Source organism: Rhodococcus sp. 14-2470-1a (assembly GCF_002259425.1).
Classification (GTDB): Bacteria; Actinomycetota; Actinomycetes; order Mycobacteriales; family Mycobacteriaceae; genus Rhodococcoides; species Rhodococcoides fascians_E.
Map to the genome: position 1 here is coordinate 1 of NZ_NPFZ01000021.1, position 50,477 is coordinate 50,477.

Sequence of the window (50,477 nt, forward strand, 5' to 3'; positions counted from 1 at the left end):
ATATACTTCGCTTGCCTTCACCGAAGCGTTGATCGAATCGGGGCTGGCCGGATCGATCGGAAGCGTCGGCGATGCGCTCGATAATGCGTTGATGGAATCCACGATCGGCCTGTACAAAACCGAGCTGATCGACCGCCAGAAATCGTGGACCGGTCGGGCCGAGATCGAACGGGAAACCGCGTCCTGGGTGCATCGGTTCAACACCAGTCGCTTGCACTCCTCAATCGGCTACGTTTCGCCCGTCGACTATGAAAACGAGTACCGTCAGCAATGCTCGATCGCCACCTCCGACCGCGAAGTGGCTTGAACCAGGTCTCCATCAGATCCAGGACAGTTCATTGCGGAGGATCATGCGGATCGACTAGTCGCTGACACCGTAGCGCTCGGCAAGTTGAGCAAAGCTCGTACTTCCGGCGACGTACACAGCGACGATGGCCTTCCGGTCTGTGTCATCAATTCTGCCAACGAGTCGGCGTTCCGTGGGCCGGGCCGGAAACGCGACCGGTTCACGGTCTCGTAAGGCAAGGAATCTCTTGAGGTGTCGACGGTCTCGTAATTCCCCAGGGGTAGTTGTCATGTAATTCCCCAGGTCCTGACGGCGCTCAGTGAAAGTGCCCATGACGTGTATGGGTTCGGGACATGCTTGACAGATCGGCTTCGGGACATCCTTTACGTGGCACGGGGTCGGTGGGCATTGAAGTTGCGGATAGGCTTTGTCGATGTCCGCGCACGGAGTGCGAGTTCGGTAGTTCCATCGAGTACGCGAAAGTAATGGTCCTCGACCAGGACTGTGACGATGATGCCAGTGTGGACGCGGCCGACGTTGATGCGTTGGCCGGCGACCATGAGTTTGCCGTCTTTCGGCACGCGGCGTTGCACGCTCTGGGCGCCGGCGGGTGGTGGTGCTGGGACAGTTCCGGTTGCCGCACGAACATTGGTCAGCGACGCTATCTCATTCTGGGACAATGGGTTCGGAAGTGTGGCGAGAAGGATACTGCTGGCGGTTGCATGTATGAGTCCGCCGTCGATTCGCAGGGTGACGCGGGTTCCGGCGGTCGCCACTCCTAGACGAAGCTGGTGGTGGGCGATCACGACGATGCCGTCGCGGCTTGCAGTACGGTCGATCTCGATCGGCATGGGTCGCGAGACCGCCTTGCTGGGGTCGACAGCATCACTGGAGGGTGCTGGGCGACCCGGACGAGCGCCGCGCATGGCGAGTCGTTCCAAGTCGGTGGTGGTGAGCCTGGACGGTATCGTCTTGATGACTACGTCGTCTGCGATGACGTGAATGCTGGTCAGATCCAGCCACAGGGTCACCGCGCGTCCTGCGTGATTCTTTCCGATCCACATCTGTTGCATTCCGGCGATTCCTATGACTCCACTTGGAGGAACTCGGACGTCGAGTTCTATTGCCTGCGAGCTTCGTTGGCGTGTCGGTGCAGGTGGATGAGGTACCTGGAAAGGGTGTTGGGTCGAAGGTTGTGGTGCGGCCGCCGAATCGGGCGGTGCGGGGTGGTCACGGGCTCGAAACAGACTTGCAGGTGTAGCCATGTCGAGGCTTTGATGCGGACGGACGGTGTTGTAGGCGTGCACCCATTCGTCGAGCGCTGCCTGGGCGGATTCGATGTCGGTGAAGGCGCCTGCCTCGTCGAGGAGTTCCCGTCGAAGGGTGCGGTGGAACCGCTCGATCTTGCCGGTGGTGGTGGGTGAGTGTCGTTTGGTCAACTTGGCGGTGATTCCGAACTCTCGGCAGGTCCGTTCGAACAGAACCTCTACCGGCAGTGGGCGTGTGTGCTTGCCGGTGAACTGCTTGCCGTTGTCGGTGAGGACTTCGAATGGAACACCCCACCGGGCGACTGCGGCGAGGAATGCCTCGACCACGGCGTTGCCAGAGGGGCGCTGCAAGATCGTGGCGGTGACGACGAACCGGGAGTGGTCATCGATGCCGGTGAGAATCTTGCATTCGCGTCCATCGGCAAGGAACAATCCGCCGACGAGATCCAGCTGCCACAGATGCATCGGGGCTTCTCGTTGCCACCGTTTGTAGATTCTTTTGTGTTGTTGCTCTTGCTGATTGATCAAACCGTTGCGTACGAGTGCTCGGTAGACCGTTGATCGGGACGGCGCTCTGTCGCCGATTTCGAGAGTGAGTTGGTAGGCGATACGGCGTGCACCCCACCGACGATGATGGCGACGCATCTCGCAGATGAGTGCTTCGACGTTCGGATCGATTCGCGCTGGACTCGAGTGTGGTCGCCTCGATGCGTCGACAAGACCTTCGAGTCCCTCGGCCTCGTACCGCTTGCGCCACGCCGTGACAGTTTGACGACTGACACCGAATCGTTCCGCGACGTCTACGACGGGCGATCCGTTGATCACCTCGGTCACCGCACTCAGGCGCACCTCCACCGTGACTCTGGTGGTCCTGTCTGTTTCCGACTCGCGAGGCTCTGAATTCTGCATGAGCGGACGTTGGCAATCGGTTGTGAAGCGTCAAGGATGTCCCGATGACGATCCGTCAAAGATGTGTTGAACCCTTACATGAAAGTGCCCATGACGGCGCTCGCTGAAATTCCCTAGTTTCGCTCATCGAAATTCCCTACCCCTCCACAACCGCCGCGGTAGTCCGGCCGCACTGTTGCCCGAGCATTCCCTGAGAGCCGCCGATATCGACGAATCCGGTATCCCACGGATCTTGGCGCACCCGCTTGCCGGTCGACTCGCACAACACCCACCGGGGCTTGCCACGTCGGGTCTCGTCGATTCCGAGTACCCGCACCGTGTCAATGGCCAAGATGAAGTCCCCGCTGGTGGCCAAGTAAAAGTCCCCACCCCGTGTTGATGTTTCCGGTTGGTCAGGGGCGGTCCTTTCGGTGTTGTGCGTCTTTCATGCGGTAGGACTCGCCGTCGGTGACGACGATGGTTGCGTGGTGGAGCAGTCGGTCGAGAATCGACGCTGCGGTGGTGTGCTCGGGCAGGAACCGACCCCACTGCTCGAACGGCCAGTGCGAGGCGATCGCCAACGACCGTCGTTCGTAAGCGCCGGCGACGAGCCGGAATAGCAGTTGCGTTCCGGTGTCGTCGAGCGGGGCGAATCCCATTTCGTCGACGATGATCAGATCGACCCGTAGCAGCGATTCGATGATCTTGCCGACGGTGTTGTCGGCCAGACCGCGATACAACGTTTCGACCAGATCCGCGGCGGTGAAGTAACGGACCTTGTGCCCGGCGTGGACTGCGGCGACTCCGAGCCCGATCAGGGTGTGCGACTTCCCGGTCCCCGCGGGCCCGATGAGCGCTAGATTCGATTGCGTCCGAACCCATTCCAAGCTGGAGAGATAGTCGAAGACTTTCGGCTGGATCGACGACGCAGCGACGTCGAACGACTCCAATGTCTTCGTCACCGGAAACGCCGCTACCTTGAGTCGGTTGACGATGTTCGAGGCATCGCGTGCGGCGAGCTCGGACTCGACCAGCGTCCGCAGCACTTCCTCCGGTGTCCAGCGCTCGGTTTTGGCGGTCAACAGCACTTCGGGTGCGGTCCTGCGGATCGCAGCGAGTTTGAGCCGCCGCAACCCTGCATCGAGATCGGCTGCCAGTTCGGGAACCTGTTGCGGTGCCGCGGTGGTCGGCTTACCTGCTGTGGCGTTAGCGACGGTGGTGTCGGTCATGACGGCACCTGCTGCCCGCTGGACGGCGGCCTAACCGCGTAGGCATCCAAGGAACGGGTCGGAGCGGTCGGCAGATCCAGGATCAGCGCATCACCGGCAGGGCGGGGTTGCGGTGTCCCGGCTCCTGCGGCGAGGATCGAGCGGACATCGGCAGCTCTGAACCGCCGGAACGCCACTGCACGTGTCAACGCCCCGAGCAACGCCTCATGGCCGTGCGCGGCGCCGAGCGCAAGAAGGACCTCGAGCTCGGAGGACAACCGGGTGTTACCGATTGCCGCGGCACCGACCAGGAACCGCTCGGCGCTCTCTCCGAGTGCACAGAACCGTTGCTCGACAGTCGTTCTCGGACGCGGACCCCTGTTCGGTGCAGGCCGGGCGCCGTCATAGTGAACGTCGAGCACCGACGCTGTTCCCGGCTGCGCGAGATCATGTTCGGCCAAGACCTCGCCGGAGGACGAATCGATGAACATTAGCCGTCCGTCGACCTGCCTGAGCATGACCGTGGCCCCGATGAACTTCACCGGCACCGAGTACCGGGCCGAGGCGAACCGCACGCACGAGAGGCGGTCGACTTTCCGAGTGACCGGCGGTGGCCCGATCTCTAAACGCAAAGATGGCAACGCGGACAGCAACTCTCGCTCCAAATCGAGTTGTTCGTCTGGGACGGCACAGGTTTCCGAGTGCACCCGTACGTTGACTTCTGCGCACCAGATCTTCGCGGCCGCGTTCGCGGCGTGGACATCGACGGTGGTGCCGGCAACGGCCGCTTCGGTGAACAACGGCACGGCGAGATCTCGTTGGGCGTAACCGACGAGGTTCTCCACCACACCTTTCGATTGTGGATCGTTGGCGTGGCAGAAGTCCGGCGCGAACCCATAATGGGTGGCGAACCGGACATAGTCCTGGGTCGGAATGACGACGTTCGCGACGACACCGCCCTTGAGGCATGCCATTCGGTCGGCGAGTACTTTCGCCGGGACACCGCCGACCGCGGCGAACGCTTCGGCGATCAATGCCATTGTCGTGGTCGCTCTCTCGTCGGTCGCGAACGCTACGAATCGCCATCTCTCGAGTAAGCCATAACAGCGCAGAACAGATGCAGACCGCCGATGGTGGCCCAGTCGATGACCAAGTAATCGCCCGGCGCCCACACCGCGGGGCGGCGGCCGCGGTGATGCGCGGCCTTCCATTTCGCTTTCTCCTCGGCGACCAGGCGGCGGAAGTTGCGGTCCGAGCCGTCGTAGCCGGCCGTGCGGCCGATCGGCAGAATCCGTTTCGCGGAGATCCTGCCTTGGGATTTTCGACGCGTTCGGTGACCAACTCGGTCACGGCGTCGTAGTTGTGTTCACGTTCGGCACGAGCAGCAGTGCTGTGGCCTGCTTGTTCGGCTTCGAATCGTTCGACGATGCGTCTGACGGTCTTGTGGGTAGTGCCGCACAGCTCGGCGGCGGCTCGGTACGACCCGACTTGGTTGTAGGTGGAAATGATGTCCATACGGTCCCTCGCAGACTTCAATGGAACTCCCCGGGTGGTGCGGTGTGTGGTTGGCACCTTCACCGTCACCGCTCGGGCCAAAAGTTCCTGATCGACACGACGAACACGGGGTGGGGACTTTTATCTGGCCACCAGTGGGGACCTCAACCTGGCCACCAGTGGGTACTTTTTCATGGCCACGGACACACCGGTGCAGGCTCGGTCAGCACCTGCTCGGCCAGTGCGACGAACCGGCGATGCGCGGTCGGCCACGACACACCATGAGCGGCGGCGACCTCGGCAACCGATCGGGCGGCATCACCGATCGCATATCCCATCGCACGCCCGAGCCGGCCGGTCAGCCTCGCCCGCGGCGGGAGCTCGTCGATGCTCTCGGTGAACGACCCACGTTGGCAATAGTCTTCTCTGCAACGCCATCGGGTCTTGTTCCACTGCAATTGAATTGACTCCTCGCCGTGCGGGACGTCCTTCGGTCTGGTCACAGCGTGGCCCTTGACAGATGTCGAGACCACCCCACACGACGGGCATGCAGCGGCCTGCTCATCGTCGGTGGTGAACTCCACCAACCTTGCCCCGGTGGCATTGCTCGTCACGCGGTCAACGCGTACTCCGGGCAGCCCGAACAGCACTGTCGTACTCTGATCCATACCCTTGGTTCCCTCGATAGTCCGATTGCTTCGCAACATTCAGACTTCAGGGGCCAAGGGCCTTCAGCTGGTAGACGCGCCGAACGAGCTCAGGGCCAGGGTTGCCCGGTCAAGATCGAAGAGCCGGTATGTCACCGGATGAAACTATCGTGGTCGAGGGGATCGCGGACCTGGTGTACCGCGAGGACGACGGAGACTTGGTGATCGTCGATTACAAAACCGATGTCGGGGTGACCGGAGAGACCTTGGAGGCCTACTGGACCCAGCTGTCGGTGTATGCCGACCTGCTCGCCCGGGCGACGGGGGAACAAGTCAGCGTAGTCAATCTGGTCTTCGCCCGGCCCTGGGCTGCGCACATCATGCGACGCAGAAATACTCCATGATGCACTGTTGACTAACTAATCGGTGTCGGCCGAGGCAGAGCATGACTCGGAGCACGCTGGCTCGAGGTTTCAGCGGTAGGTTTCAGGAATACGCGGCAGCCGCACCACGCCATAGTGATGAGTAGTCAACAGGTGAACGCCAAAATTTCGATTCCGTGGCTGAACCCCTTCGTTTCACTACCGCGACGTCTCGTATCTCTGGGATGTTGTATCCCTCGGTGCTGCCTACTGCAACGAGATGACGGTCGTGCAGTGTCGAAGACTCGCGCCACGGAACAATCCGCGCCTCCACGTTTGGTATGGAGCCGAAGCATTTCAAGGTTTCTGCGGTGACCTCGGTCGACCAATCCCGGAGATTTGCACCCATGATTCTTAAATCTACATCGGTCCACTTTCTTAGCTCGCGAAGAAATTCGACTACCCGATCGCGAATATCAGGGCTGTAGATGTATGTGTCGTACCAATAGGACGGCCCCTGGCTGTCCAGCATTCTCCCAAATCGAGACGCCGACTGGTCCATTGCGGTTGGCCATGCGCCTAGCGCTCCAAGAAGATGGACTCTTAGTCGGTCGAGTAACAGCTGGTTAGGGTGTTCGCTTCCCAGTGCAGTGAACTGGTTGAGTATGGGCGTTCTCTCTAGGTTTTCGGATTCTGGATTCAGAATGAATTTGATCGCATCCTCAGGCAGGTCACGAGCGATCTCACGGGAGGCATCCTGCCAAAAGTAATCCCACGCTTGAGCGTCAAAAGTGCCGTCAGGTGAACTCGCGCGAACAAACAGCGGCACTCTTCCGACACGCTCTGAAGCAAGCTGGACTTGACCGCGATGACCGTTATCAAATGAGTCGAGTTCATTGACCAAAGGTGCTGGTTGATAACGGAATCGACTTAGAAATGAACTCGCTTGTAAATTCAGGTTTGAAAGCTGAGTGGTTCGGTGTGATATAAGGCAGCCAACCTTCGCGGACGTGTGAGAGTTGATTAATAAGTTAAAAAGTTGAGTCTGCATCCTCGGTGCACGCGAGCGCTTCATCGCATGGGAATAGTGGTCGAGCAACATAATGCAAGAACCCTGGGTGTCCACCAGCGTCTCGGCCCGAGTGACTGCGTCTTGCACGTATTCAGTTTGATTTTTTTCTGTAATCATCCGCCCGTCGAACTGCACTATTTCGAATTCTTCGCCAAGGTCAGTTCTTATGGCCTCAGTCAATTTCGATAGCAGTGTTGACGTTCCAGTGAGCGGCAAGCTCGGCATTCTCAGCTTAGCGTTCGCAAAATAGAGGATGTCGAAAACGCGGTCGACCCAATGCGACTCTGATTCAAACATGATTACGACTTGCTGAATACGTTGGTTATCATACCAATTCTTGATCTGGGTGGAGAATCCGGATCGATCAATCCGTAAGCACGCGCGTGTAGCAGCGCCTCGTTGTCCTCGTTTACGATTTCGTTTGCGAACTTTTGCATCTCGGGGTCGGAGTGCCACAGGGTTCTCAGCAATTCGGCCTCTTGCGGGAACCACTGCGTAAATTGGGTTGCGATCTCTTTGGCTTGTTGATAGACCGATCCAATGTCCCTGCTGGAAACGACTCTGAAAATTTCGGACTGTGAAACGGTCCACGGAAATGATCCATCGGGTCGGAGCTTGCAAATCTCCGAACAAGCTTGGCGTGTAAGCATCGGGTGGCCGCCGAAATATGCATAGAGACTTTCAGTTGTTTCCTGCCCGCCGTACTTGACACCCATTTTGGATCCCAGACTTCTGACCATCCTCGAAGAATCGTCAAAAGTCAATGGCTTTAGAAATGTCAATCGTACGAGCTTGTACAGCTGATTGTTTCGCCCGTCAGGGGTAGTTGAACTCTCGAATATAGCTGGGTTGACTCCTGCGCACAGCAAGACCGCCTGCGGCTGTTGCCTATCGTCAGCTTGAAGCAGGCCTCGAAGCTGACGCATAACGACGGAGAAATCTTGTAACTCGTGATCTAGAAACTGCGTGCTCTGGCCTGGAAAAATGGTGTCGATCTCGTCGATAATTAACTCAAGCGGAAGTTTCACGGTTTCGGTGACTGCTGTAACGTCATCTAGCCAACCCATTACTAACGTGTCGACATCTGACGTTGCCTGGCCTTTAGTGTCCAGGGTTCCTAAAAATCCTTCTCGATGTAAAGCACGAGTGCTCTTGTTCGCCTTATTCAAAACTGATGTTGCTGATTTCCAACATTCCTCGACAATAGTCTTGCGGAAGTGGGCTGCGTTTACAAATTTACTCATATCCAGTTGAACGACAAACGAGCCACTTTTAGAACGTGTGGTCTGAATCGCGTTCAATATGGATGTTTTACCGGCTTTTCGAAGTCCGAATAACCCCACTGATTGCCCGTGGCGCAGTGAAAATACGATTTCGGATAGCTCATCTTTTCTGCCAAAAAGATCGTCGGTTCTTCGCAGTGGTCGAGTCACGTTGTACCTATCGAAGACTGGAAGCCATCGCTCCAGTGTCTTCTTAATTGGCTTGCCTCCATCGCGCTCTATTTCTCTCAAATTTAAGGGAATTATCGAGATGGAGGTCCCTTCTCTTTGCTCTGCCAGTCGCTCGGCATCCACTGAGTTAGACGCTATAAACACAATGTCTGAATCAAGGCTCTGATGTCCTCCGAAGCGCTCGATTATCTGATTTAGTAGTCTTGGTTGAATTCGATTTAGATCCGCGTACACGAAAAGTGCTTCACGCGCGATATCGAAAATTTCAAGCGATGACTTTGGTAGTGTGGCATGTATCCACCAAATAGAACTGATGTACATGTCGCTTTCGAATCGCACCGCCGTAATTCCTTGGGCTTCGAAGAAACGTGTTAGCGTGTTCCCGAATTGTGTCGATTCTTCGAATCTATTACGATGCTGGGCGAGCACGATCTGATTGGTCGTCCTGGGTTGATCGGGCACTGTGCTCCTCCTTCATTACCTGGCAACGACTCTACGCTAGAGGAATCGCCCGCGTGCTATGAATTGAACTGCCAACTAAACTTTCACGCATTCATGCGGTCGATACTGGCAGTGGTTGCGTTGCCGAACAGTCGTTGCGCGAGTACGGCTTTAGGCTTGGACTTCGTTGCCCTATAACACCTGCTGCACAGCTCGATTCTCCTGTCGGAGGGCTTTCGGCACCTGGCGCATACGTATCGATCGGAATCAGGCATCATGAACCTACCCGATAGATTTCATTCACCTTGATGAGCCGCCCGCGGCCGACGCCCAGGTCGATCACAGCGTCCAACCGGTCTCGCGTCGGTCCGGTCAGTCGCTTCTGGTTGAACGTCTGCAAGGTCTGACGCAGCAAGGCGTCGTAGTCGGGCTGGCCGGTGCGTGCGCAGACCGACATCATGGCGTTGATGATCTCCTCCGGCGCTACATCCGACGGCGGACGCGTCAGGTCGTTCGGAGTCTTCCTGAACCCGCGCCACGTCGCGCGATCGAGTTCCTTCGGCCACACGAAGCTACCCAGCTCCTCCGACCGCTCGATCAGTTCCTCTGGTACGGACTGCAGAACGAAGTCACGTCGGGCTGCCGCGACACGGTCGAAGCCGAAACGACGAGCGACATTGCGAGCCAGGCGGTCAAGCGAAATTGGACCCTCGGTCGTCACCGTTTCCTGAACGGCCCGCATGATCGTGTTTTTCACCGCAGGCGAGTGGACTCGGTCGAGGTCGTCGCGCACACCCAGCGTCGAACTCGGTGCTTCGACGTAGGCGATCCCGCGCCCATGCCAGTCGCGCGGTTCCTCGAACGACAGCGAGGGTTCCTCGACTGTTGCCCGAGCCACCGGTGCAGGCTCGTCGGGCTCTGCAATGCTGGCGGCCGCGGAGTCTGGCTTGAGCCACCGGTCGGCGTCGGGTGCGGACTCGTCAGGCAAGTCCAACGGCTCGTCGACGGTCACTGCAGCCGCGGCAATCGCCGCGGCTTGTGCTTCGGCCGCGGCGTCGATCTCAGCTTTCCGCGCTGCCATCCGCTCCTTCGAGGCCGCGACCGCCTCGCCGATCTGGGCGATCACAGCGTCCGGGTTGTCGATCCAATCGGGCAGCCACACCCGCACCGAGGAACCCCAGTGCATCATCGATTCCAACAGCTGGGGCGTCAGGTCACGGTCGGCCACCGTCGGACGCTGCGCCCACAGCGGACCGTCCAGCAAGATCGCTACTTGCCACTGCCCCGAACCCGGCTCACGCACAACCACATCCAGCACGAAGTCGGAGAGCCCGTAGTTCGCCTCGACTTCGTACCCGTGGTCGCGGAGCGACTGGACCATTCCCGCTTGTATCTCGTCCGACGCGGCCCGTGCGTGGGTCGGGCGGGCGTCGTCCGTGCGAGACGCCTGAGCTGCCTGTTCCAGGTATCCCCGCCAATGGGCGATTCCGACCGATCGCGTGCGGGAGAGGTCGATGTCCGTAGGGTCAAACGAGGTATAGACGATCACCTTGCGTCGCGCACGGGTGATCGCGACGTTCAGCCGCTTCTCGCCACCGGTGCGTGTCAGTGGTCCGAAGTTCAGTGGCAGCTTAGGATCATCCGGCTTCGTCGAGAACGCCGCACTGAACAGAATGACGTCACGCTCGTCCCCCTGCACGTTCTCAAGGTTCTTGACGAAGATGCCGTCGTCGCGATCCTCACGCAGCTGGTCGAGGATCAGCGGATCACCCGACGCTTCGAGCAGATCGCGGACCAGTGTCTGCTGTTGTGCGTTGAACGTGACGACGCCGATGCTCTGCGACGCGAGATAGGCATTGGACAGGCGACTACGAATCTCGGCGACGATCGCCTCGGCCTCGACGACATTGGTGCGGACGCGGTCCTTGGTCTCCCGGTTAAAGTGCCCGTCGACCCGTCGCCACTCGACACCCGCGGAGTCGTCGCCACCGGGCGACGGGAGGCTCGCGAGCCGTCCCTCGTAGTACTTCTCGTTCGAGAACGCGATGAGCGATTCGTCCTGGCTCCGGTAGTGCCACGACAACCACAGCCGTGGGACGCCGGATTCCACGGCCTCGGTGAGGATGCTGTCGAGATCTTCCGGAATGACCTCGTCGTCCTCGGTGTAGTCGTCCCCGTCGTTGGTGCTCACCACACCGATGGCGGTCGGCGGCATCTGCTGGGAATCACCGACAATTACAGCCGACTTACCACGTCCTAACGCACCGATAGCCTGCGGGACGGTTACCTGCGACGCCTCGTCGAACACGACGAGATCGAACGTCACCGAGCCGGGTGGCACGAACTGCGCAAGGGAGGTCGGACTGACGAAGAAGCACGGCGTCGCTTCGAGGATGTAGTTCGAGTACCGGTTCATCAACTGCCGGAACGTGGTTCCACCGCGCTTGGCATCGAGAGCGCGCCGCAGCTGGCCGACGTCACCCGTCAACGAACCCGCTTGGAACGATCGTCTGCCCAGTAGCGCAGCAGGGAGTGCGATGACCTGTTCCGAGCGACTCACCGCCGATGCGTTCGCGAAGTCGTCGATCTGCCCGTCCTTGATAGCCCGATCGAACCGCGTCAGACCATGTTTGCGTCGCCGCTCGCTCAGCGATGTTTGAGCTACACCTCGCATGAACGAGATCTCGGCTTGATTGGCCGGGATGGCACCGGTCAGTAGTTCGTGGACCAGATCGTCCAACCCGACCGCCCGGAGCGGATTGAGAAATGCCGTCATCGTCGACCATTGGCGGATCGGCGCACTGCCATCGGTGTGGACGGCGTCGAGCCACAGCGGTGAATCGCGCTGCCACGCGGTGAGCCAGTGCGTGTTGTTGCGCCAGCGGTCGATGTCGGCGTCGGTCGAACCGAGGATCTGACGCCAGGTGCGCCACGAGTGCGCGACTTCCTCCAGAATGTCCGTGTCCTGAGGTGTCAGTGGCCCGGTGGCGGTGAGGAGTTGCCACAGCTGGGGTTGAGCCCGCGTGAAGGCCATGGTCTGTTCGATGTAGTCGAACGCCGGGTGAAGGTGCTCCGCGGCATCGGTTCCGGCCGGATTCCACGTCGGTGGTGCGAATTGCGTCAGCAGCTGCTGCATGTGCCGGACAGTCTGCGAGATGAGCCCTCGTGCGCCGGGAATGGATCTGAGGAGGGGCAAGGCAGATTCCGGATCGAGCTGCGCGCCGGGGAGCAGGGCAGGAGCGAGGTCGCGCGTGAACTGCTCGGTGCGCTTCTTCTTGCCGAACAGACCTTTACCGGCTTCCTCGGCGGCGATGGCGAGCGTTTCGGTGTCGCCATGTTCGATGAAGCTGGGTGTGAAGACCGACGTGAGCGGGCCACATTGCTGGTGCAGAAGCGAGATCTCGGCGTCTAAAGCATGTTTCGACGCAGCCCATTGTTGGGACTGCGTGGTGATCAGTGCGTCGGCGGGCGGGATCGGGCGACCGATCTGACGTCGGGCCTGGGGGAGTAGGAGCTCGATCCATCCGGGAGCGGGCACCTGCTCGATGACGTAGCGCACGGTGGGTTTTCGATGCACGGCGTCGAGTGCGGACGCCAACCGGGCTGCGACTGCCCGGAAATGATCGTCGGTGGCCTGCGGGTCGATGATTCCGGCGATCGACCATGGATTGTCGGCGCTGATCGTGATCGACCGAGCGGCCCGCTCGAACTGTTGCAGCGCGCTGGTGATGTCGGGAACAGATACCGACGGGGTGGCGACGAACGACGCCGGGATGGGGGCGACAGGCCCATCGCCGAGGCTGAGAAGGGTGTCGTAGGCCGTCCACAGTGAGTGGTCGACGCCATTCGTGTCGTGGATCTTGGCTGGATAGTCTTCGAGTGGAACATGGTGGGATCGGACGTCGGCGAGTTTGGCCGCCCACGTTCGGTTGTTGTAGCTGGTGGAGTGTTCGATCGCGCGCTTGAGCTGGTCGCGGATCGCGTTGGCTTTCTGATTCTTTCCGTGCAGGTCGAGGGTGAACTTGGTGAGTCCAACCTTGTCGAGGCGTTTCTTCACGACGTCGAGTGCAGCTTGCTTCTCGGCGACGAACAGCACCGACTTGCCTTGCGAGAGGGTGTGCGCGATGAGGTTGGTGATCGTCTGGGATTTGCCCGTTCCGGGTGGGCCTTCCAGGACGAAGGTATGCCCGTCAGCTGCCAGTGCGACGGCGCGAAGCTGGGAGCCGTCAGCGGGGATGGGAACTGGGACATCGAGCTCGTGCACCGTACGGATTCGATATCGGAGCCGTCGGGTCGTCGCGCATCGCGGAAGGATTCGCCTGCGCTGAGCGTCAGATGGCGGACGATGGGGCTCTGCTCGAGAATGTCCCAGTGATCGGTGAGGTCCTTCCACATCCCGAAGGTGCCGAATTGGCAGATAGCGACCGACGCGGTCTCGTCGATCCGGAAGTCGAGGTTGTGCTCGACCAGTGCAGATCGGATGCTCTTGAGCGCCTCGTCGATGTCGATCCCGTGCTCGTCGAGTGGCGGGTTTTCGAGGGCGGGGATCGACGCATTGTGTTTGAGGCGAAGCCATTCCACGAGGCAGTAGTTGGGTGTCGAGACTCCCGCGGTGTCGACCTTCAGCTTGAACTGGCTTCGACCCGTACCGCCGACCACCTTCACCGGAAGCAGGAACAAGGGAGCGCGGGCGTCCTTGCCGCTGCTGGTGGTGTGGATCAGCCCGCCGAACGTCAGGTACAGGTTGGCGTTGCCGGTCTCCTCGAACATCGTGTGTGCGGTGCGCTGAAGATGCTTGAGCCGTGCCGCGGAGGTGTCCTGGGTGACGACGGCGTGGATGCGCTTCCGGTCGCGTAGGTAGTCGAGGATGGTGGCGTCGTCGACGTCCTGTGCTCGCCTTGCGCCCTGGAGTGCGTGAATGGAACTGAGTTCGTCGTGGGCGATGAGTTCGATGTCGGTGCCGGCGTGGACCAGGTCGTCGAGCAAAGCCAGTCCGGAGTTGGGGACGTGCAGGTCGATGACCTCGCGCATCGGCTTGAGATTGAGGAGCCGATTTCGGGTGCTCAAATCGAGGAGCGACCGCTTCCACTTCTGGACGCGTGGGGGCGCGGTGTCGGTGCTGTCGAGAACCAGGTCCGAGGCGTCCTGCGCGTCGAGCAGTTCAGTTGGAAGGCCCAGGTCTGCTGTGACCGGTACCGGCGAACTGATTTCTGCTTTGACGGTTTCGATTTCGTCCAGACTCGGAAGCGGCCGGATGCCGTCTTTGCGCGCCGACGAGATCGCGATCACGCCGCGAAGTGCGCTGTGATCGGCGAAGTGCCGACGTGCATCCGCCACAGCCTGTTTGAAAGTGCCCGTCGCGGAGGTGTCGTAATACTTCGCTTCGACCGGGACTACACGGCCGGACTCGACCAGGTTGATCAGGGCGTTCGGCTCGGTGATGGTCGAGTGAGCGAGCTGGCTTTCGTCGCGCATGAACCCGGCGAAGGCGTGGCCTTGGATCAGCCAGATGACCGGGCGAATCCCGACGGCTTCGAGGCATGCCGCATAGGTTACGGCGAGGTCGATGCACGTGCCGAATCGTTCGTCGAGTACCTGAGCGGTGCTGCGAATCTTTTGTCCGGTGTCTTCGAAGGATGCCGGTGGGTCGATGTAGCGGATCTGTCGGTGTCGGAGCGCCTCGTAGATGCCGGCCGCGATCTGGGCGGCTCGCTCTGGACCCTTCTGATATCCGCCGAGAGACGGATCACCCGTTCCAGAGCCCAGGAGGTTCGATGCCGCGTCGAGGACAGAATTGACCGCCTTGGTGTTGGGCTGGACGAAGGCAGCGAGGGAGTCGAAGAAGACCGGCGCGTTGAACCACTCGTTGTGCGCCAGAACGCGGATCGGCGCATTGAGGTAGATATTTTCGCCCCAGAGCTGGGACACAGTGACTGCGATCGTCGCGGAATGGCTTTCGTTGAGCTCGCGAAGGTGTGGGATCGGCGGAACGATCGACGAGTAGTTGGACCACACGACGTTCTCGCCGACGCGAAGGGCGCCGTCGTGGACGTCGACTCGCTCTGATGACAGTTGCTCACCGGCGCCGAAAAGTTGGACGGTCACCTTCACGTCGACAACATCTGTGTCGGAGAGATTGACGACCTCGACGCTGGTGATCAGCGGGACGCCGTTGTGGACGAGCGCGAGATTCACCGCGGGATGAGCATGGACCTCGATCGACAACCCGTCGACCACCGTGTGAAACGGGTTGTGCTCCTGGCCGAGATCCTGCATCTGTCCTCCGAACTCCGTCGTCCATCACCCGGCTGAACGGGGTATTGGGTGGCGGCAACGCCGTCAACCTTCACACGCTAGGGCACCCCACCGACAGAGTGCTGCCGAAACGGTATCGGACATATGGGTTCCGTGCTTATCGTTGCTAACGGCGTACCGCGCGGTTCATTCGGATGAATGACTCCATATGTTGCGCGTGAGTGGTTCGGTGCTGCGTCGTCCGTGTGGTCGGCTAACGTGCTGCCTGTCCGGCAAGACGAGGGGATCTTCGATGAACAATGACGGTGGACGCTGGCAGCCCTACCCGCTGTGGGGCGGCCGAGGTGACTGGTGCAATGAAGAGGTCGTCGGTGTCCACGCTTACGTCGATGCCGTCCGCGCTACTTTGGGTTCGGACTTCGACCCGTCGGGCTCGACCGTTCGGCGCATCGTCGAGTTGATACCCGAGCCCGACAATCCGCATGACCGATATGCGGTGTCGGTCCGAGCGTCGAACTACCTGATCGGCTACCTTGCCCGCGAACGCGCAATGCTGTTTCACCGTCGACTCATGGACCTCGTCAATCGAGGCCTTGTTCCGACGGTGCCAGCATCGATCCGGGCGTACGACCAGAACCGGTGGGACGACAGACCAGGTGTACCGGTCGACCTGGCCATCAACATCGATGTGCAGCTCAGCGAGCCGCACCTCATTCTTCCCGGCAACGAACCTCCCAGCGTCCCCTACACAGTGCTGCCACACGGATACTCGGTCCAGGTGACGAAGGTGGACGACCACTTCGATGTGCTCCGGCACTTCGTCGAGCCGGAGGGCGAGCTCGAACTGCTAGTCACGCTGCACGAAATCGATGTCAGCACGGCGAAGACCGAGAAAAAGGTAGTCGAGGTGCGTGTGGAGGACCACCGGATCGGACAGTTGACGCCGCAGACCAGTGCGAAGTTTCTTCCCGCGGTCCGGCACCTGGCAAATCGAGGGTTGGTAACGGTTGGGCGAGGTTGGTTCAAGGGGTCTTCCGTCTCCGCTCAAGTTTCGTTGATGGCCGCAAAAGCCCATGAGCTGCCGGACGAATTCCTGACTGGGGATCCGAAGACTGCGATTTCGTTGAATCGCCCAAGGCGGACGCCGGTTGCCGGTGCGGTGTCCGTTGCATCAGCGGCAGCGACAACGAGCAGAACGTTTGTAATCGACCTGGTCACGTCGCAACCTTTTACGCCTTGGCAGCAGAAGGAAGCGCTCAAGCTTCTGCGCGCCGCAGCATCGGCAGCGGGGGATATCACCGAGGACCCCGTCGTAACAGACAGCACAATAAGAGCAGCGGTCCTGCACGAACATGCCGAACTGATTGCGAATGCGATTGCGGGAATTGAGGACTCGGACTTCGGCTTGGCGAACGACTACCGAACGGCGATCAGCAAACCGTAAATGTCGCGGTGTGGGAGTCTCAACCAATGCGCCGTTCCACGGACTAGGAGCATGTGATGAGTGACTCGGCCGAGGGCGTCCGCCCATCTGTCAACGAGATGTTTCGCACAGCCCTGGAGCTGGACGGCTGGGAAGTGATGGCAGGCAGCCGGTCTCGTGGATATTCATGCTCACGCAACGACGAGACATTGCACTTTGTCGCTCTCGGAAAGTGGGAACTCTTGCAGTCCGAGGTCGACACACTCTACGGACGGGTCCTTCGTGCGATCACTCGGGGTGTCGATGCGGACCAGCTCGTAATAGTTTTGCCCGAGCCCGCTCGTGAATACGCGCCGCAGGTAAGTAGCGAGGTGAGGCAGGCGCTCGGGATAGAGATCGCGATTCTGCACGAGTCAGGTCGGATCGAGTGGATCGACGGTGATGGACTGCGCTGGTTCAGCGCTGTCAATCTGGATGCGCTCCAACAGATCGGGCACGACGTTAGAGACGGAGCCCGACGTTTTGGCGAGATATTTAAGCGGCGGTGAGGGGTCGGCCGGTCCTAATTCAGCTAGCGAGACATTAAAAGGAGAACAGCACCGTGCGTCCAAACTACGTCAAGAACAAGCTCGCCTACGAACGCGGCCAGCTGCTCAGCAAGGACTTCGCTCCCCACAACGTCGAGGACAGGCTGGCTCGCCGATACGACGATCCGCGTGGTGTTCTGAATATGTGGGTCGATGAGACACGTGAGAGAACAGGGGAGAGCATCCCCTACTTTGACCCAGATGCCGGCGTCGAGGGAGTAAAGGTCCTGATGCTTCTGCAGGACCCTTCGAACGCTGCGGATGGTGAGTCGGGATTCATCAGTCGGTACAACAACGACCCGACAGCGCATAACGTCTACAAGACCTGCGAGCTGACAGGCCTGAGGTACGAGACGTACCTCCCGTGGAATGTCGTTCCATGGTGGGTGGCGAATCCGGCGATGAACGGTCCAGGACGAACGCTCGCGAGTCAGGCTGCGAGGGCCAGACCATACCTATTGCAGTTGTTGAATCTATTACCTGCACCGCCCGAGGTGATTATTTTGTCCGGCAACGAGGCACAGCGGGCTTGGCGGAATGCTATGAAAAGTGGTGTTCCGACATTCCTCCGCCAAGCCAGAGTCTTCGACGATTGCCCACACCCTTCGGGACAGGCATACAACAACGTCGACAAGAAGACGGGAATCAAGAACTCGATCAGGCTGGAGCGAGTCTTTGCCGAGGCCGCGCAGCTCGTCGGCAATATTTAGCTCTAGAATGCGGTGGTCTGACTATCGGGGACCTGCCACATTGGCCCGCTCTGAACGAGCATCGGAATGAGCAGTGGAAGCCCTCCCGCATTAGGTATTTCGCAGCGTACCTGTGTCGCCACTCCTGTCAATTTGTTCGAATGCGCTTCCAGCGATGCCCGCCCGCCCGGCAACGACATGTTGGCGAACCGGCGTGGCCAAGGACGTGATACCCGTGGAAATCCATGACGACGAGACGCGCCAGCCTTGCGGTGTCGAAGGAGTCGTCGACGTCCACCTCGATAGGGTTCGCACCCTGGCTAGCAAATCTCCGCTGCAGCCTAGCAAGGGGGCATGGCTGGCGAAGGTGCGGCAGCTTTCGCGGCGATCGAAGCGAATACTCGTCGGCTTGGCAAAGGACCAGCTCAGGTCAGCAGTGAGTGCACATTGCAGCAAAGACGATTCGGTCTATTCATTCGAGATTGGTACCGGGAATGTCGATGATCTCGTGACTCCCAATTACTGGCCGAGTCTTGTGGCTCGTTTCCGGTCCCGAGAAGTTGGTACAGCATGGAGATTTTGACCATGAAGGATATAGCTGTCGGATCTACCCGTACCGAACCCGAGCGTCAGGTCGAGAAGGCCCCCGCTCCCGTCACCGAGTGGGAGGGGCTGAACGTCATCTAGTTCCCGTGACCGGTGGGTTGATAAACAGCAACTGGCGCATCACCGTCGAAGGCAAACCCAAGCGCTACTTCATGAGGCTTCCCGGTGCGCCGCTTTGGACACAAGCACCACGTCGGTACTCATCTCGTCCTTCGCGCATCATCGCCCATCTGGCTTCCGCCCGCCCACGTTGGGCGAGCCTCCCATCGTCACGCATGCGGCAGGTTTCGAGTCACTCAAATTCGTGGACAAAGCGACTGAGTCAGCGAGCACCCAATGGTGCGCGTCAGAACACCGCGCCATTGTCGGGGTTGATATGCAGGACCCGCCCCAGGCAGTTGACGATGACGCTGCGGCCCTCTCCCGGAGGGGTGAAGACTGCACCGTCGATGTTGTCTGCGCCCTGGCTACCGGAGAAGGTGAAGGCGAACGGGTCATAATTGGCGCAGGTGTAGGTCCAATTGATCGCCCCGCTCTGAAAGCCAACACCGGCGAGGTTGAACGCGCCGGGACTTCTGGACCCTTGAGCCCCGGCCACCACTATCGTTTGTCCGTACGACGCCGTCGGTGTGGGCACGGTGATCGGCGAACCTGTGGTCGTGGTCCACGTGCTCGTCGATTGCGCGTTGAAGCCGAGTGGGGTCTCGGAGATACGAACTTTGCCTTCGTAGATGCGTACAACGTCGCAGCCGCCGCCGGCCACGGCAAATGTGGTTGCGGGTACGGCATCAGTGGTCCACCAGGCTGTGCAATTCTGTACCTCTTCGCCTGGGCCGAGTGTTGCGAGTTCGGTCGACGCGGTCTTCGAAGTGCTGGACGCGCCGCCCGCGGTGATGATGATGAGGCCAAGTAGGACCACACTCGTGATGATCGGCTTGATCAAAGATTTTCTTCCGACTGCAACGGCGATGTCGACAATCGAGAAGGCAAACCCGACGATGGCTGCACCGGTGAGCCACTGTAGAAACGTTGCCACATGCAGAAATGCGTCCATGAACTCCGAATTGTCTCGTGTAAGTGCTGCCGCCTGGTCGGTCAAACTCTGAGCGGTTGCCCAGCGTCCGACCGACAACGCTGGGAGCACCGTCACACCAGCCGCGATCGCGGCTGCAAGCGCCATGGGTGTAGGCACTTTTCCGATCGTTACAGTCGACGTCATCGCTTGATAGCCGATCTTGGCGCCCAGTGCTGCTGCTATCACGCACAGGAGCAAACCGACTGTGCTGGAGGGAATGGCACCGGCGAATAGCGATATGAGGGCGGCCAACGCGTACAGCGCGGCGACCGCTCCAGCGAAGGGCACAAGGACAATCCGGGCGAGCGGACTCTTGATGTGAACGGAGATATACAGCGCGAGAACGAGTACGAAACCGAGGCCTTGTAGGCCGGTCCAGTGGTCGAATGCCCAGCCTGGGGCCGCCTCGCGCAGCAAAGGCCATCCTCCGGCGACGGGTGCGACCTGGTCTGCAATCGTCCGATAGAAGCCCCACAGTCCGATCTCGGGAATCCAGTTGCCGATGAAGATGATCAGGGTCGGTATTCCGACGACTGCGAGCAAAGATCGTACGTACTTGTCGATCGAACTCTCGGGTTTGGCCGGTCCCGACGTGGTCGCCTGGACAATCGGAGTGTTGAGGTCATCGTCAGCATGTCCGACGTCCGACCGCTCGATCTTCACACCGCCACCGTCGTAGCGCGTCATATCGATTTTGTTCGCTGGCGCAGCCGTAGCTCTCGGTGGTGGTTTCGACTCACCGGCTTCCCGTCGAACCCAGGGTTTCGGCGTAGGTCCCGCTGCAGGCGGAGCGGGTGGCTCGACCGGGGTAGCAGGTGTTAATGCTGGAGACCCGGTGTCCGGCTCAGGCGACGTGAAGTACGACGCGAGATCGGCTGTCCGGTCGTTGTCATTGTTCGCCATGTGAACTCCTGTGTGCAGTGGAGGCTGAGGATCTGGTGGGGGCCAAAGTGTCCATGGCAGATGCCAACTCGGTGAGAGACTTGAGGAAGTGTCGAGACGAGCGCGACGCTGGTTCTAGTGCGACTACGTGGCCCGCGGTGCACCAGGCTTCGGCCCTGGTTATGCGCGAGGCGTTGTATTCCGCGAAGACATCTTCGATCAGACCGTCGTCGGCGGGATGGTTTCGAAGCCTGGTTGTTGCGTAGTCGAGACCCGTGCACATCGAGGGACATCCGATGCACATCACAGGATGAACGTCGTCGCTTCCGAGGCTGTGCTCGCTCGTAAGAAGGAGGCTAGGCGGCCGCGACGTTGGCGGTGAGACTTGGACCATGGCCGATTGCACACGCTCAGCGGCGTAGACGACCGCTGTACCGACATCGAGCCGTGCGAGGTCTTGCGCCTGCCGTTCGTTGAGCAACAGTGCATTCCCGAGCATCTCGCGTTCGGTGCTGTCGACTATTCGGTGGCATATGAGACTGCCGGTCACTTTCCTCAACGTTGCATCGAGCGTCGACGGGGCCTGGTCGCAGATGATGAAACCCTCTCCGCTTCCACGCAACTCGGCCACGGCCTCGACGAGGAGTCGGACTCCTTCGGACTGAGAATCGCTCCGGCTCGACAAGACTCGGTGCGCTTCTTCGAGCACGGTGACGTGCGCGAGGCGTCCGGCAGGCGGGTGCGCTTCACGATACGACGCAAGACCGGCTATGAGAAGAGCAAACACCAGCGAGCGTTCGGTCGGACCCGCAAATGCTCGGAACTCGACGACGGTGGGTGTACTCAGGAGCCTCTCCCAGTCGATCCCCGCATCCGGCCCCGTCGCGAACGCCGAGCCCATCGGTCCTCGAACCAGCGACTCAAGCCGTCCGAGTAAGGACCCGATGATCTCCGATCGGGTGTTGAGGGAGTAGTCCGAAGTCCGGATCATGTCGCCCACTGTCCGATAGAAATCTCGCAGTGTCGGCGCCTCCGATGTCTCGTAGCACTTGTACAGAGCACGGCTCAGCAGGATGTATCCGAACGGCCAGCTCTCCGAGAGCCTGAGCGCAACGTCGAAGGCGCCCACCACTCGTGCGGCGTGCGCCGCTGTGTCGCAGCCAGGTGGAACGACGAAGGGGTTGAACGCCGGATGCGCCGGACCGAGGACAACGTGTTCGACTCCGTCGTCCGCGAGTCTCGCCGCGAGGTCCGCATAGTCCGACTTCGCTGGGTCGAGAACCAAGAACGGCACTCTGTGGTCCAGCCAGAGTTGTTCGAGCAGACGCTGTACAGAGGTTGTCTTGCCGAAACCGGGGAGGCCGGCGACCATGACGTGGCGATTGATCTCGGACAAAGACAGCTCGACAGTTCCACCGGTCAAACCGGCGCCCAGAATGCACGCAGGACCGTTGCTTCCTGTCAGCTGCAGTTGTGGTGATCGCGGCAGTGTCGTAAGAGGTGAGCTGGCAATGCCCGGCAAGCCGCCGACAGGTGGCTGGGGAAAACGGACTACCGCGCCCGCCCGGGAGGGGGACGAGATCTCGACCAGTTCACGTACGAGTTTGTCTGTGAGGTCGAACCCCCAGTCGTGCGCCACCGCGAGGGTCAACAATTCCTCGGCGTCGAATCGTTCGAGACCCGAGGGCCGCACGATGTCGAAACCGCCAAGGCCGGTGAGATCCATTCCGATCGATTCCACCATCCCTGGTAAAAGGCCGTTCGTGCTCACGGCGGCTACCCTGACCTTCAGCGCGGCCCGCGGCAGGTCGCGTAGTACCTCGATGCTCTCCATCAAAATCTGGTCGCCGAGCTTGTCAGTTCGACGGTCTGGGTCGAATCGAAGCAATGCCACTGTGTCTGAAAGGTGCCCGAGCAGTTCGACGCTGGGAACGGTCCTTTCCGCATGAAGGATCAAGCCGCATCGGCCCTCGTGGTACGACAACATCTCGACCGCGCGCCGAAGAGCGTGCGGCTCGGGTGCCCACTGCAAGACCGCGACATGGGTCGCATCTCGTGCGGTGGCGTCAGCCGATCGTCCGACATCCGCGTCCTCGAGTCTCCGCCGAACCTCCGCGATGTCCGGATGAGCACCGCCCTGGGTCAAGAACCAAAACAGATCCGTTGTGTCCTCGCCACTAGCGGGAAGCAGATCCAGCTCTGCGGGCAGATTCGTGACGACGAGGTTGCCGAGCGTCTTCGCGTCTTCGACGGTGGTTGCCGCGCCCACAATCCACGCGCTGACCGTACCTGGATGAGACGCGCTTCGACCTTCCGAGTGCAAGCGCAATTGCAGGGCAGAGCCCTCGGTGGCCGCATAGGCAAGAGCCTCTGCAAGATTGAGGTACGCACGTCGAACCGTATCGAGCCCGTACAGCTCTTCTTCGACCATACTGTCGGGCAAGACTGGCACCCGAGCGGCCCATGCCCAACGGTCACGGTCGATGTGCACCATTTCGAGCGTATTGATGTTCACGCTGCTACCGGCCGTTCGCTACCCGGTCCGTCACAACAACCCGCCGGAAGCATCCGACGAGGAGTCGTCTGTGGATTCGGCGGCGTCGCTCGCCTCTTCGACGGTAGTCGTGTCCTCGGATAGTTCGACGTCCTCAGGTGGCGCGTGATCTGCATACTCGGGTTCGGCTACCTGTTCGGAAACGGATTCATCGCGCTGCGCCCTCGCTTCACCGAACTGAGCCACCGCCTCTGCGGCGTTGACATGTGCGCCGACCAGCGGCGCGAGAAACTCATTGCTTTCCGCAAGGTCAGCGGCCGCGGGCGGCGGGGCAGTCGCGTTCAGAAACACCGCCGCCCCTCCGACAACTTTGCCGGCAATATCGTCGAAACGTGAGTTGCCCACCTGCGCCGCCTTGATTGTCCAGTTCGCTGTTTCGGGACGATCAGCTGAAGGAGGTCAAACCTACTACAGCTTGACAAGCTTGGCAGAATTGCGAGAGATGTTGGTGGGCATGATCATTCGTTTGAATTACGTGCCGTGCCGCTACCCTGATTCCGTACGATGGTCAATCGGTCGAACGACCGACACTGGCGAGTAGGAGAGTGTGATGTCCGGTGTGCCTCAGTTGTTGGGCGATACATTCCCGATCCAGGGCAGACTCAGCCCGGAGCCAGGCCAGTGGCTCGTCATCTTCAAGAAGGGTGGCGGTCGTCAACTGATCAAAGCTGGTCAACGACGATGGGACTTCGGTCTCGGTCAGTTCCAGGCCGCGTCCTATGCGAAGCTGCGCACGAGCACCGTGACGGTCGATATCCGCTTCTCCCACGTCCCGCTGGGTGACTCGCTGTTTCTCCCGTCGGCAGCCATCACCCTTGGCTTTCGAATCGATCCGGAGTCGGATCAGGTGGGACTCCTTGCGCTGCTCGAATCGGAAGGCGCGGCGTTCACGACGGCGATCGAATCGCGGTTGACGGATTCCCTCGAGCGTCATGTTCGTACGATGCTCGAGGGCGCCGACCCACTGAAGATTTACAGCGCGGGATTCGCTGAGTTCGTATTCCCCGGGGGGACGGTCCGACTCGACGAGAAGTTCATCCATGTCACGATGGCACGGGTCATCGATGTCACGTGGCCGGAAGGCGTACTGGCTCAAATCGCCAACATGGATTCCAAGGTCGCCGAGGTTGCGCTTACCGAGATCGAAGTACGTGCTGCGCAACGCCGCCGTGAAGCCGAACTCATCGAGGTCGACCACGAAGGTCAGTTGGCGATGGCGAGAGCGCACGTCGATGCGGAGATTGCGCTCAAACGTGTGGTGGCCGAACGCGCTGACGAGTTCGAACGTGCAGCACTGGCAGGCCGGATCCAGTTTGCACAGGTCGAAGCGGCTCAGAAGCTATCCCGTGAGCTCAACATTCCGCTGATGTCGATCCCAGGTCCGTGGACTGCAATGCAGGACCGAAACGCAGAGTTACTTGGTAAGGCGCTCGAGAATCACACCTTGAGCCGTCGCCCGGAAATTCTGCAGGCATTGGTGGCGTTGACCTCTGGCCAGAGCGTGGGCAACGTAATCCTGGAACGGCAGGCCGAGCAGGTACTGGACAGCGTGGATCCCGACCGGGTACGCAACGAGACGATCACCAACCAGCTCGACGTGGGCCAGAGTGCAGACATCCTCGACAAGGCAAGCTTTCAGCTGGACGCAGGGCTGAACGGGATTTGGGAATCCCTCGACACCGGCGTCGGCCTCAAAGGCGCAAGCTACGGCCTGTCCGGTACCGAGGCGTCGATCATTCTTGTGGCCGACCGGGACATCCCTGTTCCCGATGGGCTACGAACCAGAATCATCGAAGTCATGAATCTCGATGAGTTCTCCAAGGTACGTTTCGACTTGGTCACCGGCTCCACCGTGCGAATAGTGTTGAGACAGTTGATCACGCGGTTTGCAAAGTTGCCTCCCGGGATAGACTTCGACCTCTACCTACGTCAACGAGCGGATGGCAGGGGTGAGATCGTGGTCGAGCTCCGAGGCGACCGCGACGAATGCGAGCGGATCATTGCTCGGGTGAACAACCCGCACGAGCCCTGGCTACTAGCGGCTGAGAATAGTTTCGCTCGCGGGCGTCTGCGATTCGACAGGAGGTAGTGGTCAGCGTCCGCCTACTGTTTCCGAATGACGCAAGGAATTCTGACTTGCGAAATTCTGGAAGCAACGAGGACTTTGATCACGGCAATTCGAGCCAAGATCCCAGCGGCCATCGCGGCAGTCAAGGTGCCGGGCGTAGTCGTCCTTCGAGAGCGGCGCCCATACAGCGTCGTCGCGGTTCATCGAACTCATTCAGCAAATCTTGGATGCATCACGCTGCAAATGCTAGTTCGGAAGTCGTGCCGCACAGGTGGATGGGCCGACTCAGGCCGGCCATACGAAGCGAGGGCTCTTACGGCAAGTCTTGGCACCTCGACTCAAGCGGGTGAGTTCCCAAGAGGCTGTCGGATGTTTCTACGGGGGACCGGGAATGGGCATGACAGCGACTTGCCATTCTGATCGGTTCCGTCGGAGGGTTCCAGATCGCTATGTTCAGCATCGCCCCAGGGCATTTGGAGGTCATCGTTCATGTTCACTGCCTGAACCAGGTAATGGTCACCAAGCGTTTCGAGGATCGTAACCGGATCGCCCCGCCGGATGCCTAGAGAAACCAGGTTGTCCGTGACTACCCGGGCGAGTTCGAATTCTTCGAATCTTCCGTTTTCCATTACTTGACCCATCCGGTGAAAGGGGTTGACAGTCTGATTGTTCCGTCCCGTTCGGAGATCTTATTGGCAGGGCCATTGAAGACGCGCACGCAGCGGTCGACGGTACGTTGACTCTTCTATCGAGCCGCGCCCAGGTCCCGCGCGGATCGGGCTGGGTATGACGAGATGGTGATCGATATGGACCTGCCTGGACCGCTGAAACCGTTGCGTGCCGATGCGTCGTGACAAATCGGTGTGTCGGGGCTATCTTCGAATCAGGTTCAAGAGTGACAGTCGCACGGTACCTGGCCGGCTGTCCGGCAACCCCGTCTCCATCGACAGGGGTGCCCCAGGGGAAGAACCGGCTCGACCGGCGGCCGCCGGCGGGCAAGTCGATGGAGGTCTCGCACCTCCGGAAGAGGTGAATTATGTCCGAGTCTTTCGAACTGGCTGCCGCCCAAGCGAAGTGGAACCCCATTCCGCCGGAACGACGCAGGCGATGGTGCAGAACCCTGCTCGACTATCCGCCGATCTGGTACGGAACGTTTCCCATGATTGCGACGAGACAGCACATCCTCGACGGCGGCTACACCAACATCGGCGCATGGATCGATCTTGCCAAACGAGCGGAGGCCGTCGGATTCACTCCCGAGACGTGGTTGATCTTCCGGCAAAGCCTCCAGTGTGACGATCTGGTCGAGGACTACCCGGCACACCCGGCGAACCGACCGAAACGACGCGGAAACGGTGGGGTCGAGTCGCTCATCGTCGATCCGGAAGATTTCGCCGACTGGCCATGGATGTACGAGGCCGGATACCGGGTATCCGAGTCGACGATGAGATCACTCGCACGACCAGCCGACCTCTAACGGATCGTTCCGGCTTTCGCGGTCGTGTATGTCTGGGCACGCTCTCGACCCGTTGACGCTGCGCCGTGCATATCACATGCACGCGCTGTCGCGGCGAACACGTCAGCGACGTCGATGCTGTTCTGGCGAAGCGTCGAGCACTCGGAAATGGTCGCATCGACTTACGGAGTTCGCTGGGCCTGCACGAGGGTGATCGCTGAATTGGGGAACCGATTGTCCTCGGTGTGCGTCTGATCCTGTAGGCGGTCTTGACGGGCCGCTCGGTCGAGGATTAGCAACGGGGGCATGGGATGCAATTTTCTGATCAACGCGCTGACGAGCTTCCCGGTTTCCCTGTCCCGCGGGTGCAGTTGGTTCTGGGCAGTGTTTTCGCCGGTGTTCTTGCGCTGATCGCCCTGGTATTGGCTGGATCCAGTGTCATCACCGGTCAGGCAGCGTCCGCGGTCGCGACTGGATCCTTTGCGGTGTTCGTTACTGCGACAGCAACTTTCGCATGGAGCAATCAACCGTCGCGCAACGTGGGTGAGGCTGCACGTCGGACGGTCACGGCGTCGACCGTGCGATACGACTCTCGTGGCTTGCCACTGCTCAGCGCTGTGGTCGGGTCGCTGGTGGTCGTCCTGATCGGATTCGGATTCGCTGCTGGTGGTCCGCTGCTGGTGGTCCGCTGCTGGTGATCTGCGGCGTGATGGGTGCGTTTCTTGCGACTTTCTTCGTTCCTCTGGCTACTCGATCGATACGCAATGGCAGGGTCGAACTTACTGCGCAGGGGATTCGTCAACGCGGCTGGTCGTACGAGGCCGAGGTGACGTGGGACGCCGTAGTCGACGTGTCCTTTTCAGTCAGGCGCTACGCCGCCGTCGCCATTCGTGTCGATTCGGCGAGTTCCGTCATCCGGCGTGACTCGACACCGTTCTGGAGGATCGAGAAGCTACCGCCCGAACCTCTCATCGAGCTCGACTGTCGACGGGTAGATATTCACCCAATGGTGCTGGCCAGATGGATCCGCTTCTACAACGACAACCCCGCTGCACGTATCGAACTCGGGACGCGCGCAGCAGAAGACAGACTCGTCGCCGAACGTTGATTGTCGAACTGGGGGTCTACGCCGAGGTGGACACAAGCTATGGCCAGCGGATCTCGGCGATGAACCAGACGACAAAGGCTGCAACCAGCGCACCGGTAAGAAGGACGGTAAACAGCTGGATCAGTGAGTCGACGAAGAAGTTGCTCGGTCAGCTCACAACGACTGGACCCAATATGCCCATCGCGGGTCCGACATCTTTATCCTCGCCCGCGCCAGTTTCCACGACCCGTATTTGTGGTAGTCGAAGTCCCACGCCCCGCTGAGCTTGTGGTTCACACACCCCCACAGACCCCACTTCACGTCGGCAAGGAAACTACACACCTGCACCCGGGAGATCATGGACCATTCCGCTTTGCCGAAGAACTCCTCGATCAACTCCATGACCTGCTGCTCGCCGTAGAACATCTCGGTGACCAACACAGCGAGCTCGTAGGCCCGATCGTTGTTCGACGCGAACTCGTAGTCCACCAGTTTCATCGGTAACCCGTCGCCGATGAGGATGTTGCCGGGCATCGGGTCGTTATGGCACGCAACCAGATCCAAGCCGGACGCCAGCATCGCCGACTTCACCTGCCGGTACTCGGTCAGGATCACCTCCGCATCACGCGGCAGCCGCACACCCAATTCGGCAACCTGTTCGAGATGCTCGTCGATCATGTCGAAGATCGTCTTCGTCACGCTCAGTGTGCTGCCCGAATGCAGCGTCCGATACACATCGATCATCCCCAGCGGAATCTCCCGACGCTTCAGATCACCGTTCGTGCACGCCCGATAGCCCTCCAAGAACTCGATCACCTCGACACCAGTGACCGGATCGAACAACACCACCTCCGGTCCGATCCCCAACGCACCAGCGCGTCGAGCTGCCTCGTTGGCCAGGGACCGGTCGATGAACGAATCCGTCCCAGCACCCGGCAGCTTCATGAAGTAGCGCTTGGGTTTGCCTTCGACGGTGATGCGCCAGTTGCTGTTCATCAACCCACCGGTGACGGGGGAGTAGGTGACGTTCAGTCCCTCCCACTCGGTGATGGCAGCGAGGGCCTTCTCGACCTGGCGTTCGGGTTCGGTGCGGGCAGATCCGACAGCTATATCGTTCATGGTCACCTCAGATGTTCCGTACTCGGTCGTCGAAATGCGGGTCGCGCAAGCCAGCGCGCGCCCGAAGGAACTGCCAATCGGAGAATTTCGAATACTCGTGCGTCCCGGGCTTGACTGCATCGCAATACAATCCGATCAGCGCCCAGCGGAGCGAGTCCGCGATCCCATAAATGCGAGCGCGATCGAACAGCGCACTGTCGAACGATCCCCACGCCATCTCGAACACCTCTCGCGCATCGGAGTCGAACGGGCGGATTTCCGCCAGCAATGCTCCGATGTCCTGCAGCGGGTCCATCCGCGCCGCGACATCCCAGTCGACGAGGCGCATGCTGCCGTCGTCGAGCATCAGGATGTTGGAGACGTTGCCGTCACCGTGGCAGGGAACGGTGTCGAAACCAGCGGACTCGATGCGCGCCTGCGCTGGGGCGAGGGTGCGGAGCATCCAGTCGAAGTCGGCCGGCAACGCGCCGCCGACCTTCGCGATCAGCCCGTGCACGGCAGCGAGGTCGTCGAACACCGATGCCCGACGCGTGACCCCGGCCAACCCGTGCACCGACTTCCGCAGCGCCACCAGCTTCTCGACGTTCGCGTCCTCGTCGAACAGGTCCAGGGTGGCGGTGGACGAGATGCCGGTGAAGTCCTCCATCACCAGCACACCGGAGTCGGCGTCGGAGATGAAGACCTTCGGGCCGATTCCGGCATCACCAGCAGCGGTAGCGGCGGAGAACGTCGCACCGAATTCGACGTAGTCACGAGCCTGCGACTCCATGACCTTGACGAACGCGGCGTTGCCCACGGCGTCGTCGGCGATATCGGCGCGTCCGGAATAACGCTCGGAATCAGCGCCCCACCAGCTCGGGCTCGCCATGGTGGGGCCCGCATCCAACACGACGTCGCCGGTAGTCCAGACGCCGATGTCGCTCAATAAGTTTCGTACAGTCATCAGGCTGCTCCGATCTTGTCTGCCGCCACGTCGATCGGCCAGTCCATGGTGATCTCACGGTGGGTTTCGAGCCATTTGGTCAACCGCAGGACGGCCTGGTCGGCGAAGCGCGACCCCGCGACCTGAATGCCGATGGGCATGCCCGAGTTCGTGCCGAACGCCGTGCTGAATCCGAAGCACAATGCCGAGACTGGTTGCGCTGTCTGGTTGAACCACGCGGTAAAGCTGCAGTGTCCCAATGGTTGCAGGAGATCGAGCCCGACTTCCTCGGCGCCGAACCCGACGGTCGGAATGACCGGACTGATCACGAAGTCGAACTCACTCGACCTCGCCCGCACGAACTCCTGCGACCGCATCACCGAGTCGGTGTCGCGCGAGTAGTCAGCAGCCGAATAGTTCGCTGCCCCGTACGCCCAGTCCGCCACGGCAGGAAGGACCTCGAACCGTCGCGCCTCCGGAATGGACTCCCACTCCGTCCGCGCACGCACCTGGAACAGCCGGTCGAGCGCCGGATACGGATCGTAGGTGAACACCGGCGGCATCTCGGTGACAACGGCGCCGGCGGCGCTGAGCTGCGCGGCAGCATCGCGCACCACTGCCGCGACGGGTTCGCTGACACTGTGCCCGTAGCCCATGTCGAGCATGACGCCGATCTTCAGACCTGCAGGCGACAGCGGCGCATGGATGTCGGCGGTGTCCTCGTACGGCAGGCTCCACGTGTCCCGCGGATCCGGTCGGGAGATGACGCGATACAGGTCGATCAGATCGTCGACGTTGCGAGCCATCGGACCGGCCGATCGCATCGTCGACGGCGCCACATGCGGAATGCGTCCTTGCGTCGGCTTGAGCGCCACCAACCCGCAGTGGCCGGCAGGCAGCCGCACCGATCCGGCAATATCGGAACCGACAGAACCGAAACCGATGCCCGACGCCAAACTCGCTCCCGCACCCGAGCTCGAGCCGCCGGTGTTGCGGCTCAGATCCCACGGGTTACGCGTGATCCCGTACAGCGAACTGACGCCGGCGGCCATCATTCCCATGTCGGGCATCGTCGTTTTGCCGACGATGACAGCCCCCGCCTCCTTGAGACGCGCAGCCGAGGGAGCGTCCGTCGTCGACACCTTCAGATCCGCGTTGGCCGCGACACCGTGACGCCACGGCATCCCGATCGCATGCACCGAGTCCTTGATCGTCACCGGAATCCCGTCGAGACCGCCGAGAGACTGCCCGGCGCGAAGACGATCCGTCGCAGCCTGAGCCGCGGCGCGTGCACCCGATTCGTCCACGTACGCAATCGCATTGATCACCGGATTGGTGACCTCGATGTGCTCGAGCGTCGCGTCGAGCACATCGAGGGGCGTGGTGTCGCCGGAGGCGAACGCGTCGCGAATCTCGGCGACGGACTTGGTGAGGAGAGGATTCATCGAAGGCCTTTCGAACCGAGCGCGTCGACTCGCGAGCTGCCGGCGATCGCGGCAGTCGTAGCGGGCAAGTCGATCATGTGCGCCTTCTTTTCTTACGACGAAGTGTGGCTGGCGTTAGCGAACTCTGCAGGATGAGCTGCGCCGATATCGCCCCGGACCATGCGAGCGACGGTTTCGGTGAGCATCTTGACCCCGGCGAGCAGGTCCTCGTCGCGCGTCAGTTCCTTCTCGCTGTGCGAGATGCCGTCGACGCTGGGGACGAAGAGCATGACCGTCGGGACGATGTCCTTGAGGTTGACCGAGTCGTGCCCGGCCATCGTGAGCATCCGGCGATGCGACAGTCCCAGGTCCTTCGCGGCCTCCTCGGCGAGTTCGACGCCTTCGAGCTGGTAACTCGTCGACGGCCGCAACGACGATGTATCGATGCTGACATTGACCTCGGTCACCTCGTCGATGGCAGCGAGCAGCATCTCGTGAGCCTGTTCGAGCACGTCCGGATCCGAGGACCGGAGGTCGACGGCCATGGTGACCTTCGACGGCACGACGATGGGGGAGTTGGGTTCCACGTCGAACTGCCCGACCGACGCGAGCAGCAGTCCGTCGTCGAAGTTTCTCGTGAGTTCTCGGGCGGCGAGAACGATCCGAGATGCGCCGACCAACGCGTCGTGACGCAGGGCCATATGCGTTGCGCCGGTGTGCGACTGCTCGCCGTGCACGGTGATCGAGTACTTCCGTGCTGCCCAGTTGGCGGTCACGATCCCGATTCTCAGGCCTTCCTTCTCGAGGATCGGGCCTTGCTCGATGTGGATCTCGGCGTACGAGACGGCCTCGGGTGCTGGGTCGATTCCGTGGAAGCCGATATCGGACAGAGCATCTCGAACGCTGATGCCGGCGCGGTCGGTGACCTTCAGGATCTCGTCGGCGTCGAACTTGCCGATGAAGACCCCGCTTCCCATGAGGGAAGGGGAGAAGCGGGAGCCTTCTTCGTTGAACCAGTTGACCGCGGCGAGGTTGAACTGCGGAGTCAGGGAACCGCGTTCGACGTGTTCCTTCAGGTGATGCACGGCGTGGGCGGCGGCGAGGACACCGTAGGCGCCGTCGTACTTCCCGGCCGTCGGTTGGCTGTCGAGATGCGAGCCGACGAGCACGTAGGGCGCGCCGGGTACGAATTCGACGCTGCCGTACATGTTTCCGATGGCGTCGACGATGGTGGTGAGGCCGTGCCGGTCGAACCAGTCGGCGAGAAACCGCCTGGTTCGACCGTCGTCCGCGGTCGCTGCCTCTCGGTCGACGCCGCCAGCTGCGGTGGCGCCGAACGAGGACATCGTCGCGAAATCGTCTAGAAAGGTCACTAGATTTTCTCCGGAGCAGGGGTAGCGGCCATCTCGTCGATCTGGGCCTCGAAGGCCAGGTCGGCGGGAGCGGTGCGGGTGGGACGCTTGCCGACTTCGAACATGGCGTCGACGCGGGCCTTCTCCTCGGCCGTGGTGCCGGTGACCTTGGAGACGATGAGGAAGACGGCCAGGTTGACGGCCATGCCGATGACGCCGCCGGTGAGGCTGCCGAGGCCGACGATGTCGTCGGGGAAGATCGCGGTGAGCACGAGGGCGACGGTGAAGCCGGAGACCATGCCAGCGACCGCGCCCTTGCCGTTGCCGCCGCGCCAGAAGACACCGAGGAACAGCGGGATGGCGAGCTGTACGACGCCCTGGTACGAGATCTGGGCGAGGAGCTGCAGACGCGTCATGTTGAACGTGGCGTAGGCGACGACGGCTGCGGCGGCCATGAAGCCGAGCATGCTGATCTTCGCGACCTTGGTCAGCTGGCTGTCGGTGAGCTTGCGCTTGTCGGAGTTGACGAGGTCGTTGGCGATCTGCAGGCCGCAGACCTGGACGCTGCCGTCGATGTGGCCCATGGATGCGGCGAACACCATGGTGGCGGCGAGTCCGAGCAGCCACGTTCCGCCGTAGCTTTCCGCGATGGTGAACCAGCCGGTCTGAGGCGATGACGCGACGTCGGGCATGACCGTGCTGGCGATACCGACGAGCATGAGCAGGGAGTAGAAGACGCCGGAGATCAGGACGGTGCGGATGGTGCCGGACTTGACGGCGCGCACGCTCGACGCGGTGTAGATGCGCTGGAAGCTCGTCGGCCAGCAGAGCGATCCGACCACGCCGGTGAAGATGAGGGCGAACAGGTAGAACGGGCCGTACGCGTCGCCGTCTCCGGGGACCTTGAGGTACTCGTCGGCGACATCTCCGAGGGTGGAAAAGCTGATGGGGCCGCCGGCGACACCGGAGAGCAGGACCAGGCCGAGCGCTGCGGAGAAGACGTAGGCGACGATGCCCTGGAACATGTCGGTCATGATCAGGCCGCGCATGCCCATCTTGACGGTCCAGAACTGGCGGATGACGATGACGGCGAGTCCGACGAACAGGCATGTGGTGACGGACCATGCTCCGGCGCTGGCGACCTGGAAGACCTCGCCCAGTGCCTGCATGCCGAGGACGACCCACGGGAACAGCGAGACGATGCCGATGACGCTGGCGACGATCTTGGTGCCGCGCGAGTTGAAGCGAAGGCCGAGCAGGTCGGGCTGCGAGCGGAGGTTGTACTTCGCTCCCCAACGCCAGGCGCGGGTGGCCATGAAGTACATCATCGCGACGCCGAGGCTGGAGTACGCGAGGCCGTAGAGGCCGAACACGCCTGCGCCGCTGGCGAGTCCGAAGAACGCGATGAACACCGATCCGGGCCACCACGAGTTGACGTAGCTCATCGCGACGTACCAGGGGCCGTAGGAGCGGCCGCCGACGGAGTACTCGTCGAACGTGGGGCTCGTCTTCTGCTGTGTGGTGTAGAGGATGAAGATGACGATGGCGTAGAAGACCGCCAGCATTCCCAGCATGATCAACATGTCATTCTCCAGTGAGGGGTGCGGTAGCGGGGAGGAGGTCCTCGTCGAGTTCGCCGCGGATGTCCTCGACGATGTAGAGGCCCCAGAGGGTCAGGCCGAGAACGACTCCGTTGATCAGCCAGTACATGATGGCGAACGGAATGCCGAGGATCTCGAAGCGAATGCCGCTGCCCCACATGTAGAGCGGTGGGAACAGCGCGAAGAGCAGAGCGAGAGCGTAGATGCTGCCGAAGAACGTCATGATGCTCTTCCGGCTCAGGCCGCGAATGTACTCTTTCATGTGCGTCATCCTTGGTTGACTATTTTGAGAACCGAGTCGTGCACGGCGCCGTTGGAGGCGATGCCGTTGCCACCGTTGAAGTCTCGCGCTCCGTCGAGCGAGGTGAACATGCCGCCGGCCTCTTCGATGATGACCGGCATGGGGGCGAGATCGTAAGCCTGCGTGGTGTAGTCGACGATCGCTTCGGCTTGGCCGCTCGCGACCATCATGTAGCCGTAGGCATCGCCCCAGGTTCTGATGACGGCGCCTGCGGACTGGAGGTCGACGATGGAATCGGGGTGCCAGTCCTCGAGCCAGGTCGCCATGACGTACGCGCCGTCGAGTTCCGTTTTGTCCGAAACGCGAACTTGCTTGCCGTTTTTCCAGCATCCCTTGCCGCGTTCGGCGTGCATCAGCACATCGGCACTGGGGAGGTTGATGACGCCTGCGACGATGGTGCCGTCTTCTTCGAGAGCGATCAGGTTGGCGTACAGCGGAACTCCGTGAACGAACGATTTGGTTCCGTCGATCGGGTCGACGATCCAGCGATACTGCGACGTTCCGGCGGTTTCACCGAACTCCTCGCCGAGGAAGCTGTCGTCCGGGTAGTGCTCGGTGACCTGGGCCCTGATGTACTGCTCGATCTCGCGATCTGCCTGCGTAACAGGGGAACCGTCCTGTTTCGACTCGACCGCGAGGGCCGACGTGTCGAACCAGCGGCGGGCAATCTCACCCGCCGAGCGGGCGAGCTCCACGCCGAGTGCGGCGCGGGCCGACCGGGAATCTTCCACAGTGGTGCACCTTTCGATGAGTGGATTTCTCTGACAGGGAGAACGATGGGCGTAGACCATTTCTGGTTTTGTTCGCGAAGTGTGAACTGCATGTAACGCGTGGCCGGGGTGGAATGACATAGGACACCAGCGGTGTTAATCGTGCGTAAATCAGCAGGTAGGTGGTGGTTTGCAGGCGTCAGGATCATTTAGATTGCAATGACAACACGTCAGGAGGTGGACCAGTGCTGATGATGGAGCACACCCATGCAGCTCTACTTCGGTTGGTGGAGGAGCTCGAGCAGCGCTCGGTACCTCGGCTCCCACCCGAACGCGAGCTGGCTGAGCGATTGGGTACCTCGCGGACGACTGTGCGCAAAGCCATGGACCTGCTCGAACGCGATGGCGTGATCCGTCGGATGAAAGGCCGCGCGGGTGGTGCGTACCTGACCGCAGTCTCGCCGGGTTCGCCCTCCCCCGAGAGCACGCTGTCAGTATGTCAAAGTCGGAGGCTGCTGCGGAGCCTCAACACCGTCAAAGGTGTACCGCAGATGTTGCACGAACAAGGTTTTCGCGACGGCACCAAGGTGATCTCGGCGCGGATGACGAGCCCTTCGGCTGATGCGGCTCGAGTCCTCGGCGACGGACCGGCAGTGTCGTTGTTGCGCTTGAGGTTTGCCGACGGTGACACCTTGTCTCTGGAACAGATGTACCTCAGCGGAAGCATCTGCGGACGGGTGCTGGAGACCCCGCTGAACTCCGTCTACGAGGCGCTAAGGACGTTGCTTGGCATTTCGGTGTGCATGGCGGACGAGTCGATCGAGCTGGCGACCGTGACCGCGCCGGTCGGTGCGCTGCTCCGGCAGCCGGAGGGCACCCCGATCCTCAAACTCGAGCGCATCGGATACGACCAGCAGGAACGGCCCGTCGAATACTCGGTGGATCTCTTTCGCGCTGATCGGACGAGGTTGAACGTCCGGACCTCATCGTTCGTCGGGGCTTCGCCCATGTGAAGGTAGGCGCCTCCCAATCGGCATCGAACGTCCCCCGGGGCGGGCCGAAGACCCGTTCGCCGGATGAGTAACACTGGGGTTCCATGCTCACCGATGGGACTCGATGGCGCCTCGGCGTTCTGGAAAGCTCAGCGGTAACCCACCGCTGTGCGCCGCACGCCGGCCGCATGATTGGCTGACCAGATGGAAGTAGAGCTTTCCCTGCTCAGATTGCTGATCGAAATCGATCGCTCAGGTTCGATGACCGCGGCAGCCGAGCAGCTGATGTACACCCCGTCGGCGGTGTCGCAGCAGATCAAACGTCTCGAAAGTATCGTCGGCACGCCCGTCGTCGAACGTCATGCACGCGGCGTTCACCTGACGCAAGCAGGCAGGCTCGTCGCTGCCAGAGCTGCGGCAATCGAGACCCACTTGTCGGCACTGGCCGTCGAGCTGTCCGATCTCTCCAACGCCCGGGCGGGCAGCGTCGACCTCGGGGTGTTTCCGTCGTTCGCGGCGTCACTACTGCCCGACGTCATCAGCACTTTCCAGGCGGCGCATCCAGGTATCACACTGGGGATCACCTCGTCGAGGCTGCGCGACCTTCAGCAGATGCTGCAGGCACGGACCGTCGACGTGGCGCTTGCATGGGACTATGCCCAGCTGCCGATGACGACGCCCGGCATCGATACCGAGGTCATCGCCGTCGATCAAACGGTGTTGCTGGTGCCCACCGGTTGGAAGCATCCGGGCCCGGTGACTCTCGCCTCGCTCGCATCCGAGCAGTGGATCGTTCGGACCGGTGGGCACGCGATCACCACCGTCTTTCGACGAACGTGCCGTGATGTCGGTTTCGATCCGAAAGTGTTCATCGAATCCAACGACTACATGGAGTCGCAAGCGATGGTGGCTGCCGGTTTGGGGCTCGCGGTCGCTCCCAAGTTGACCACTCGCTACCTCCGAGACGGTGTGACTGCTCTGGAACTGGGCGAACTGCCGGAGCGTCGAATTCTGTTGTGTCGGTTGGAGGGAAGTACTCACACTCCGGCGGATCGGGCTCTGCGAGCAATCCTGATCGACGTCACCCAAGGTGTGAGTTCTCCTTAAGTCAGGTGTGAGTAACTCTCTCTGGTCTTCAAGCTCGACGGGCGGCACTGTGTATGTCAGCGGTCACACCAGTGGCCGAGTCCGCAACGAAGCGGACGTGAACAGCTGGAGACACCTTGACCGACGAATCCCCGAACACGCAGTGCAGCAACACTCTAGAACTGGTAGTACTCGACGGCGACGGTATCGGCCCCGAGATTGCCGACGCCACAACCCGGGTCGTCGACGCCACCCTTGCCCCCGCCGGGATCGCGCCCCACTTCCGGCGTGAGCTCATCGGATTCGACGCCCTACGCGCGTCCGGAACGACGATGCCGCCCGAGATCGTGGACATCTCCCGCGCCGCCGACGGTGTCATCCTCGGTCCGGTCTCGCACCTCGACTATCCACCCAGCTCGGAAGGGGGCGTCAACCCGTCCGGGATTCTCCGGCGCCAGTTGGACCTGTATGCAAACATCCGACCTGCTCGTACGGTGAATGCGCTGCCCAACCCGTTGAACCGGGCGTTCGACCTCGTCATCGTGCGCGAGAACACCGAAGGCTTCTACGCCGACCGGACGATGTTCGCGGGCGGGGGAGAGTTCATGCCGACCGAAGACCTCGCGCTCGCGATCCGGAAGGTCACCCGTGCTGGGTCGGAGCGAATCGTCCGTCGTGCATTCGAACTCGCGCGCACGCGCCGATCCAAAGTTACCGTCGTACACAAGGCAAATGTGCTCAGGCTCAGCGACGGTCTCTTTCTCGAAGCGGCGCGGCACGTTCGCGCCGAGTTCCCGGACGTCGCGTACGAAGAACTCTTGGTCGACGCCGTTGCAGCATTGCTGATCAGGAGCCCGGAGCAGTTCGACGTCATCACGACCACCAACATGTTCGGCGACATTCTCTCCGACGAAGCCACCGAACTGTCGGGCAGTCTCGGCCTCGCTGCATCCCTCAACGTGGGTACGGGTCATGCCGTCGCGCAGGCTCAACACGGATCGGCGCCCGGTATCGCAGGCCGCGGCGTGGCCAACCCCGCGTCCCTGATCGGGTCGGCCGCCATGCTCCTGTCGTGGATCGGTGAGCAACGAAACGACGCCAGGCTGACGGATGCGGGCGCGCGAATTCATGGTGCAATCGACCTCGCGGTTGCATCCCCGGACACCCGAACCAAAGACCTCCACGGAACAGCAGACACCGAGGGCTTCACCAAGGCGGTCATCGGCCGCCTCGTTGCGGAGCGCTGAATCATGCTCGCAGTACTCGGTTTTGTCTCGCTGGCGTCGTTCATGCTCGTCGTCATCAAGAAATGGGCGACGGCACTCGTCGCGGTCGTCGTCATTCCCATCGTCGTCCTGTTGATCAGCGGCAGAGGCGCTGATCTACCGGAGATGGTCGCGGCGGGAATCGAAACCGTCTCCCCCACAGCAATTCTCCTGTTGTTCGCCGTTCTCTACTTCGGCGTCATGATGGATGCGCGGCTCTTCGACCCGGTTTCACGCGCCATCATCCGCTTGTCCGGCGGTGACCCCGTCAAGATCTGCGTCGGCACCGCCGTTCTTGCCCTACTGGTCGCGCTGGACGGCGACGGCACCACCTCGTACATGATCATCTGCTCGGCATTCCTACCCATCTATCGGCAGCTGGGGATCAATCCACTTGTCATCGCTACGATCTCGACGATGGCACTGGGTACCATCTCGGGAACCACGCCGTGGGGAGGCGCCGCCACCCGAGCCATCAGTGTGCTGGGCATCGACGCAACCGACTACTTCGTCCACATGCTTCCCGCGATGCTGCTGATGTGTGCCGCCATCATCGGACTCGCGTATCTGCTGGGACGCAACGCACGCAAGAACATCACACCCGAACGAATCGCGGAAGTCAGAGCCGACATCGGGTCCGGTGGTCACCAGCGTTCCGAGGATGGCACCGTGATGACCAAGGCAACGTGGCGAACCTGGGCCAATGCGGCCGCGACCGTCACACTGTTGGTGTTGCTCGTGTTCGGCGTCGCCGACCTGCTGGTGTTGTTCATGTTGGGCTTCATTCTCGTTCTCGTGCTGAACCATCCGCGTCCCTCGGATCAGGGAGAGGTGATTCGCGCACACGCGGCCAACGCGGTCCCTGTGGTCATCCTCGTGCTCGGTGCAGGGGTGTTCACCGGAATCCTCACCGAGACCGGCATGACAACGGCCATGGCGAACGCGCTGATCTCGCTGATACCAGACGGCGCCGAAGGCCTACTTCCCGCGGCTGCAGCGGTGATCGGTATCCCGTTGAGTTTCTTCATGGCCAACGACGCCTACTTCTTCGGGATCGTTCCGGTCCTGGCGGAATCGGCAGCGCAACATTCGATTCCGCCGGAGGAGATGGCCCGCGCCGCGGTCATCGGGCAGATGGCCCACTCGATCGGGCCGGCGTCGGCGCCGTTGTGGGTCCTGCTCGGCCTCGTCAGGTCCTCCCTGGGTGACTTTCAGCGCTTCGCATTCCTGTGGGTCATGACGGCATCGCTGCTCTACGTGGTGTTCGCCGTGCTTACCGGCGCCATCTCGCTCAGTTTCTGACGTACGGCGCGAGCAGCGACTTCGAGGCTTGGTACTCGTCCTCCCCTCGGGGCCCGCCGAGCCGTCAGAACAAGTGCGACGCCAGTGTGTTCGGCGGGCAGGGCGACTGCCGCGATGTCCGGATCGGCGAGACCGTCGCTGCGGGCGATGCGATCGCGGCGAATCGACGACACATCCTTGGAAAATGCTTGTGCCGCAGACGGGTCGGTGTGCGTCAGGTCGGCGAGGATTCTGTGTCGGACTGCCTCGTCGCTGAGCGCGAGCAGCAACCGTCCCGCCGCAGTCCGCAATACCGGCCGCGGTCTGTGATCGTCGGCGACGGTCTGAATGCGCGACGGCGCCCGCGGGCCTGCGTGGTCGAGATAGAACACATCGCGGCCCACCAGTGCCGCTGTCGTCAAGGGGACCTGGGCATGCCGACTGAGCGAGAGCAGTGCGCCGTGGTCCATCCCGACGATCCTCGGAGTGCCGGCGATCAAGTCGAGGACATGCGGACGAAGGCCGATCACATATCCAGGGCCGAGCATCTGCAGGTACCCCAGCGCGCTCAACTCGCGTACCAGGTCCTGAGTCGAACTGATGGGGGCGTCTATGCCCCGAGCGATCATCGACAGTGTCAACGGAGCACCCGACCGTGCGACAAGGTCGAGAATGCGACCCGCACGTGCCAGAGAACGATGACCCGAGCCGTCCATGCGCACCACTTTACGGATATCCGTAAGGCCGTGCCTGTGCGCCTGGATTGATTCACGCTCGAACCATGAACAACTTTCCAGCGACTCATACGATCGTCGAGGACCTGAATCAGATTTTGGGCGGACCCACCGCGCTGTCGAGCGTAACGGTGATCGGACAGGATCCTTTGGTGCCCTCCCCACACCGGCTTGCCGACGCTACATCCGCCGCGATAGCGGCGTTCGCGCTTCAGATCGCCGCAGTCCGGGAGGACATAGGTCGACCATCGCAATCGATCACCGTGCGCGCCGAGCATGCGATCGATCAGCTGCGGGCGTCGTACCTCACCAGTGTGTCCGGTGTTCCTGCGGCGCATCTCATGGAAGATCCGCGTGCACTGGGAAACAACGACTTCTATCGTTGCCGCGATGGACGGTGGATCTTCCTGATCACCACCTACGCGGGACTGCGCGACGCGGTGTGCGCCGTCCTCAACTGTCCGCCGTTGCCGGATCGGATCGCCGACGCGAGTAGTCATTGGGACGCGGTCGCTTTGGAGAACGCAGTCTGTGCCGCGGGCGGTGTTGCAGCCGTCGTGAGAACCACTGCCGAATGGCGCGCCACCGAAGAAGGGCGCTATCTGCACGGCCGCGATGTGGTCGAACTCGAGCGGATCGGCGACGGGGCCCGAGTTCCACTCCCAGAGGCAGCCGCCTGGCCGCCTCTGGGTGGAGTACGGGTGGTCGATCTCACCCACGTCATCGCCGGACCGGTCTCCACGCGGCTGCTCTCGAGCTTCGGCGCGGATGTTCTGCACGTGTCGCGCCCGGACAACCCCGACCCGAACGCCATGGTCGCGATGACCGGCGGCGGAAAGCGGAACGCCTTCGTCGACCTACGGACCCCGAAGGGAGAATCGGACTTCCGCCGGTTGTGCGCTGAGGCGGACGTGGTGGTCAATGCGTATCGGGGTATCGTCGAACGCGGGTTCGGCTCCGAGGCGCTCGCGAAACTCCGTCCCGGAGTCGTGGTGTGCGAATACCACTGCTGGGGAGCAGACGGTCCGTGGTCGAAGCGTGGCGGGTTCGACCAGTTGGCCTGCTCGGCAACCGGGTTCGCCGACTCCGAGACCGTTGACGGCCGACCTTCGCTTCCCCCTACTTACCTGCTCAACGACTATCTCGCCGCCTATCTAGGTGCGGCAGGGGTTGTGGCCGCTCTTCGTAGACGAGCGCTCGACGGTGGAACCTGGCGCGTGCGGGTGAATCTCGCACGAGTCTGCATGTGGGTGCAAGACCTCGGTTTGTTCGACCAGCGCGATGTGGCTGCGCTGCCGCGACCAGCCGACCCGACAATCGGATTTCACACGATCTGGAGCCCGTTCGGTGACATCACCGAACCCACGTTGCCGATGGAATTCGAGCGGCTCCCTACACCTACACCGGGAACTCCCACGCCGCTCGGCAGTTTGCCGGCGGCGTGGTGAGCCTCGCTCGCGAGCTTGCTATGTAATTTCGTGCGGATGCGACGGACTCGCCTAACAGCAGTGACCACCCACCTTCGGTGTCTCAGGTGCCAGGTCGAGCATCGGGTTACCGTCGAAGAAGCCTGTGGGCTTGAGGTGCAGGCTCACATGACTGACCGGCATGACTGGCCAATCCTCGGGTCGCACGACGTGATGGGCAGCAATCGTAGGCCAGATCACCAGGTCGGCGTCCTCCAAAGATCGATCCTGCGCGGTGTAGGCGACAAGCCCGTCGTGACCGGGGTTCTGGGCAACGTACTCGCCTGCTGCGTAGCGTTCCCGCTCTGTGTACGGTGTTGCCCACATGTGCTTGGTCGCGAAGCCGCCACGACGCGCCTGCTGCGAACCCGGCTGTGCCAGAGGCAAAGCCACCGCGCCCGACGGCTCGATCTTGTACCCGATGTGCCCGCCGAGCTTGTTCGTCTTATCCGCATTTGCGATCAGCCAGGACCGAGCTTTCAGCGGATCCGCGACGCGCTGCGCCTCCGACTCGCTGGTCAGCTGACGCTTGGTCTGACGCCACGCGTTACCGTGCGGGTTCTCCGGGCCGACGGGGACTGCCTCGGCTTCGAGTTCGTACAGATTGTTGCGCTCACCGTCGACCTTCATGTCCAACCGCACACTGAAGAAATGCTGGTGATGCGGCCCGTACAACCCTGGTGCGACGAGGGTGCCGAACTCGGGAATCTGCCCCTGCTCGATCGCTCCAGTGGAGATGATGCCGGTCAACTTGATCTCGAACTCGATCGACCCGTCGAGGTAGAGGTTCCAGTAGAAGCCGTAGTCGTAGTTGCCGACCGTCGCGAAGAAAGACACCACCAACCGACGATTACGACGGACCTGCCCCAGATTGTCGCGGAAGTCGGTGTGCTTCCACCCGATGCTGTAGTCCTCCTCGTGCATGCAGATCGCGTTCGGTAGTTCGATCGGCTGCCCGTCCTGATCGTTGACGTAGGCGTCGAAGTAGTGGATCTCGCCGAGGCAATCACAGCCCAGCTGAAGCGAATTCGCCAGCACACCAAGCCCGTACTCACCCTCGTCGAAGACGTTCTTGTTCCACTGACTGTCGCCGGGATCGCCGTAGGGGACATACATTTCGGACAGTGACGCGCGATGGATGACGGGACGAACGGTACCGCGATCGACGTAGTTCACGTCGTGCAGCACGAGGCCCTCACGTGGTGTGAAACCGACGCGTAGCCGCCAATTGGCCCACTCGACGTAATGGCCGTCGACGGTGAACGACGGGCCGTCGGGTTGAGTTATGTCGATCTTCTTCATCGGCGCACGCTGCTGCGCGAACTCGGGCACGTTGCCGGGGCGTTCGTAGAAGCCGGGCAGGTAGTTTCCGGGTGTCCGGGGGATGGGTACGACGCCGGTGTCGGCGACGTCGACGACCTCCATCGTGTCCATATCGACTGTCACGACGAGGTTTTCGATGGGGCGGGCGTACCCGTTCTCCTGGGCTTCGCTGCGAACGAAGGTGAGTGGGCGGGCGAGGCGTCGACCACCGGGGTTGTCGCCTTCTGTCGTGTGACCGCTGGCCCACTTGTCGACCATGGCCAGGCTGAAGTCGGTGACGCCGCGCTTGATCATCGCTTCCTGCCAGCGCGGGTCGGCTTTGATGACGTCCTCGCACTGCAGGAACTCTTCGAGCGTGATGGGCGGCTGAGCGTCGGCGATTTCCGTGTAGCTGACGACCGCATCCTCGGCGAGGGAGACGATCGCTTCAAAGGTGGCGTGGGCGTCGCGATCGCGCAGCACGATGAAGGCGCGACGGTCTGTATGCGGTTGCTTCAGTTGCTCTTTGGACGGTTCGTTCAATTCGATGTAGACGAAGCGCGCCGAAGACGTGAGGTTCTGTTCGCGGATCACAATCGCGGACGCCTGCGAAATCTCCTGCGGACTCAGCGGTTCCAGCGGGTGTGTGGTGACGGGCGCGAACGTGTCGGTCATCGAAGCTCCTGCAATCGGTAGGGACGAAACTCAGGGGGAATGCTGCGGGTGCGGAAGAAGACGACTGCGGCAGCGAGGACCAGCTCGACGGCGGCCACCGCTGACGCCGTCGTCATGCTCGAACCCTGGCCGACGGGGTGATGGTGTGCTGGGAACGACGAGTGCGCGAGGATCATGCCGGCGCTCGTGGCCGCGACCATCACCCATGCTCGATTGCCTCCGGATCGGAGTAGATCCAGTGCGCAGTAGACGCACAAGAGCGCCATGGCTGTAACAAGCGCGCTGGAGACGTCGGTGACGCCCATGCGCAGGTGCAGAACGGCCGACACCAGGGCCAGAGCTGCGGCAATCCGGTTGATCAGCACCCTCGTCCACTCCCATCCGTCGTCTGTTCCGTCGACGGTATGGGTAGACCATTACTGGTATTCGTAGCTCGTGTGAGGGGTGTGTTACTCGGGCCTCGGGCTCGGACCTGGACTAACCAACTGGCAGTCCGTCGCAGGTGATAGACGTATCGGAGTCGATGTGCGGAACCTCGCTGAGGCGGGAGCAAGACAAGGTCATTCGATTGAATGATTCTGAAGTCAGAGTTGAAACATTCCGACCTTTCGGTCCTATAACTACGGAGCACCACTTCGACCAGAGACCAGGACGCCATGACGTTTCCGCACGACCCCAATCAGCCCCAGCCCTCCGGGCAGCCCCCTTTCGGTCAGCCTCAGCCATTCGCGCAGGCCCCTTACGGACAACCCCAGGCTCCCTACGGTGCCCAGCCGCCGCACGGTCAGCCCTACCCTCCGCAGCCGTACGGCCAGCCGCAGACTCCCGAGAAGAAGAAGCGTAAGTGGCCGTGGGTTGTCGGTGGCGTCGTGGTAGTGCTCATCGTGGCTGGGATGGCAGGTGGGGGTGACGACGACAAGTCGAGCACGACAGCACAATCCACGTCGTCGGTCGCGGTCGCACCTCCCGCTGGCGCGAACGCATCTCTCGAGGCGGTGGCGGCACCCGTCGAACCGGCTACTTCCGCACCGACACCGGAACAGTCGGCTCCAGGAATCGGCCAAGAAGTGCGTGACGGCAAATTCGGGTTTGTCGTGACTGGCGTCGAGACAGGTGTAACCACACTCGGTGACAACCCGTATCTGCAAAAGGATGCGCTTGGGCAGTTCGTTCTCGTCAACGTCACGGTCACCAACGTGTCCGATCGATCGCAGACTTACTTCGGCTCGAACCAGAAACTGATCGACACGCAGGGACGCGAGTTCGAGAACGACACAATGGCGGCGATCAATCTCGAGGCCGAAACTGCAATCGGGGGCGACATCAATCCCGGTCTGTCACGGAACATCACGATCGTATTCGACATTCCCGTTGACGCGGTACCCGCGACGCTCGAGGTGCATGACTCCATGTTCTCCGGTGGGGCCGAGATCGCGCTGAGATAGGTTGAGTCGTCTTCGGCCGGGCACCGCATCGGTGTCCGGCCGTTCGGCGTACCAGGCCGGCCGTGTGTCCAGTAGTCCTCTTTCGAGGACTACTGGACACACTCGTCCGTTGCTAGCGTCAGCTCGGTCAGGTGCTGCAACTTATTCGACGGGCAAGGAATCTGTGGTGTCTACTCTTCTTTCAGGCAAAGTCGCCGTCATCACCGGAGCCGCGAGTGGCATCGGACGGGGTATCGCATCTCGGTTCGTCGACGAGGGCGCGCAGATCGTTCTCACCGATATCGACGACGATGCCGGAGCTGCGCTGGCTGCAGAGCTCGGCGAGCACGCCGTCTACGCGCACGTCGATGTCACCACCGAGTCCGACATCGCAGCGGCAGTCGCTTTGGCTGCAGATACTTTCGGATCGCTGGACATCATGGTGAACAACGCTGGTGCACAGGGTGACCCATCATCGATCATCGACGCGGATCCCGATGGATTCGACCGCACCGCAGCTCTCCTCACACGATCGGTGTTGCTCGGACACAAGCATGCTGCGCGCCGGTTCATCGCCCAAGGAACTCCAGGCAGCATCATCTCCACGGCCAGTGCTGCAGCGATTCAAGGTGGGTGGAGCACTGTCGGATACACCGCAGCCAAGCATGCCGTCGTAGGGCTGGTGCGACAGGCGGCCGCGGAACTGGGCCCCAGTGGGATTCGGTCGAACGCCATCGCGCCCGGAATCATCATGACTCCCATCATGGCCCGCACGTTCGGCGTCGAGCCCGCGAAATCCGAACAATTCATGGACTTCCTGGCCGCGCGACTCGGACCCGGACAGCCCTCGCGTCGAGTCGGGTTTCCCGACGACATTGCCTCGGTCGCTACCTTCCTCGCCAGCGACATGGCGGCCTACGTCAACGGCACCGTCATCCCGGTCGACGGCGGCGCAACCACGGTGACACTCGGAACGTTCGCAACCGACGTCGTAGCTGCAGCAGCAGAGTTTGCCGCGTCACAGCCATGACCAGCCAAGTGGCGAGTTCGTGGGGAGTGGAGTCGGACGAGCACGAGTCATCGACAATCCATGTGTGCCTCGACGCGTCCGCGACGGCGGACGCTGAAGACCACGTGTGGCTCACTGGATCTCCGCCGGCCAAGACCGTGTTCATTCGAGCCGACGACCTCGGTCAAGCCCAGTCGATGCGCACGCGAATACGACGTGAACTCGGAACCGAGGGAGAAGATGCGGCGAGTTTTGCCGTCGTTCTCGAGTTGGAAACGCACATCGCCGATGACGCACGCACGGCACGAAAGGAATTGGCCTCGTCCTCGACTGGCGCAACCAAGACGGTTCGTTACGTCGGAACGTCGAGCGGGCTGGCCGGCCTCGTCGCCGATATCGAAGCCGCGTCCGTTGCGGATGCTGTACTGATCATCCCGGTTGTTTCTTCGCGTCGTCAGGCCGTTTGCAACCGCATCTCAGCAGAGGTGGTTCCGCTGCTGAGGCGCATGGCGTAGGAGGCCGAAGTAGGTCAACCGTTGGGAGACTATCATTGTCCATACCAAACGATATTTACCTAAGGTTTGGTATGGTTGTTTGATGGCCAACGATTCGAACAGTGGCCTGGCCGCCGTCGAGTACGAAGATCGGCCATGGCAATCGTCGTCTGCTGCTGCATCCAGGACGCAGCGCAAGCTGCATGCAGGTGTCTACCGGGCCGCGGTGCCTCCGCGGATTGCCGATCTGGAACTCCGACTCACCGATGAAGTCTCGGCCGAATCCGAGGACGCGCTGCGTGAAATCGTCCGATTCGACGAGTACGCATCGCAGCGTCTCGGCTCCTCGACCGAGTTGGCGCCGATGAGTTCGATCTTGCTCAGGTCCGAGAGTGCGGCCTCGTCGCAGATCGAGAACCTCACGGTCGGCGCGCGGTCCCTCGCGCTGGCCGAGCTGGGTTCACCCACCAGTCGGAACGCATCGATTGTCAGCGGCAACGTGCGTGCGATGGAGGCCGCACTGGCAGCGAGTTCGACGGTGTCTGCCGAATCCGTGCTCGCCATGCACAGGGCACTGATGGAGCCGGCGGGCGATCCCGACGCCGGGCAATGGCGAACCCAGCAGGTCTGGATCGGTGGTTCGAATTTCGGACCCCACCACGCCGCATTCGTTCCGCCGCATCACGATCGACTCGAGGCCTGTTTGGACGACCTCTTCGCGTTCGCGTCGAGAGCGGATCTGCCCGTTCTTCCTCAGGTGGCCGTCGCGCACGCGCAGTTCGAGACCATCCACCCGTTCACCGATGGCAACGGACGCACCGGCAGGTCGTTGGTACATACAATGCTTCGTCGGGCAGACGTGGTCGAACGCGTCACAGTCCCGCTGTCCGCGGGTCTGCTGGCCGACACTGCGTCGTACTTTGCGAGTCTCGAAGAATATCGACTGGGCGATGTCGAACCGATCGTTCGCCGGTTGAATGCCGCGGCGTTCGCCGCTGTATCCAACGGAAGGATGCTGGTCGACGAACTTGCCGATGTGCGAGACCGGTTCGGCGCCAACGTCGTTGCGCGTCGCGAATCGGTTGTGTGGAGCCTCCTCGACGCTCTCGTTGCACAGCCGGTAATCGACAACCCCTTCGTGCAGAGGACATTCGGTGTCAGCGACATGGCTGCTCAGCGAGCTATCGATCGACTCGTCGGCGCGGAAGTTCTCCATCAGACCTCGAAGGGGCGACGAAACCGCGTCTGGCAAGCGGACGAGATCCTCGATGCACTCGACCGTTTCGCCGAGCGCACGCGTCGGGGGCGGTGATGAACTGCGCTGCAATCCTACGCGGCCAAGGAGATGCCCACTAACGCGCGGTCACCAATCCCCGGGCCAGGACACCGCTCTGGGCGTCCACGACCAGAACCTCGCTACCCGAGTCGGTTTCACGCCCGACCAATCGAACCTCTGCGTCCACGAAGACCGGTGCCTGCATCTGGAGCGAGAACCTCTCGACCTTGATCCCCGGCTGCGATCGAACAGCGTAGTCGAGCAACAACATCCGCACCAAAGGTCCGTGGACCAGGAGGTCCTGCAGACCCTCGACACCGCGAGCCCAGTCCCGGTCGTAGTGCACGAGATGTGTGTTGAACGTCAGTGCCGAGAACCGGAACAGCTGGCGGGAATCGAGCGTCAAAGACTCCGTCCACGCCCACTCCGCATCGGGTGCTGGTGCCGGCGGCTTTGCGACAGCACCGGGCTTCGCAGCCTCGAGGAACACGTCGTGCCAGACGCTCGAGATCGCAAGCTCACCGGCGACGAGGTAGTTTCTCTCGATGTCGGCGAACACCAGACGCCCGCCTCGCCCTTCCTTCTCGACGACTGCGCCGGCCTGAACTCGCTGCTCGACGACGTCGTCGTACGCCAGGGGTCGGTGAAAGACAGTGTCCTCACCGGCGTACATCCGTCGCGGCAGGTCGATGACAGGTAGGACGCCGTCGTCGGCGGGGGAGCCATCGGGGCGGAGATCGGCCAGAGCGGCGTCGAACGGAAAGTAGATTCCCTCCCAGCCGGGAGGGAGCTCACCCGTCGACTTCGGTTCTGCGGTGAGAGGCGCGAAGGTGCCGCGATAGGCGGCCGCGGGCGCGATTCGCAGGGACTCGGTTCGGACCACCGCCATCAGACGACCCCACCCGCTCGCAACTCGGAGATCTTCTCGTCCGAGTACCCCGCCATACCCGCGAGGACCTGATCGGTGTGCTCACCGAGCGAATTGGCCCGACGGGCCGGGTCGGCAGGCGTCGCGCCGAGTTTGATGGGCTGCCCGAACATGCGCAGCGTCCCGAATTTGCCGTAATCCGCTTCTACGATCATGTCTCGCTCGGCGGTGCCCGGATCCTCCACCACCTCGCCGATGTTCTTGATCGCGGTCAGCGGAATGACGGCACCGGCAAGATCTTCCAGTTCGGAGCGCTTGCGCCCGTCGAACCAGCTGATGATCAACGGCTTGACGCGACGCTCGTAGACCTCGGGGTCGAAACGTTTGCGCATGGTGTCGATCTCGGGATCCGTCGCGGCCTCCGGCGTGCCGAACAGCTCGCAACTCGCGTTCCAGAGGCGGTCGGTGTAACCGCCGAAGAACACCTGGCCATCGGCGCAGGGGAACAGCTCGTACGGACGCACCCAGGCGTGCTTGTTGCCCGACGGCACGGCGGTCTTGCCGTCGACGGTGTAATCGACGACGGCAGTTTCCGTCATCGCGAAGATGCTGTCCACCTGTGCGACGTCGACGAGCTGGCCCTGGCCTGTGCGCTCGGCGTGCCGAAGTGCGGTGAGTGCACCGATCACGCCGAACATGGTGGCGGAGAGATCACCGATCGTGACCCCGACGCGCACCGGTTCCTCGCCGAGCTGACCGTTCATCGACCACATACCGCCCGCAGCCTGCGCGGTGTTGTCGAACGCAGGATAAGAACTGCGCGTGCCGGTTTGGCCGTAACCGGAGATCGCCAGGTAGACCAGCCGCGGGTTGATCTCGGCGAGGGTGTCGTAGTCGATGCCCAGCTTCTTGGTGGTACCCGGCCGGAAGTTCTCGATCAGCACGTCGGCCTTCGCGACCAGGTCCTTCAGAACCGCCTTGCCCTCGTCAGCGCCGAGATTCAGCGTCAAGCCCAGCTTGCCGCGGTTGTACTGGGCGTAGTACGCAGAGAATTCGTCGTCCTCGGTCTTCATGTAGGGCGGGAACCCGCGGGCCACGTCGGGACCCTTGTAGCTACGGTTTCCCGTTGACCAATTGACCGGTCTTTGCGCGGGGGAGGGGATGTGATCTGTCAGGTCGCCGCCACATCCGGGAACGAGGCGGACATGTCGGTTCCGTTGCGCAAGACTAGTTTCACCCGGGATGTGCCGTCGACAACGCTGACCCCGCGTTGGCCACTGGAGTCCGCACGGGTTCGATCGGCTGCCAGGAACCGGTGTAAGCCCAGGTTCCCTGGTCAGAGCAACGATTCTTCTTCATTCCGTGGTCGCTCAA

Annotated in this window: 41 protein-coding genes, 2 pseudogenes and 1 riboswitch; of the genes and pseudogenes, 18 read left to right on the forward strand and 25 right to left on the reverse strand. The window is 61.6% G+C overall.

What is annotated here, in order from left to right; genetic code table 11:
* Nucleotides 1-307 (forward strand): integrase core domain-containing protein (locus CH292_RS10560; protein ID WP_143545739.1); only part of this gene is annotated, 307 nt, incomplete at its 5' end.
* Between the two features lie 362 nt (nucleotides 308-669).
* Here CH292_RS10560 and CH292_RS10565 read toward each other — a convergent pair.
* The 5 genes and pseudogenes from CH292_RS10565 to CH292_RS10585 form a co-directional block, all read right to left on the reverse strand.
* Nucleotides 670-2,463, reverse strand: a complete 1,794-nt coding sequence (locus CH292_RS10565) for an IS481 family transposase (RefSeq protein WP_094654678.1) — start codon at nucleotides 2,461-2,463, stop codon at nucleotides 670-672.
* Nucleotides 2,464-2,599: 136 nt separating this feature from the next.
* Nucleotides 2,600-2,794, reverse strand: coding sequence for a hypothetical protein (locus CH292_RS10570; protein ID WP_143545740.1), 195 nt, complete (start codon nucleotides 2,792-2,794; stop codon nucleotides 2,600-2,602).
* 61 nt (nucleotides 2,795-2,855) lie between these two features.
* A complete protein-coding gene (gene istB, locus CH292_RS10575) occupies nucleotides 2,856-3,671 on the reverse strand; it encodes an IS21-like element helper ATPase IstB (RefSeq protein WP_094654680.1) in 816 nt (271 codons plus the stop codon).
* Nucleotides 3,668-5,186, reverse strand: a pseudogene (gene istA, locus CH292_RS10580) (IS21 family transposase). The gene istB and the pseudogene istA overlap by 4 nt, the downstream one beginning before the upstream one ends.
* A gap of 149 nt (nucleotides 5,187-5,335) precedes the next feature.
* Nucleotides 5,336-5,812: a transposase family protein gene (locus tag CH292_RS10585; RefSeq protein WP_179277951.1), complete on the reverse strand. Its 477-nt coding sequence runs from the start codon at nucleotides 5,810-5,812 to the stop codon at nucleotides 5,336-5,338.
* A gap of 149 nt (nucleotides 5,813-5,961) precedes the next feature.
* Here CH292_RS10585 and CH292_RS10590 point away from each other — a divergent pair, with 149 nt between their 5' ends.
* Nucleotides 5,962-6,195: a PD-(D/E)XK nuclease family protein gene (locus CH292_RS10590; protein ID WP_256978021.1), complete on the forward strand. Its 234-nt coding sequence runs from the start codon at nucleotides 5,962-5,964 to the stop codon at nucleotides 6,193-6,195.
* Between the two features lie 82 nt (nucleotides 6,196-6,277).
* On the opposite strand, the gene CH292_RS28595 is transcribed toward CH292_RS10590, so the two are convergent.
* From CH292_RS28595 to CH292_RS29550, 4 genes and pseudogenes are all read right to left on the reverse strand, one after another.
* Nucleotides 6,278-7,522 carry a hypothetical protein gene (locus tag CH292_RS28595; RefSeq protein WP_143545741.1) on the reverse strand — a complete coding sequence of 415 codons (1,245 nt, stop codon included), beginning with the start codon at nucleotides 7,520-7,522 and terminating at the stop codon, nucleotides 6,278-6,280.
* A 2-nt stretch (nucleotides 7,523-7,524) separates the two neighbouring features.
* Entirely contained in the window at nucleotides 7,525-9,141 is a 1,617-nt protein-coding gene (locus CH292_RS28600) for a hypothetical protein (RefSeq protein WP_143545742.1), read from the reverse strand.
* A gap of 253 nt (nucleotides 9,142-9,394) precedes the next feature.
* Nucleotides 9,395-13,384, reverse strand: coding sequence for a DUF3320 domain-containing protein (locus CH292_RS10600; RefSeq protein WP_256978022.1), 3,990 nt, complete (start codon nucleotides 13,382-13,384; stop codon nucleotides 9,395-9,397).
* Between the two features lie 365 nt (nucleotides 13,385-13,749).
* A pseudogene (locus tag CH292_RS29550) lies at nucleotides 13,750-15,396 on the reverse strand (DUF4011 domain-containing protein); the annotation flags it as partial.
* A 550-nt stretch (nucleotides 15,397-15,946) separates the two neighbouring features.
* On the opposite strand from CH292_RS29550, the gene CH292_RS10605 reads away from it, so the two are divergent.
* The 3 genes from CH292_RS10605 to CH292_RS10615 are packed head-to-tail and all read left to right on the forward strand — an operon-like array spanning nucleotide 15,947 to nucleotide 18,095.
* Entirely contained in the window at nucleotides 15,947-16,819 is an 873-nt protein-coding gene (locus CH292_RS10605) for a hypothetical protein (RefSeq protein WP_143545743.1), read from the forward strand.
* A 56-nt stretch (nucleotides 16,820-16,875) separates the two neighbouring features.
* On the forward strand, nucleotides 16,876-17,346 hold the full coding sequence (locus CH292_RS10610) for a hypothetical protein (RefSeq protein ID WP_094654685.1): 471 nt from the start codon (nucleotides 16,876-16,878) through the stop codon (nucleotides 17,344-17,346).
* Nucleotides 17,347-17,399: 53 nt separating this feature from the next.
* The gene (locus CH292_RS10615) at nucleotides 17,400-18,095 is read left to right on the forward strand and encodes a uracil-DNA glycosylase family protein (protein WP_094654686.1); all 696 of its coding nucleotides are present in this window, start codon (nucleotides 17,400-17,402) and stop codon (nucleotides 18,093-18,095) included.
* 931 nt (nucleotides 18,096-19,026) lie between these two features.
* On the opposite strand, the gene CH292_RS10620 is transcribed toward CH292_RS10615, so the two are convergent.
* The 4 genes from CH292_RS10620 to CH292_RS28605 all read right to left on the reverse strand — a co-directional run bounded on the left by CH292_RS10620 (nucleotide 19,027) and on the right by CH292_RS28605 (nucleotide 24,125).
* Nucleotides 19,027-20,442, reverse strand: a complete 1,416-nt coding sequence (locus CH292_RS10620) for a hypothetical protein (RefSeq protein ID WP_094654687.1) — start codon at nucleotides 20,440-20,442, stop codon at nucleotides 19,027-19,029.
* Between the two features lie 202 nt (nucleotides 20,443-20,644).
* Nucleotides 20,645-23,080: an ATP-binding protein gene (locus tag CH292_RS10625; RefSeq protein ID WP_179277952.1), complete on the reverse strand. Its 2,436-nt coding sequence runs from the start codon at nucleotides 23,078-23,080 to the stop codon at nucleotides 20,645-20,647.
* A gap of 102 nt (nucleotides 23,081-23,182) precedes the next feature.
* Entirely contained in the window at nucleotides 23,183-23,536 is a 354-nt protein-coding gene (locus tag CH292_RS10630; RefSeq protein ID WP_094654689.1) for a hypothetical protein, read from the reverse strand.
* Between the two features lie 163 nt (nucleotides 23,537-23,699).
* Nucleotides 23,700-24,125, reverse strand: a complete 426-nt coding sequence (locus CH292_RS28605) for a hypothetical protein (RefSeq protein ID WP_143545745.1) — start codon at nucleotides 24,123-24,125, stop codon at nucleotides 23,700-23,702.
* 9 nt (nucleotides 24,126-24,134) lie between these two features.
* Here CH292_RS28605 and CH292_RS10635 point away from each other — a divergent pair, with 9 nt between their 5' ends.
* From CH292_RS10635 to CH292_RS28610, 4 genes are all read left to right on the forward strand, one after another.
* Nucleotides 24,135-25,280, forward strand: a complete 1,146-nt coding sequence (locus CH292_RS10635) for a hypothetical protein (RefSeq protein WP_143545746.1) — start codon at nucleotides 24,135-24,137, stop codon at nucleotides 25,278-25,280.
* 866 nt (nucleotides 25,281-26,146) lie between these two features.
* Nucleotides 26,147-26,267, forward strand: a riboswitch (SAM riboswitch).
* Between the two features lie 28 nt (nucleotides 26,268-26,295).
* Complete coding sequence (locus tag CH292_RS10640; protein ID WP_094654691.1) at nucleotides 26,296-26,736, forward strand: mandelate racemase/muconate lactonizing protein; 441 nt, start codon at nucleotides 26,296-26,298, stop codon at nucleotides 26,734-26,736.
* Between the two features lie 290 nt (nucleotides 26,737-27,026).
* Complete coding sequence (locus tag CH292_RS10645) at nucleotides 27,027-27,413, forward strand: hypothetical protein (protein WP_143545747.1); 387 nt, start codon at nucleotides 27,027-27,029, stop codon at nucleotides 27,411-27,413.
* A gap of 152 nt (nucleotides 27,414-27,565) precedes the next feature.
* Complete coding sequence (locus CH292_RS28610; protein WP_143545748.1) at nucleotides 27,566-27,823, forward strand: hypothetical protein; 258 nt, start codon at nucleotides 27,566-27,568, stop codon at nucleotides 27,821-27,823.
* Between the two features lie 153 nt (nucleotides 27,824-27,976).
* On the opposite strand, the gene CH292_RS10655 is transcribed toward CH292_RS28610, so the two are convergent.
* The 7 genes from CH292_RS10655 to CH292_RS10685 all read right to left on the reverse strand — a co-directional run bounded on the left by CH292_RS10655 (nucleotide 27,977) and on the right by CH292_RS10685 (nucleotide 35,252).
* Nucleotides 27,977-28,921 carry a choline kinase family protein gene (locus tag CH292_RS10655; protein ID WP_094654711.1) on the reverse strand — a complete coding sequence of 315 codons (945 nt, stop codon included), beginning with the start codon at nucleotides 28,919-28,921 and terminating at the stop codon, nucleotides 27,977-27,979.
* A gap of 7 nt (nucleotides 28,922-28,928) precedes the next feature.
* The gene (locus CH292_RS10660) at nucleotides 28,929-29,864 is read right to left on the reverse strand and encodes a phosphotransferase (protein WP_094654694.1); all 936 of its coding nucleotides are present in this window, start codon (nucleotides 29,862-29,864) and stop codon (nucleotides 28,929-28,931) included.
* Entirely contained in the window at nucleotides 29,864-31,288 is a 1,425-nt protein-coding gene (locus tag CH292_RS10665) for an amidase (protein ID WP_094654695.1), read from the reverse strand. The genes CH292_RS10660 and CH292_RS10665 overlap by 1 nt, the downstream gene beginning before the upstream one ends.
* Nucleotides 31,289-31,380: 92 nt before the next feature.
* Nucleotides 31,381-32,640, reverse strand: a complete 1,260-nt coding sequence (locus tag CH292_RS10670; RefSeq protein ID WP_256978024.1) for a M20 family metallo-hydrolase — start codon at nucleotides 32,638-32,640, stop codon at nucleotides 31,381-31,383.
* The gene (locus CH292_RS10675) at nucleotides 32,640-34,202 is read right to left on the reverse strand and encodes a sodium:solute symporter (protein WP_094654696.1); all 1,563 of its coding nucleotides are present in this window, start codon (nucleotides 34,200-34,202) and stop codon (nucleotides 32,640-32,642) included. Before CH292_RS10675 ends, CH292_RS10670 begins: the two co-directional genes overlap by 1 nt.
* Nucleotide 34,203: 1 nt before the next feature.
* Complete coding sequence (locus CH292_RS10680; RefSeq protein ID WP_052060045.1) at nucleotides 34,204-34,482, reverse strand: hypothetical protein; 279 nt, start codon at nucleotides 34,480-34,482, stop codon at nucleotides 34,204-34,206.
* Nucleotides 34,483-34,487: 5 nt separating this feature from the next.
* The gene (locus CH292_RS10685) at nucleotides 34,488-35,252 is read right to left on the reverse strand and encodes an inositol monophosphatase family protein (RefSeq protein WP_179277953.1); all 765 of its coding nucleotides are present in this window, start codon (nucleotides 35,250-35,252) and stop codon (nucleotides 34,488-34,490) included.
* A 230-nt stretch (nucleotides 35,253-35,482) separates the two neighbouring features.
* Here CH292_RS10685 and CH292_RS10690 point away from each other — a divergent pair, with 230 nt between their 5' ends.
* The 4 genes from CH292_RS10690 to CH292_RS10705 all read left to right on the forward strand — a co-directional run bounded on the left by CH292_RS10690 (nucleotide 35,483) and on the right by CH292_RS10705 (nucleotide 39,876).
* On the forward strand, nucleotides 35,483-36,244 hold the full coding sequence (locus CH292_RS10690; protein WP_143545749.1) for a GntR family transcriptional regulator: 762 nt from the start codon (nucleotides 35,483-35,485) through the stop codon (nucleotides 36,242-36,244).
* A 183-nt stretch (nucleotides 36,245-36,427) separates the two neighbouring features.
* Complete coding sequence (locus tag CH292_RS10695) at nucleotides 36,428-37,330, forward strand: LysR family transcriptional regulator (RefSeq protein WP_094654699.1); 903 nt, start codon at nucleotides 36,428-36,430, stop codon at nucleotides 37,328-37,330.
* 116 nt (nucleotides 37,331-37,446) lie between these two features.
* Nucleotides 37,447-38,556, forward strand: coding sequence for an isocitrate/isopropylmalate dehydrogenase family protein (locus tag CH292_RS10700; protein WP_094654700.1), 1,110 nt, complete (start codon nucleotides 37,447-37,449; stop codon nucleotides 38,554-38,556).
* A 3-nt stretch (nucleotides 38,557-38,559) separates the two neighbouring features.
* Nucleotides 38,560-39,876 (forward strand): CitMHS family transporter, encoded by a 1,317-nt coding sequence (locus CH292_RS10705; RefSeq protein WP_094654701.1) that lies wholly within the window; start codon nucleotides 38,560-38,562, stop codon nucleotides 39,874-39,876.
* Here the strand turns inward: CH292_RS10705 and CH292_RS10710 are convergent.
* Nucleotides 39,828-40,571, reverse strand: coding sequence for a helix-turn-helix domain-containing protein (locus CH292_RS10710; RefSeq protein WP_094654702.1), 744 nt, complete (start codon nucleotides 40,569-40,571; stop codon nucleotides 39,828-39,830). The genes CH292_RS10705 and CH292_RS10710 overlap by 49 nt on opposite strands.
* Before the next feature lie 65 nt (nucleotides 40,572-40,636).
* Here CH292_RS10710 and CH292_RS10715 point away from each other — a divergent pair, with 65 nt between their 5' ends.
* Nucleotides 40,637-42,037 carry a CoA transferase gene (locus CH292_RS10715; protein ID WP_094654703.1) on the forward strand — a complete coding sequence of 467 codons (1,401 nt, stop codon included), beginning with the start codon at nucleotides 40,637-40,639 and terminating at the stop codon, nucleotides 42,035-42,037.
* Nucleotides 42,038-42,088: 51 nt separating this feature from the next.
* On the opposite strand, the gene CH292_RS10720 is transcribed toward CH292_RS10715, so the two are convergent.
* Nucleotides 42,089-44,032 (reverse strand): primary-amine oxidase, encoded by a 1,944-nt coding sequence (locus CH292_RS10720; protein ID WP_094654704.1) that lies wholly within the window; start codon nucleotides 44,030-44,032, stop codon nucleotides 42,089-42,091.
* Nucleotides 44,029-44,397, reverse strand: coding sequence for a hypothetical protein (locus CH292_RS10725; RefSeq protein WP_094654705.1), 369 nt, complete (start codon nucleotides 44,395-44,397; stop codon nucleotides 44,029-44,031). The genes CH292_RS10720 and CH292_RS10725 overlap by 4 nt, the downstream gene beginning before the upstream one ends.
* A gap of 630 nt (nucleotides 44,398-45,027) precedes the next feature.
* Between CH292_RS10725 and CH292_RS29315 the strand changes: the two genes are divergently transcribed.
* The 4 genes from CH292_RS29315 to CH292_RS10745 all read left to right on the forward strand — a co-directional run bounded on the left by CH292_RS29315 (nucleotide 45,028) and on the right by CH292_RS10745 (nucleotide 48,271).
* Nucleotides 45,028-45,477: a DUF4352 domain-containing protein gene (locus CH292_RS29315; protein ID WP_231383905.1), complete on the forward strand. Its 450-nt coding sequence runs from the start codon at nucleotides 45,028-45,030 to the stop codon at nucleotides 45,475-45,477.
* Between the two features lie 166 nt (nucleotides 45,478-45,643).
* Nucleotides 45,644-46,486 (forward strand): SDR family NAD(P)-dependent oxidoreductase, encoded by an 843-nt coding sequence (locus tag CH292_RS10735; protein ID WP_249277262.1) that lies wholly within the window; start codon nucleotides 45,644-45,646, stop codon nucleotides 46,484-46,486.
* Complete coding sequence (locus CH292_RS10740; RefSeq protein ID WP_094654708.1) at nucleotides 46,483-46,980, forward strand: hypothetical protein; 498 nt, start codon at nucleotides 46,483-46,485, stop codon at nucleotides 46,978-46,980. The genes CH292_RS10735 and CH292_RS10740 overlap by 4 nt, the downstream gene beginning before the upstream one ends.
* Nucleotides 46,981-47,062: 82 nt before the next feature.
* Nucleotides 47,063-48,271 carry a Fic family protein gene (locus CH292_RS10745; RefSeq protein ID WP_094654709.1) on the forward strand — a complete coding sequence of 403 codons (1,209 nt, stop codon included), beginning with the start codon at nucleotides 47,063-47,065 and terminating at the stop codon, nucleotides 48,269-48,271.
* 40 nt (nucleotides 48,272-48,311) lie between these two features.
* On the opposite strand, the gene CH292_RS10750 is transcribed toward CH292_RS10745, so the two are convergent.
* Nucleotides 48,312-49,124 carry a hypothetical protein gene (locus tag CH292_RS10750; RefSeq protein ID WP_094654710.1) on the reverse strand — a complete coding sequence of 271 codons (813 nt, stop codon included), beginning with the start codon at nucleotides 49,122-49,124 and terminating at the stop codon, nucleotides 48,312-48,314.
* Nucleotides 49,124-50,200 carry a CaiB/BaiF CoA-transferase family protein gene (locus CH292_RS10755; protein ID WP_256978025.1) on the reverse strand — a complete coding sequence of 359 codons (1,077 nt, stop codon included), beginning with the start codon at nucleotides 50,198-50,200 and terminating at the stop codon, nucleotides 49,124-49,126. Before CH292_RS10755 ends, CH292_RS10750 begins: the two co-directional genes overlap by 1 nt.
* Between the last annotated feature and the right edge of the window lie 277 nt (nucleotides 50,201-50,477).

Bases quoted from the DNA above. Each gene is read 5' to 3' on its own strand.
- CH292_RS10565 (WP_094654678.1), bottom strand. From the start codon at position 2,463: ATGCAGAATTCAGAGCCTCGCGAGTCGGAAACAGACAGGACCACCAGA.
- istB (WP_094654680.1), bottom strand. From the start codon at position 3,671: ATGACCGACACCACCGTCGCTAACGCCACAGCAGGTAAGCCGACCACC.
- CH292_RS10585 (WP_179277951.1), bottom strand. From the start codon at position 5,812: ATGGATCAGAGTACGACAGTGCTGTTCGGGCTGCCCGGAGTACGCGTT.
- CH292_RS28595 (WP_143545741.1), bottom strand. From the start codon at position 7,522: ATGTTTGAATCAGAGTCGCATTGGGTCGACCGCGTTTTCGACATCCTC.
- CH292_RS10605 (WP_143545743.1), top strand. From the start codon at position 15,947: ATGGACCTCGTCAATCGAGGCCTTGTTCCGACGGTGCCAGCATCGATC.
- CH292_RS10610 (WP_094654685.1), top strand. From the start codon at position 16,876: ATGAGTGACTCGGCCGAGGGCGTCCGCCCATCTGTCAACGAGATGTTT.
- CH292_RS10620 (WP_094654687.1), bottom strand. From the start codon at position 20,442: ATGACGCGCTACGACGGTGGCGGTGTGAAGATCGAGCGGTCGGACGTC.
- CH292_RS28605 (WP_143545745.1), bottom strand. From the start codon at position 24,125: ATGACGCTCGAGGGAATCCGTCAACCGCGATTCGATCGCCGTCGTGAA.
- CH292_RS10635 (WP_143545746.1), top strand. From the start codon at position 24,135: ATGCTCGAGGGCGCCGACCCACTGAAGATTTACAGCGCGGGATTCGCT.
- CH292_RS10640 (WP_094654691.1), top strand. From the start codon at position 26,296: ATGTCCGAGTCTTTCGAACTGGCTGCCGCCCAAGCGAAGTGGAACCCC.
- CH292_RS10645 (WP_143545747.1), top strand. From the start codon at position 27,027: ATGCAATTTTCTGATCAACGCGCTGACGAGCTTCCCGGTTTCCCTGTC.
- CH292_RS10655 (WP_094654711.1), bottom strand. From the start codon at position 28,921: ATGAACGATATAGCTGTCGGATCTGCCCGCACCGAACCCGAACGCCAG.
- CH292_RS10660 (WP_094654694.1), bottom strand. From the start codon at position 29,864: ATGACTGTACGAAACTTATTGAGCGACATCGGCGTCTGGACTACCGGC.
- CH292_RS10665 (WP_094654695.1), bottom strand. From the start codon at position 31,288: ATGAATCCTCTCCTCACCAAGTCCGTCGCCGAGATTCGCGACGCGTTC.
- CH292_RS10675 (WP_094654696.1), bottom strand. From the start codon at position 34,202: ATGTTGATCATGCTGGGAATGCTGGCGGTCTTCTACGCCATCGTCATC.
- CH292_RS10680 (WP_052060045.1), bottom strand. From the start codon at position 34,482: ATGAAAGAGTACATTCGCGGCCTGAGCCGGAAGAGCATCATGACGTTC.
- CH292_RS10690 (WP_143545749.1), top strand. From the start codon at position 35,483: ATGATGGAGCACACCCATGCAGCTCTACTTCGGTTGGTGGAGGAGCTC.
- CH292_RS10695 (WP_094654699.1), top strand. From the start codon at position 36,428: ATGGAAGTAGAGCTTTCCCTGCTCAGATTGCTGATCGAAATCGATCGC.
- CH292_RS10705 (WP_094654701.1), top strand. From the start codon at position 38,560: ATGCTCGCAGTACTCGGTTTTGTCTCGCTGGCGTCGTTCATGCTCGTC.
- CH292_RS10710 (WP_094654702.1), bottom strand. From the start codon at position 40,571: ATGGACGGCTCGGGTCATCGTTCTCTGGCACGTGCGGGTCGCATTCTC.
- CH292_RS10715 (WP_094654703.1), top strand. From the start codon at position 40,637: ATGAACAACTTTCCAGCGACTCATACGATCGTCGAGGACCTGAATCAG.
- CH292_RS10720 (WP_094654704.1), bottom strand. From the start codon at position 44,032: ATGACCGACACGTTCGCGCCCGTCACCACACACCCGCTGGAACCGCTG.
- CH292_RS10740 (WP_094654708.1), top strand. From the start codon at position 46,483: ATGACCAGCCAAGTGGCGAGTTCGTGGGGAGTGGAGTCGGACGAGCAC.
- CH292_RS10745 (WP_094654709.1), top strand. From the start codon at position 47,063: ATGGCCAACGATTCGAACAGTGGCCTGGCCGCCGTCGAGTACGAAGAT.
- CH292_RS10750 (WP_094654710.1), bottom strand. From the start codon at position 49,124: ATGGCGGTGGTCCGAACCGAGTCCCTGCGAATCGCGCCCGCGGCCGCC.